The sequence below is a fragment of the Streptomyces sp. NPDC001157 genome, assembly GCF_053598255.1.
In genome coordinates, this window is record NZ_JBSFJW010000048.1 from 1 (window position 1) to 55,933 (window position 55,933).

Here is a 55,933-nt window from a genome sequence, read left to right on the forward strand (position 1 = left end):
GCGCCCACAACCCGACACCAGCGTGGCCCCCACCCATAACCAGACCAACGAGCGAACTGGCCAACAGTCACGACAAGCACCGTTGCAGTACTAGGACCCGCCCAGGTCAGGAAGTCAAGCGGGCCATCACCGACTCGAAGAGCTCGGAGAAGGCCGATGCGCGGTGCAGCTCAGGGGTCAGCGCGTTCATGTCGCGCAGGATGTCGGCGAGCCGCGGGAGCTGGGCGCGTATCTCCGTGTAGAGGTCCATGTCCTCCCGGAAGCCGTGGAGGTTGGCCGCCGAGACGGATCTGAGTGCCTCGTCCAGCTCCCGTATCTGTTCCTCCCAGTACCGCACGTACTGGATGCGGTCCACGGGCCGGAGGATCCGGGCATCGGGGAGCACGACCGGGAACACCCGGTCGGTGAATTCCCCGTGCCCGGCCACCTGCAGCAGCTCGAAGAGACAGCTCGGCGATTTCAGGTAGGCGTCGCTGATCACCAGGATCACGCACCTGCCCCGGCCCAGGCGCTCCATGAACCGGCTGATGGACGCCTTGTAAGCGACGTCCCGCCGATCGCGCACCATCGTGACGCCCCGCTCCTGGAAGGCGGCGTCCAGCTCGTCGGCGAGTGCGTTGCTCTCCTCGCTCCAGGAATACGACAGGTAGACGTCCGCGCGGTGCTCGGCCAGGGCTTCCTCACTACGGATGACACGCAGGGTCTGCCGTTGCAGCTCCGCCCGGTAAGGGTGGAACGCCGGATGCGTGAGCGGGATGGCGTACAGGGTCAGCACCAGGTCGAACAGCTCGACGACGTATCGGGTGTCGTCCTGGAACCGGCCCGGCACCAGGCCCAGGAACTCGGCCGGGCAGGCCGCCGCGACCGCCGCGTCGCGCAACAGCGGCACGAGGCGGGGCCGCTGCCCTATGGGGTGCTGCCGCCGTGCGCGGATCAGGGCGGTGTCGTCCGCAGGCAGCCGGTCGAGGGCCGGCCCGCAGGCGAGGGTCACGACCACCAGCACGACGTCCTCGTCCCGTACGTCGCGCACGTCGTCCGCGACCAGCACACCGGCCTCGCGCAGGTCACGGGCCAGCTGGGTGGCCCACGCCGCGTCCTCGGGCAGATGGCTGACGTAGGCCCGTGGCACCGCACGGTCGGCACGGAAGCTCTTCACACGGACGAGGTGTGCCTCGTACACGCTGCGCAGCCGTGCGACGGCCTGGTCCCGGCCGACGAGCCGGTTGTCCTCCGCGCCGAGCGCGACGGGCCCCTCGAGCTCCGGCAGGGCGATGCGGTCCCCGCACCGGAAGCAGAACATCGTCCGCATCCCGTCGCGCAGGGAGCCCATCACCGCCGTACGGTCCTGCTTGTGTCCGTTGCTGCACGCCACGGGCGGGAAGGAGGTCACCGTCACCTCGCGCTGGTAGAGCAGGCTCTCGAACAGCCCCTGGAACATGATCCGGCCGTAGGAGGGCACCGCCCGGCTGTAGTGGAGCACGAGCTCGATCTCGCCCTCCCGCTCCTGGAGGAGCCTGAGGCCGCAGATCTGGCCGCTGCCCATCTCGAACTGCGCCTGGTTCTGCCAGTAGTTGACCCGCGTGAACGTCGGAGTGTGCCCCAGCAGCACCACGAGGGCGGGATAGACGTTCGCCACCTGGCCGTTGACGACGTAGGTGACGTCGTCGACCGTCTCGACGGTGTCGAACAGCGGGCGCTTCTGCTTGATCAGCCCCGGAAAGATCAGCAGGAGCTCGGCGCCGAGCGTGTCCCGGAAGCAGAGACTGTGCTCCAGGAAGCGCACCACCGTGGCGTCGAGAAGCACCTGCTGCTCAGCCTGCGGCAACGCCTGGAGCTCCGGGAACCCGTGCTCCCCGCCCAGCAGCGAGGCCTCACTGATGGCGCCCAGCTCCTGCGGGTGTTTGTCGGCCTGGAGGAAGACGGACGAGGCCAGCTCGACCAGCAGCTCGGGCGCCAGCAGAATCGCCTGCGAACCGGAGGAGGTCCGCAGCACCGCCACATAGCCGTGGTTCTCCAGATGCCCTACGGCGGTCATCATCTCGGCGTCGGTGAACCGCCAGTCGGAGTCGGTCGCCTGCAGCTGCCGTCGCAGGTCCGCGGGTACCAGCAGGACCCCGCCGCGGTCCGGCTGTTCCTTGAGCGCGAGGACGAACTCCTTGATGCGCTTGAACGTGACGGTGGTGACCGTGGTGGTCATCCGCTCCCACTGGATCTGGCCGCGCAGCATCTCCATCAGCGTGTCGAGGCCCTCGCCGCTCACCGCGCTGGTACTGACGTACCCGCCACTGATCTCGTGCTGCTGGCAGAACTGTTCGAGCTCCTGATGCGAGACCGCCGGCGCACCCCGGTCGACGCGCGCCCCGACCAGCACGGCAGCCGGAAGCTGCCCTTTCCCGGACAACTGCCGCAGCCAGAACCGCACGCCTTTCAGCGGCTCCTGCCGGTTGGTCGGGTCGAAGAGCACCAGCGCCAGGTCGACGTTGTCGAGGAAGATCGCGTGCACGGACCGGTAGAGATGCTGGCCGGCGAGGTCCCACAGCACGACCTCGCAGTCCGTGCCGTCCGCCCGCTGCGTCCGTACGTCGTCCACGACCCAGAACTGCTGGCCGTGCGTCGAGGAGTGCTCCCGGAACTCGTCGTGCGCCAGCCGCCAGCCGAGCCCGGTCTTCCCCACCCCGGAGTCACCCACGAGGACGACCTTCGCCGTCATGTAACGCACGGACTCGGCGGCCGGCTGGTGCGCGACGAGCGCGTCGTAGTCGTAGTCCCAGATGGAGAGGCCGGAATGGTTGGTGCGGACGGCGAAGCGGGGGAGGGTGGGGTGGAAGGCCAAGGCGGGGGCGGTGCGCCAGTACGTCTCGGAACCGCCTGCGTACTCGAAGCCGGGGCCGACGCCGCGGTCATCGTCATCGCCCCGCGGGAGGTCCACCACCGCGACCGTCGACCAGTCGTCCGTGCGCCAGAGGCGGATCGTACGGTCCGCCGAGGCGGTGCCCAGAAGTCGCCCGTCGGCTGAAAACCCCAGTTCCCGGACGACGTCCGTGTGCCCCTCGAGGAACGTGACGCGCTCGGTCGCCCCGCCGGTCCGGTAGGCCTGCGCATCGCGGCCGAGATCCAGACACTCGACTCTGCCGTCTCCGCCCATGCTGGCCACCAGCATCCTGCCGTCCCCGGACCAGGCGACGAACTGCACGATCTGATCCGGATAGTCCCGGCGGCGGTGCAGCCTCGGGCCGGAGGTCAGGTCCCACACCCTGACGGTTTCGTCGGACGAGCACGTGACGAGCATCTCGTCGTCCGGCGACCACGCGAGGCCGTTCACGTAGTGCCCGAGGTGATCCTCGATGGTGTACAGCGGCTGCTTGCCACGGGCGTCCCAGATCCTGGCCGTACCGTCCTGCGCACCGGACGCGAGCAGGTCCGCGGAATGCGACCATGCGACCTGGCCGACCCAGCCGTTGTGCGCCGTCAGATGCAGGCTTCGGTCGGGTGTGTCGAGATCCCATACGCGAACGCCGTCGTACCCACAGGCACCCACGAGCCGCGAGCCGTCCGGCGACCAGGACACCTGGTTCACGCGGCTCCGGGCCCCTTCCGCCTGCAGGACCGCGACCTCCGTACCGCTCTCGGCGTCCACGATGTCGACTTGCCCCAGGTCGGCCGGCACGGCGAGCAGACGTCCGTCCGGCGACCAGGCGACATACCGACCCAGATCCTTGAACGACGGCTGCCCCAGCCCCCTGCTGAGCCACACACCGGAACTGGACGAATCCCCGTACGTTCCCACGGTCCCCCCGCGCACCCCGCTCACCCATGGTGCCGAGCGGCCCGGCCGCTCGGTGAGAACCAGGTTAGTGCCAACTGCCCTAATCCGACGGGGGAAGAGACCGTCCGGGTCAGGCGTCGAGAACCTGCCCGGAACGCTTGATCACGGGCGGAAGCACGCTCCACGGGAAGTTGATCCAGTCATCGGTCCGCTTCCACACGTACTCGCACTTCACCAGCGACTGCGACTTCTCGTAGACGACAGCGGACCGGACCTCGGCGACGGTGTCGAGACAGAAGTCGCGCACGAGCTTCAGCGTCTTGCCCGTGTCGGCGACGTCGTCGGTGATGAGCACCTTCTTGTCGGAGAAGTCGATGGCGTTGGGGACGGGAGCGAGCATGACGGGCATCTCGAGGGTGGTCCCCACACCCGTATAGAACTCGACGTTCACCAGATGGATGTTCTTGCAGTCGAGGGCGTAGGCAAGCCCGCCCGCGACGAACACACCCCCGCGCGCGATGGTGAGCACGATGTCCGGCTCGTACCCGTCGTCGGCGATGGCCTGCGCGAGCTCGCGCACGGCGCGCCCGAAGGCCTCGTAGGTCAGGTTCTCCCGCACAGCGCTCACCGCACCCGCCTCGCTCGCTCCGCTCACACCTGGGTCCGATGGAAGTTGAGGTAGGACCGGGAGGCGGTGGGCCCGCGCTGCCCCTGGTACCGGGAGCCGTACCGCTCGCTCCCGTACGGGAACTCGGCCGGCGAGCTCAGCCGGAACATGCACAGCTGCCCGATCTTCATGCCCGGCCACAGCTTGATGGGCAGGGTGGCCAGGTTGGAGAGCTCCAGCGTCACATGGCCGGAGAAGCCGGGGTCGATGAACCCGGCGGTGGAGTGAGTGACAAGCCCGAGCCGCCCGAGCGAACTCTTCCCTTCGAGCCGCGAGGCAAGATCGTCGGGAAGCGTGATGACCTCGTACGTACTGGCGAGGACGAATTCGCCCGGATGCAGAATGAACGGCTCGTCGCCCTCCGGCTCCACGAGCCGCGTCAGATCGGCCTGCTCGACGGAGGGATCGATGTGCGGGTAGCGGTGGTTCTCGAACACCCGGAAGAACCGGTCCAGCCGCACGTCGACACTCGAGGGCTGCACCATGGATTTGTCGTAGGGATCGATCACCACCCGCCCGGCGTCGATCTCGGCCCGGATGTCCTTGTCTGAGAGAAGCACGTCCTGAGGATACGCAAGGCGCGCGGACCGGCCACAATCCAGCCACCCCACGCGCCCGCTACTGCCCTGTCCCTGCTCTGCCCCTAATGCTTCTCAAGGCTGACCGGCACCACACTGCGGAGCCGGGCACACCGTGGACACCGGACGAGCCGGCCGGGTCCGAGCCGCTCGGCCTGCTGCATCGGGAACGAAGCGGTGCTGAACACGTGCCCATCGGCACAACGGACGACGGTGCGCTCCATCAAGTCCAAGAGTCCCTTCCCCAAGAGCCGCGTCTGGCTACTGCTCACCTGACGACAAATGCCACATTACGGGATCAAAGGAACGACTCTCCAAGGGGCTCTCCGAGCCTCCCCCGGACCCTCACCCACCCCTCCACCGTACGCCCCAACTCCGGCCCCCCGCAGCCTGATCGCCTCCTGAAACGCACGCGGGCCCCATGGCTTCAGCGCCGGGGGCCGGGGATGAGGTAAGGTGACGATGCGTTCGGGCACCGACTCGGGTCGGCGTCTTACGCGGGTGTAGTTTAATGGTAGAACATCAGCTTCCCAAGCTGAGAGCGCGAGTTCGATTCTCGTCACCCGCTCCATGATTAAGGCCCAGGTCAGAGACCCGGGCCTTTTTGCTGTCCGCTGTGATCAGTGGTCGCGTGCCAGATTCGTGCCAGATGGTTGATCGTCGGGGTCGGGGATCTACGGTTCTGGCACGGCAGCAGCTTCCTGGCGTGCCTTACGTACGGTCGCGTCGAGACCGGCTGCAACTTCCTGCTGTCGGTCGTCATCGGAGTGCTGATAGATCAGCGCCGCTTTCTCGGAGGACTGGCCGGCGCGGACCATCGTGTCCTTGAGGGTGGCGCCCGAGCGCGTCGAGAGCGTGTGCCCGGTGTGGCGAAGGTCGTAGAACCGGAAGCCCTCGGGCATGCCGACGACGGTTCGGGCCTTGCGCCACTTCCGGCCGAAGGTGCTGCGGCGGAAGGGGGCGCCCTTCTCGCCGAGGAAGACGAGACCATCAGGCCCCTTGCCCGCGTACAGCTCCATATGGACACGGAGCTCCGAGCGGAGGAATTCGGGCAGGTACACGGTGCGGGTGCCCGCCTCGGACTTGGTGTCGCCGGGGGCGCGGCGACCGTTCGTCCGCTCCGGCTCGGCGCACCTCACCGTGATCTTCAGCGCTTGGACGTCGATGTCCCGGCGACGCAGGCCCGCCAGCTCTTCGGGGCGGAGAGGGCCGTAGGCACCCAGATAGATCATGAGGCGCCAGCGGGGGCCGATGTTGTCGGCAAGACCGTCGACCTGGACCACGGTGGCGATGCGCCGCTCGGCTGCCTTCTCCTTTCCGGCGCCCTTGATCCGGCACGGGTTGCGCTTGATCAGGTCGTCGTCGACGGCGGTTTCCATGATGCTTTTCAGCAGGCGGTACGCCTTGGCGGTGGCGGTCTTGGCGCCTGTGGTGCGGAGCCGCTCGGCGCGCCACTCGCGGACTGCGGGCGCGGTGATCTCGTCCAGGTCTGATTCGCCGAAGGTCGGGAGGATGTGCTTGTCGAGGAGGTAGTGATACAGGTCCTCGCTCAGAACCTCCAGGTCTCGTTCCTCGACCCATTTCTCCGCGTAGACACGGAAGTTGACCGAGCCTGCGTCGGGGTCGCGCCACTCACCGCGCCTGATCTCGGTCTGCTTCTCGGCGAGCCAGTCGTCGGCGTCCGCTGTTGTGGCGAAGGTTTCCGGTGCAGGGCGCATCACGCCATCCGGGCCCGGATAGCGCGCCTGATAGCGGCCGGACGGGAGTCGTCTGATCGCGCCGAAGCGGCGACGCCTGCCCTTGCTGTTGGCCATCAGGCGGCCCGCCTGTAGCTCGGGCGAGGCCGCCTCAGCGGCTCGACAGTGCGGGAGCTGATGAAGTCCTCGACCGCGCTCTCGGGGATACGGACATGCCGGCCGACCTTCACGTACCGGATGCGCCGTTCCTCGATCAGCCGCCGGGGGAATCGGGTGGTCGTACCGAGCAGCTCGGCGACCTGGTCGACGGACAGGTACCGGTCCTTCATGCGGTGGGCTCTCCTTCCGTTCCGGGGGCGGGTTCGAGGGATGCGGCAAGCCAGGCTTCGGCGGAGGACAGACCCGTTCCGGCGAAGACCCAGTGCGCGAGGACGTACGTCGTGTCGCTGCCGCGCTCGGGATGTGCGGCGGCTGCTTGCGCTCGGCGCCATTCGGCGCGGGCATCGCGGAGAGCGCCGAGGGTGGTGGAGTAGCGGCGGGACTTGGTGGAGAAGTGGCCGCGGAAGCCGAGCATGTGGGCCCAGGCGCGCAGGCGGAGGTGTTCGAGGCTCTTGCGTGCTCCGAGGTCCCAGGCCGTTCGGATCAGGCGACGGGCGTGGTCGCTGATGTCGAGTTGGGCGAGCTCGGCGGCGAACTTCAGGGGGCGGTCGAGAGCTCCCGTGGCCGTTTCGGCGCCCTTGGTGGCGTACTTGGCGATGTACGCGGCGACCGCGCGCTCGGTCAGCTCCTGGCCGTCGTTGAAGTCGGCGGATCGGATAGTGCGGATGTCGAGTTGGCGGCCGAAGACGAAGGAGTGCGTACGGTCGTCGATGACCGGGCCGTCCACGCGGACCTTGCGTGCAGCGGCTCGTATGGCCTCGGTCAGCAGTGCGGCGGTCGCCCAGGGCGGAGGCGGGGTGTCACCGCCGGTGGGGCCGTCGATGCGGATGACCGCGTGGAAGTGGACGGCGCCGCGCTTCTGGTACTCGGCGACCTTGGCGAACGACACGCGTGCGTGGTCACGGAAACGGCGCTGCGAGAGCCCTGCGCGCTTGGCGACCTCTCGGCGCAGGTAGGTCGAGAAGCGTCGCCAGAGGGCGCCCGCATGGGCGTTCCAGAGCACGGCCGCTTCGTAGTCGTAGGTGTCCGGGTCGAGCGGGGTGCCGAGTGCTTCGTCGTCCTGGTCGTGGTGGATACCGCAACGGCACGTGCGCCCGCTGGAAGGACGGTTGTGGACCGGTCCGAAGCTCGGGGCGGTGAACGTGGCGAAAACACGGGGGTGGGCGGCGACGTGTTCCGGGAGGCCCTTGCCGCCGCGCAAGCCCGAGGTGATCAGGTGGAAGGTGTCGCGACGGTAGACCTCTGCACAGGCCGGGCAGCGGGTGGTGCGGCGGTTGTTGCAGCGGACGAGGAGTTGGCCGGCCGGGAGCTCGGTCGAGTCGAGATGGTGGAGGACGACGCCGACCTCACCGGTCGTGGTGTCGACGTCGTACTCGGTGCGGTGGCCGTCGAGGCGGATCGGGTGGGTGCAGCCGCCGAGGGTGGAGAGCTGGCGGAGGATACCCGGGAGCGTGCCCTGTGCGGCCAGGTTCGCGACTTCCGGAAGTGGGGCCGGAGTGGTGCGGGTGAAGATGGCGGTTCTCCTTCTGGCTGGCTCGGTCGGGAGGGATAGGCGCCGGGGCGGCGAAATGCTTGGTCGTGTGCCGCCGCCCCGGCGGCCGGGCGGGTTCAGCGCCGGTTGTGGTCGCGCAGCATCGAGCGCAGGACGATGGCCGCGACGGCGACGGAGATGGCCGTGACGGCGACGGCGGCTAGGAGCGCGGTGAGGACGACTCCACCGACGAGCACGACCGCGACGGTGTTCTTGTCGATCGAGACCGACGGGAGCGGGCGCGCTATGGGCGCCGGGTCGGTCGGGGTGTGGGTGTGCGCGGGCGGCGGGGTCGGGTTGTCGGGGTACTTGGGCAGGAACACGGCGCCCCTTCTCATCTACTCGTCTAGTCATGTGTGCCGTTTATGACGTCCACGCCGGATCGCGTGCCGGACTCGATGGCGGGCGCCATGAAGGTGTGGGAGAGCCAGAAGCCGAAGAGGGCAATCAGGACGACGACCCAGGTACGGACGCCGAGGAACTTGACCGCACCCCAGGCGAAGAAGCCGAGGACGAACACGAGCGGGAGGCTGACGGTCACGGTCTTCCGGGTCCTTTCAGCGGACGGGGCAGCGGTGGGTGCGTGCGGCCAGTTCGGCGGCGGCGCGGCTGTCGTAGTCGGCGGAGAAGCCGCAGCGCGGGGCGGTGCAGGCGGCGGTGTGCTTCTCGCGGCCCCGGCCGTCGTAGGCGGTGGCGACCTGGACGGGGCCGATGCGGGTGACGTTGCGGAAGCGACGGTTGGCGGTCATGTAGGGCTCTCCCTTCAGAGCTGGGCGGCGATGGCTTCGGCCATGGGCGCGGGAACGCCGAGGCGGGCGCGGAGGGTGGGGGTGTCGATCGGGGTGCCGGTGCGGGTGTGGTGATCGGCGGCGACCTTGCGGGCGTGGTCGACCAGGGCGGCTGGAACTGACACGGCGGGTCGCTCGGGCGTTGCCTTGATGGCCGGTTGGGCAGGTGGCTCGGGGATGAGTGCGGGCGTCTCCTCCTGGTCCTCGATGACCTCGACGTCGTTGTCCGGTGTGGTGGGGGTGGTGTGGGCGAGGAGGGTTCCACCGAGGAAGGCGACGGCGGGCCAGCCCGCGACGAGGATGCACAGCCAGGCCGGCACGTGAGTCATGTCGAGGAGTCCGGCGGTGGCGACATTGGCGCCGAGGGACGCGGTCAGGGCGATGACGAACCAGCACCAGCCGGACCCTTTCGCGTCCCCGGAGCGCAGTCGGCGCCAGGCCGCGACGAGGAGCAGGTCGACGCTGATCGGGTAGGCCCACGCTTTCCATCCGTCCTGTCCGGCCGCCGCCGCGATGTCGTGCAGGTGGGCGAAGGACAGCGCGGCGGCGATGACCGCTTGGATGAGTACCGCGTCGACGCGGGCCAGTTGGGCACGCATGAGCGGCTCCTTCCGAGTTCAGGCATGGGAGGGGTAGGGACATGGCGTGAGGCGATCACGCCGACCGGGACGGGAATGGATCAGTCGGTTACCGGGCGCGGCTTGACGACCGGGGCCGAGGCCTCGACCGGTCGTACAGGTACGTCGGGCCGGAAGGACTGGAGCGCGGCCAGGTCGGGAACCAGGTGCGCCGACTCTCGGCAGATCTCGGCGGCGTCGCCGAGGGAGAGGTACGGCGTGCGGATGCGGGACCAGCCGCCGGAGGTGTCCCCGGCCACGGCCAGTCCGGGCCGTTCGGGAGCGATGCCGCAGGCGGCCATGACGGCTTCGGGGGCGATGTCGCCGAGCGCCATCTTGGCGGAGGCTTCGTCGTTGACACGGTGGCAGACACGGCCCGTGAGCTGGGCCCGGAGCATGGTGGCGCCCTTGCCGAGTTCCGCGCCGAAGCGCTGGCCGCAGACTTCCAGGTAGATACCGGCGGCGCGGCCGAGCTGGGCGAGCCGGATGAGCTGGGTGACCATCTCGTCCCGCCGTTCCTCGTCCTTGCGGGTGGCGACGAGGAAGAGTTCGGCCACCTCGTCGACGAACAGCACGATCGGCGTGGGTCGTTGGTGCTCGGGCAGTCCCCAGATGTCGGAGGTGATCTCCTCGTCCGGGGTGTCCGGGGCGATGCCCTGCCGGGCCTTGATCAGGTCGTAGCGGTCCTCCATTTCCTTGACGAGCACGGGCAGCAACTCGGCCGCCTGCTCCGGGTCGGTGGCGAGGGCGGAGAGCCGGGCCGCGAACGGGGCCAGCTCCACGCCCCGCTTGCAGTCGATCCCGACCAGGGCGACCGGCTGCCGGGCGAGTCCGGTGATCAGGTGGCGCAGGTACATGGACTTGCCGGACAGCGTTGCGCCGAGGGTGAGTTGGTGCGGGATGGTGCGGTAGTCGCGCACGAAGGGCGTGGCGTCCTCCCGCAGCGCGACCGGGACTTTGAGGAAGCCGTCCGCGACCTTGCGCGGCATCCGGACCTTCCGCAGGACGTCGTATCCGACGAGCCGCAGTTCGACGACACCGGGCTTGACGCTGGTGACGTACACGGCGTGAACGCCCCAGGCGTGCCGGAGCCGTTCGGCCGAGGCGGCGATGTCGGCCGGTTCCTGCCCCGGGGCGAGCCGGAGCCGAATACGCAGCCCGGTTGAGGTGGGTCGGATGACGCCCCGACGCGGAGGGACGGGCCGGACCTCTCGGTTGGTGGTGGCCTTGACCGCGAGAACCCGCAGCCGCGACGGCGCCACGGTCAGCCCGCACGCCTCCATGACCGAGCCGTACGAGCCGAGCAGCCGGGCAGTGGATATCGGCAGGCCGATGGTGGACCAGTACACGCCCGGGCGCTTGGCCCGGGCGTAGGCGGCCCCGCCGCCGAGCGCGGCGAGGGGACCACCCACCTCCAGAAGCGTCGTCAGGTCGGACATCAGGCGGCGGCCTCGGTGTCAGCCTGAGCGGCGACCGGGAAGACGGCCGGGGTGACGGCGGCGGCGCGGAAGGCGATGCCGTGCCGCTTCTGCCCGTTGAACACGGACTCCCACGGCCGGGCGACCAGCCCCGGCAGCGAGACCGGCGCACCCAGCGCCAGCCCCTCGGACACACCGCTCTCGGGAACGGTGACCTTGATCAGCGACGACTCGCCCTCCTCGATGTGGACGACGCCGATCGTCATCAGCGCCTCACCGCTGACGGCGTCCTTCGCGATCTCGCCCGTCTGACGGTCACGGACCTTCGGCTCGGGAGCCTCAGTCAGCAGGATCGTCGCGGCCGAGGTCTCAACACGGATGGTACGCAAGGGACTTCCCCTATCTACTCGTCTATACATGTAGCAGCCTGCGAACCCGATGCCGGGAACGTGTGGACCACCTTGCCACACAACTTGCCCACTCGTCTATACGAGTATGCCTGTTGGGGCGTACGAGTTCGGGATGCCTCTCGCGCACCCGAGTGTCAGACCCTTCCGCCATGCTCTGCCCATGCTGATTGCGACCAACGGCCGGGGCCACACGGTGAAGGACCCTTCGACGCAGGCGATAGGAGCAATGCTCACCGACCTGGATCAGGGCGATCACCTGATCCTTGAGCGGCAGGACGAGGACCGAGAAGGCAACTGGTACGTCCAGGTCTGGTTCCGCGACGAGAACACGTACCAGCTGGAGTACCGCGACGGCGTTCCCGCGGAGCACTACCAGACACAGACGGAATCGCAGGAGAAGGTCCTGCAAGCACTCCTCGGCTGGGTGGCCGACAAGCCCGCCTGGCGAGAGGCCTTCACCTGGACCAACATCGGCCACTGGTTCGCGCCAGGCCCCGACAAGGACGATCCGACCGCCTAGTACCGCGACGCCGCTCATGCGATCAGGTCGCCGGGAGCTGGTACGACAGCACGTACGCGTCAGCCGCCATGACCGTGTCGCACACCTCGACGGCCCGCCCTTCGGTGTCGAAGGCGGTCCGGACCAGGTGAATGACCGGCACCCCGGAGGCCAGCCGGAGCGTCTTCACCTCGGCAGGCGAGGGCATCCGGGCCCGGATCTCCTCCTCGAAGTGGTCGAGGCGGTGACCCAGCTCTTCGAGCCGGGCGTAGATGCCACCGGGCCCGGGGTTCGGCTCGGCGATCTGCGTACCACGCGCAATGTCGAGCGGCAGGAAGGACGTGGCGAACTCGACCGGCCGCCCGTCCAGCAGATACCGCCGCCGACGGGCCAGCACCCGACGCACGGACCCCAGCCGCGCGGAGACGTCCGGACTGGCCTTCTCCTCCTTGACCTCCAGCGAGTCGACCTGCGGGTGACTGCCGGCGGCATCGGCCTCGACGATGAAGGCGGACTTGCCCTGCTCGCGGTGCCGCCGCGCGAACCGGTCCGAAGCGAGACGCCGCACGGGCGGCCGGGGCCGGACGAAGACACCCTTGCCGTGCTCGGCATGCACGAGCCCTTCCCCCTGAAGGATGGAGAAGGAGTTTCGAACCGTCATACGGGATACCCCGTAATGCTCGACAAGGTCGGCTTCAGAGGGCAGCTTGTCGCCCTCGTGGAATCGCCCGCGGTCGATGGCCTCGCGCAGCTGGTCGGCGATCTGCCTAAAGACCGCACGATCACTCGTGGGGTCCAGGTCGCCGAGGAGGCCAGAAGGAAGAGAAGGGCTCACGCGCGTACTCCTTTAGGTATCTAGACGTGTGGGCGAGTCTTGTTGCTACGGTGGAGAGCCTAGCCAGCCGAGAGGGCCGAGGAACGTGAGCACCGACCGTCCGCACTCCGTGAGCGTCGCCGGAGTCATCGTCGACGCCCAAGGCCGCGCCCTCCTGATCCAGCGCCGCGACAACGCCAAGTGGGAACCCCCGGGCGGCGTCCTCGAACGCGAGGAAACCATCCCCGAGGCCCTGCAGCGCGAAGTCCTCGAAGAAACCGGCATCAAGATCGCCCTCCCGGCAACCCTGACCGGCGTCTACAAGAACATGACTGGCCTGATCGTCTCGCTGGTCTTCCGCTGCCAGGCCGCCGACGGCACACCCACCACCGGCGACGAAACCCGCGCCCTGCGCTGGGCCACCCGTGAAGAAGTCTCCGAACTCGCCGACGAGGCGTACGCGATCCGCGTCCTGGACGCACTCGACGCGACGTCCCCGCCGGCCATCCGCGCCCACGATGGCGTGAAACTCGTCTAGCCCGAACCCGCTGCACATGGCGGCCTACCAGCACGAAGGAACTTGTATGCACGAGTATACGAGTAAGCCCCGGGTTTGGGGGCTCACTTGCCCAGGATCCCCGGAAGAGGTCAGCCGGGCCCGCCGCTGGACCCGCGACATCCTGCGCGGCTCGCCCTTAGCTGAGGACGCGGAACTGATCGTGAGCGAGCTGAGCGCGAACGCGATCCTCCACACCGCCAGCGGCCAGGACTCCGGCAGCTTCCACCTGGCCCTCGCGGTGTCCCCGCAGATCATCGCCCTGTCCGTCACCGACGACGGAGGCACCGGCACGGTCCCGAAGATCGAGCACCAGGACCAGGAGGCCGAGCACGGCCGGGGCCTGGGCATGGTCAGCACGATCGCCCACCGGGTCGTGGTCCACGACAGCGACGGCGGCCACACCATCACCGCGGAACTCTTCACCGACACGCTCAGGGGAGGCCACCCGTGCTGATAGACAAGCCCCTGCCCGGCTTCTGGTGCGAATGCTGGACCGAAGACCTCACCGACGCCGCAGGACAGCCGACACTCCGGGCATCCTTCGACGCCTACTCAGCACCGCAAGCCGACAGATGGGTTGCGGTCACCCTCCGCACCATCACACCGGCCCTGGACCCGGACGCCTCCGACGAGGCATGGCACTGGCTGTACTTCGGCCGCATCAGGACAAGGCGAGCGCTCCTGCGCTTCGAACCCTGCTCCGTGTCGGTGACCCAAGCCAGCACCCGCATCACCTGGACGATCCGGCCCGTACTGTTCCTGCCCCTAGCACACCGCCAGGACGCGGAACTCCCGGCCTGCTCGCATGACTTCAAGCCCCGTGCGGAGCCTTCAGCAGGAGGTGTCCAGTAGTAGAAGGAACTTCGACGGACCCGCAAGCCTGGACGGAGCCGCACTTCGTCCAGGCACTCGTACGTGTCGGCAGGCTTCTGAGTTGTTGCCTGGATTGGCACCTTAGTCTGCTTGCCACTGCCGTAAGGGCACCCGGGTGAATCCCTTAACTTTCACTACATACTCATTGGTTACCAGGCCTCTCTGGATACCCACGACATCGAGGAACCGTTCGACTTCGGAGACCCGGCACTCAGAACCCGTTTCGCAGCATCTCTTACGGATCTAGCCTGGTTCGGTGGCCGAGGTCAACAAGGCTGTGGCGGTTGGCAACATAAGGGAGGCCCGAATGAGTGCAGCACTAACGGGAGTCGTGGTCGGCGCAGGGATTACCGCTGTTACGGGCCTGTGCTCAGCACTTTTAGGCTACCGAGGCACCCGCGCGGTGAGCGAACGACATGCAGTAGCTGTTCGCGAGCAATGGACACGGCAACAACGCCGAGATGCGTATGTCGAATTTTTCAAGGCTGGAAGGAATCTATATCTAATTCTTCGTCATACCGCCACCACTGCAGCGGGAGCCCAGATTTGGCAACGCTCCGACCTTGAAGCGACCCAGGCAGCAATCGCGCTGGGGAATGCTTCATCAGTTCTCGCCATCGAGGCGTCACAGAAAATCCTCGACGAAGCAGACGCGCTTCGAGCGCGCCTAGATCATCTAAATCAAGAGATGGCAGATTTTGCTACCCACGGCGCGTCTGAACCGGACTTGGAAACTGCGGGCCGTACTTGGTCTCAGGAGCTCGACGCGCTCCAAGCTGACGCAGAGGTGTGGCTAAAGCATTGCCGCGAAGAACTCCACCGTCCGGAACGAAGCGAACAGTAGGCCAGCCCGGCCTGGCCAAGGCGGCATACCGGGACTAAGCGAGCGACGACCGTCGTCACGTGCGTACCACCAGCACCGCCTGGCTTCTATGCGCAACAACCAACACACCAGCGCCAATCCCGGCCTCCCCACACGCACCGCTACGACGCGCACAGAGAAGCCGATCACGGCCACCGTCAACGATCAGCTGGGATCGGCCTGTCAAGCATCAACCGAGACAAGACAAGCCCCACCCGACCGACTGCGTTACAACTTTCTCTACGGGTTCAAGGCTCGCTGCGCTCGCTCGACCGGTGACCGACGGCGCTTGTCGATCTTCGGGCCGGACGCTCCGCCCAAGCGCATCAACGGCCGCCCACGGCCCGCACACCACCGCCACCACGATCCGGCCTCAGAGATGGAAAAGAGCAACAGCAGCTAGACCCAACGCCCGCGTTTCAGGGGCCACCACGCACCCCTTTCCACCCGGTTGCCTACAGAAGTAGGTCGGATCAAACCGAGGGCCGCGCCAAGCGCGGCGGCGCCGGTCGGTCGCCGCCGCGCCGCCTCCATGTCTTCGCCACCGGCCGCACGTCGCCGCCCGCCCGGCGCCGCACGCAGCGGCCAAATACCAACACGGGCACGGGGGCGAACGATGATCCCAACGGTGCAGGTCAAAAGACGCTTTGTGTTACCGAAAGAGGCCGGATCATGGTGGCGGCGGCATACGGTCCGACGCTGCCAGATACGCGGACGTTCGAACGGCCCGCCGATCCCGCACCAGGCCACCGGCCGGACGGCGGACGCGGCCATGGAATGGGGAGAACCCCGCTGCGGCTGGGGCGGTCGGCTCCGCGACTTTAGCCAGCCACTTTGGCGCGAGCCTCGAAGATCATGGCCCCAACGTCGTGCTTTACCGGGCAGGTCAACAGACTGCCCGACGCGCCGGAAGCTTACGGGGCCATGATCACTCGCGCCAAAGCAGCTCCCGGCCAAAGTCGCTACACCGGCCTAGTGATCACGCTGGATCTAGTCGGTCCTACCTGAATCTCAACCCATTAAGACTGTACAGACCTCGCGCGCGGCCCCTCCAGGATCATTGCCGCCACGAGCCCTTCAGATTGGGACGGCTCAACCTGATGGAGTAGCTGCGGTATCCGAGGGTGAACGGCGCTCATAGCCTGATGATGAGTGACCAGGCCGCTGGTCGCTGCACTTCCGAGGAGTGGCACATGGCTAGCGACATTGAGATCGGCGCACCTGACAATCATGGTACGAAACCGACAGTCCTGCGTGGCGTGAACGGTTTCTCAGGAAATGTGATCTTTGAGGTGGTCCCGGGCACGGACAGCTCATCGCCCAGCGGAGACATCGATGGGATTGGTGCTGCGGCGGCCAACAACGCAGTCGGAGTGAGCGGAATGGGTGTTACTGGCGTCGTCGGTTGGGTGGCGACAAGGACCCGTGACAAGAGTGCCGAGAAGGCAGCCATGGCTGGCGTTTTGGGGATGGGGGATGTAAATGACGCGAACTCACCCGGAGTCGTCGGACAGGGGAGAACGGCCATCCTGGGCACCGGTGGGGAAACTGGCGTATCCGGCCAAGGTGAAAGCGTTGGCGTCCACGGTAAAAGTATTTTCACTGGTGTCAAAGGCGAAATTACGGACACTGACCCAAAGAATACGGGCGCGTTCGGTGTCCAGGGGATCAGCCTCGGAGGGGCTGGTGTATTCGGCCAGTCTAGTTTCGGCCCCGGTGGACTGTTTTCCTCCGGGCGGGCACAGGTCAGCCTTGATCCCCACTTCGACGCCCGTACGCCACCAGTAGAGACGGTCTCCGTAAGCCCACGGGAAGTCGACGCCACTACCGGGGTTCCCCTGGGCCTTCCGAAGAAGGGAAACAAAGGAGACGTGCACGCTCTAGTGCTCAGTTTCCCGGAACGGAATAGAGAAGAGGTTTTTTTCCGCCCATTGTGCACTCTTTGGCTGTGCGTAGAACAAAACAGTTCGGTCGGGGCAGCGAAGTGGGTTCAGATCCTTACTGGCAGCCTCGTCGAAGGTGACCGCGAAGACAGCGGTCCTTGATGGCGCCGCTGAGGTCGGCCACCAATCGGCAAGAGCCAGTTGCTGCCTTTCCTTGGTCGCGGTGCCGTTGCATGCTCCCTACCGTAGGCTCGGGGCCACAGTGAGCAGGCAAGACGCCTCATTAGCTGGGCCGTCCCTGGGCCGTCCAGGGGGGACCGGCGACGACAAATGACGACCACCAGTGACGGGTGTCCCAACCGGCTGCCCCAGGTCACCCGATTCGATCTGCGACACTGGTACAGCCATGCCTAAGCCCGGGGCACTGTGCTGTACAGCAGAGAAGTACAGCAACCGCAACGTCCGCCGGCGACCGATGGAAACCGTCAGCATCCCCATGGCCAGCATGGATAACCTCAGCGACCGCCGCGCCCGTAGTTCGCATCGAGGCGCAGAGCCCCGCAGGGTATACGGTGCTCCCGAAAAGCTGGCCCCCGTGAGGCGCTGATCCCGGTCGCCGGCCTCTGATCACACCGATTGAGGCTCTGCCGACCTGTTGTTAACCAGATCCTCAACCTGCTACTCCAGAAAACTCAAGGAGTGCATGGTCAAATAGATCTCACCATCGACATACTCCGGATCAAAATCAGATTCTTCGTCGCTACCCTCGAAATCCTGCATCTCTTCCGGGTTCCAATCCTCCATCATAGTTGCCGCGTTCGGCCACCTATGCTCCCAGAGGTCGCCATGTCGCAGAATGTACTGAATCCCGTGGTCGATCAAATCTGGGTCCGCGTCGTCAGGGTCGCGAGAGTATCGACTTAGCAGGTCATCAAACATTTCATCAGCCTGCCGGCATAGGTCTACCCGAATCTGATCTTCGACGAATTCAGCTAGGTCCATGGCGTGACTAGCCGCCACAAAGAGACCGGAGTCACCGCGATCCCTATTAAACAACGAAGTGAGGCCTTCCAGCCGCACCGACTCGTGAAGCTTCTTAATTCTCCGATTGGCAGATCCATGCGTGGCTCGGATCAGCGCAATTATGTCACCGGTTGTAGCCCCATAGACGAACCCCGGCAGGTTCAGTCTCTGCACTGCCCAATCCTCAACTTGCGGAACGTGCATTGAACCGGCGAGAGCCAGGCAAACCGCAACCCTCCCAGCCTTGGAGGGAGTAGCCGTCCCATCACGTTCCAACGTGACCAACGCCGCCTTTTCGATTTCTGCCTGAAACGGCGAAAGGTTCAAGCGAGCCGGGACGCCCGAATCGACTGGCGCATCGTGGTAAGACCAAAGAAGTGCCAACTGATCAAAAGAGTATGGATTTTTCAACACTCTAAGGATCAGGTCGCGCTCCTCAGAAAACTTCATCAACATGAAGTCATTTACGGAAGGGTTACTAAATTCAACGTAACTCTTGGAGTAATCGTCAAACAGGCGAACGAGCGTCCCGTCAAGAACTCTCAAACTGGACTTAAATTGCGACAAGCCTCGATTCGAGAGCGCTAGATACGCGTCCCCCAGAGCTGAATAGGTTGCCTTTCCACCCAGGGTGAAGAGGGCGTAGAGGACGTCTCGGTCACTCTCTTTCAGCTGGTGGTCAAAAATATGCCTCCACAATCCCATGGGGTCATTTAGGGCTGCTTCAACTTGAGCCCCAGGTTCGCCCAGATCGGCATCGAAGGGCATGGACAGGAGGTCAGAGATAGCCCTGGGATTAAAGCTTCTGTGCCTAATGATCGGGCGATACACGTCCGGCCGCGAAAAATCCCTCTTTGCAAAGGTCGGCCACTCCGACCAGTAGACATGATTGTAGAGTATCTGCGCTTTTTCTTCCCGTCCAAGAACCTCTAGATCGAGGGTGAACGTGAGCGGATCAAGGTCCCCTCGATCCATGCGCTCATACCTTTGCCGCGCCTGCTGAAGAACGTATTCCCGAGTCGTGCAGATAAATCTCTTCGTAGAATCCTTGCGGATTCGACGAATCAAGGACAGGAGTCTACTGTCTTCATTCTTATGCAACTTGTCATCTAGCGAGGTCTGACCAAGGAAGTCGTCGTAGATGAACACCTGCGGCTCTCCGTCATGCCAGACCCGGTATACATCTTCTACGTTTTCAGATACCTCAACAATATCAAATCCACGATCCGCATAATGCGCACAGATCACCTGCGCCAGTGTCGTCTTACCGACACCTGGCGGCCCCGATACTAAGACCACATGATTCTTTTCCACGAGGTTCATTGCTTTACGCAAATTGGCACTCGGTACATACGTGCGCAGCGTTTCCTTGATATCATCAGCGAGATGAAGTGACCTCTGAATCACATTCTTTGAGATCATTGCCTCAAGGATCGTGGCGTCGTTAAGCCATAGCCTCATATTCTTGCGAACGACTTCGGGATTGTTTTGCAAGAACGACGTGATCTCGGAGATTCCATAGATATCTCCGGTGCTTTGAATGTACGGCCGAAACCCGTCGAGAACCTTCTCTTTGGCGTACGGTGTCATCTCGACCGAGGTGGCCAAAATGTAGCGCATCGGCGTTGGCCGAATTCGATCCAACTTAGGGAGTTCGCTTTCCAGCAAGTGCCCAATAAGTTTGGCGCGCCCACTTTTCATCCAATGCTTACATTGGATGACTATCTTCTGGTTGGGCCCAACGTACCGTAGATCTATTCCACCATCCGGCCCGCTTGAAAAAATCTCAAGCCTTACACCAAGTATGCGTTCAAACATGTCTTTGCATAGACTCTCGAAGTCTAGGTCAGACAGCTTTCGCAGATCGAGCGAGTCCAAGCCTCACCACCCCCCAAGTCGTCTCCCACGCCGCGCAGGAAGATCGTAGTCCTCCGCGACTGTTCCGAGCCGAGGAACAAACACATCCGACCCGCCAGGGTCAAGACGGTTGTCTGCGGCGCTCAAGACTGTCAGTGGCGTTGCCCCGATGGGCGACGAGGCATAACGTCGCGCACCCCAGGGCTCCAACGCACGCGCCTCAGCCTGCAAGGTTCGTGAGAACTGGCACTGCTCCGCCCCGCCAGCACGCCGTGGACCATCTGTGGACATGCCCGGCTCGGCCCGGCGCAGACGTCCCTCTGACCAGCAACGTTTCGCAGGACCGAAAGGCCCTCCGGAGCCGTGTGCGCAGGTTCGAATCCTGCCGGGAGCACTTCGCATGAAGTGCCTAAAGACCCCGCCATCAGCGCGCTAGCTGAGTGCGGGTCTTCGCGTATGTGCAGGCGGAGGCCGCTGAAAGCAGCCGTTTGTCAGTGATCAAGTAATGACGGCGTAATGATCTTGACGGTCCTTCTGCCAGGTCAACGGCCGTTTGCCGTCTCCTTGTCCCGTCTCTGGGCAGGCGGCCAAGGCTCTCCGTCTGACCGCGTTCAAGTGAAGGTACCGGGCATGTGGCCACGCGGCCCGTTTTTAGCCTTCACGCTGGCCACACTCTCATTGACGCAACCACCGCTGTCAGCAGGCATCTCAGGCTCGGCTACGCAGGGCTTCGCCAGGGTGCTGCTGTCCCATGCGGCCAGCACGTCGGATCAAGGAGGAAAGATGCTGGCGAACCTACTGCCCGGCCTTCGTGACGTCCGGGCGCCGCTGTCGGCGGGGTGTATTTGGCTCTTAACGCTCTGGCTGATCGTCGAGCATCGGGTTCCGACACGAGAGCAAGCACATGGTGTGTGGGCGTCGCTGTATCGTCTCGGCGGATTGATGGGATCTGCCGCATTGCTGGCGTCCGCCGCTTTCGCCGCGTACCTCATCGGCGCGATGTTGATGGTCCGAGTCGCCACTGTGAATGTGCAGGAAGCACGAAAGTCGGCGAGGCTCAGGAACATTCAGATGGCCCTCACGCCCCGGGTGTCGAGGCTCGCGTTCGATGACCTGGTCCGTTTCCTGCGGGAGCAAGGGCGAGTGCCGGCCCCAAAGCCAGGAGAGGTCAGAGATCCTCGGCGTGAGCAGGGCGAACGTGGTCTGGTCAACCTTGTAGCACGGGACGTTCTTGGCGAGACCAGGCAGCTTCGCATCAAACTCCTGATCGCCAACTACGACTTGTTCAACGAGTACGACCGAGCGGTGGGAGAGGCAGAATTCCGCAAGAACGTCGCCTACTCCCTCGTAGGTCTCGCAGCCACGCTCAGCTGGCTCTACTCCCCTTGGTGGGCTCTCATGCTGGTCGTGCCTGTCCGGCTCTACATCGCCGGGGTGGGAAGCGAGCGGATAGCCAACGACGTCATCATCCAGGCTGTAGTGGCGGGACTCCTAGAGCCCGCTACCTTGACCGGAGCCGCGGGTCTGCCGGCAGTTCCTGCGGAGCGGGGCCCGTAGCGTCCCGGGAGTCCGACGCACCTCCGACACGACGAAGCCCCGGATCTCTCCGGGGCTCGCGTCAAGCACCCGGCTGCGCCGACGCCCACCCATTGTGGATGGGCCCAGAGGTCATGAGTCGAGCATCCCGGCTTCTGCGGCCCGCCGTCACAGATGATGCCTCCGGCGGGGGACCGGCCGGCACCGGATGGGAAGGGGCAGCGTTGCCGCCCGCGGGCACATCGTGGCGAGCGTAGGGAGCTCCTATCCCGTCCGCCGTCGACCCAGGCAGAGCCGAGCAGACGCGGCCCATGACGTCCAGGTCGTTCGTACAGTGGCGCGCTCCACCTGGACGCCATGAACCACGCCCGCTCCACGGTGTGTGGGTCGACAGCGGACGAGATAGGAGCAGGCGGTATGCGATGACGCGACTTAGGCAGTCTTCGCTCTGCTAGACGGGAGGGATTTTAGGATCGCTGGGACAGATGAGTACCCTTTTGCGCTTTGTTCTTTAGTATCTTCTGCATCCCCGGCTTGTCCGCAACACGCCACATTCTCTCCCATGCGCGCACGTCCGTCAGGTAACCTGGGATCTTGATTTCTTTTTCGCATGCGCATTCAATGAACGCTTCAACGATTGCGACAACCCGAACTCTACTTGGGTGAGTAACTCCCTTGAGATAGGAAGAGAGCTTCGCGACCTCATAACCGGTCTTCATCGATACGATATCGAGATCGGGCGCTCCAGCACGGCGATGCAGTGCGCGCAACTGAGAAGCAAAGGCGAAGCGGAAGTCTCTCGGCGTCGCCTCTTCTACCGTCTTACCCATAGCTGAAACCAGCAGATCGATGGCACCCGCCAGCTCATAGTCCGCTTGTCGCACAGATGTGACTCGCGCAGGTTTCTCCGTTATCATCCCGCCACCGGTCTGACGCCGGGCCGGAACGCCGAGATCATCTCTGCAGGATTCATTCAGCTTATTCCTCAGAGGGACAAGTACTTTATGACCCCGCCCTGCGACAATGACTGTCTCGTCGTTAACGTGCTGCCAGTAAATTTCCTCAGATTCCGGCTCGAACAGCATGAGTGTGACTGGAAGTGAGTGATTCATCCAATACTCGACATGGTTCGCGTCGCAATAGAACCACCACCCGAGATCTGTCGCCTTTGTGAATTGACTGGCGCCAGACTTGATCTGTACAGCCAACAGTCGGCCAGTTCCTCGTCCAGGGGCGCCGCTAGGGAGGCCAGCCCCGTCGACCACCTCAATGTGGGCATCAATTCCGATATCACTGGTCTCTTGCTCACGGAAGATCCAGCCCAATTGGGTGGTGACCAAGTATGCGGCCCGAGACACTCCAGCCCGGTCCACCAGGTGGGTGGGAGGGACGACTGTCAAAGTTGCATCTCCTCATGCCTGCTCCGGCCAACCAATGAGTCCCCAGCCTAGAGGGAGGGACTGACAGCTGGTCTCGTAACTCAACCTCGCAGAAACGGAGTTGGTCTCGTTGCCGATGGCCAGGCAGATGAACGCCCCATGCGCGTCACGACCTCACCATCACGGTCCACGGACGCACAGCGATGGAGAACGCGCTACGTCCTTGAGCGGGGCCGCGCTGCCAGCCGACCCGCGGTCGAAGGCCCAACTGAACACCGAGGGGTCGCCGTTGAGTAGGGGCGCACAGCGCTGTTCGACTTCACCCTCAACCAGTTCAGGGCCAGCCACCGACCCAGTAAGCACGTGCCACATGCGTGCCAGAACGGGCGGGGAACAGCGGGGAATCACGGGCAAGGAGCAGCGCACCGAAGGGTGGCGATCAAGCCGTTTCGGCAGGCCAGAGGTCTGAATGACCTCCAGATGACCTCAGCTTCCCAAGCTGAGAGCGCGAGTTCGATTCTCGTCACCCGCTCTGTGATGAAACCCCAGGTCAGCGGCCTGGGGTTTGTTTCATTGGGGAGCCGTTGCCGCGTGGAGGCGAGCCCTCAGCTCACCGCCCCTGGGCGATGGCGGGCACCCGTCCTGCACGTGCTTCGTCGTGGGCGGCGCACAAGTCCCTGGCAGGAGCAGGCACTTGACTCCCCAGGAGCCTGTGTCAGAGCGGGAGGTCGTCGGGCAGCACCCGGAACGCCTTGTGGCGGCCCAACGGGCGTACGGCCCGGAAGTCCCGTCGGTCGAGGGTGAGAATCGCGTCCGTGTCGTAGTCGGCGGCAAGCACCACGTTCACCGCGTCGGCGAGGTCGAGGTCCAGCGCACGGTAACGGACACGGACGGACTGGGCGGCGCCCAGGTGGTCCTCCGTGATCTCCGGCAGGACGACACGACCCCGGCCCATCCAGCGCCGTAGGTCGTCGACCGCGCTGAGGGCGGCCTCCCTGCCGAGCTCACGCGTCGCCACGTGATCCAGTTCGGCCAGCAGGAGCGGGGACATGACCAACAGGCCCGCCGCCATGATCGCCTCGTTCGCCGCCCGGTGTTCCGGATGAGCCGAGTCCAGCGCCGCCAGAAGGCCGGACGTATCGGCGATGACAATGATCACGCGGCGGATCCGGAATCCGAGCCAGTCTCACGCCGGACGGCATCGGCGACCGTGTCACGGACCTCCGACTTGGGCAGCGTGCGCCCCGGCCCCTCGAAGGTGCGTGAGAACAGCGGCTCGTCCCAGACCCTGTTCGCCATGGCTGCAAGGTGGATGCCCTGGCGGATGATCTCGGCCTCGCTTATACCTCGGCGCTTGGCGGCCTCCTTGATGATCGCCAGGTCCTCGGGGTCCGCGTAGACGTTCGTGCGCTTCATGGACATGTACCAAGAGTAGTCCATGTACCGGATTGATGTATCCCGCCCACTTTCCCGTGTCCCGTTGCCGAGGACCCGCCGAGCCGACCTTGTGCCCGGGATGAGTGTGCGGGTCTCCATTCGTGGAGTGCGCACCTCGATCGGGCCACGTGCGGCGAGGCTCAGCGTGGGCAGTGGCGGCGCCAGGATGTCGACCGGGCTCGGCCCCTTCTACGCGTCGAGTTCTCTCGGCGGCAATCGACGGCGCACCAGCACGCGGCGTACGACACGATCTCGTACGGTCGCCCCCTCAGCCGCGCAACTGAACCGGGCGCGCCGTCAGGCGGAGCGGGCTCAGCAGGAGGCGGAGCGCGATGCCGCCATCTCTCAGTTGCGGGAGCTGAAGCGGCAGATGACGAGCGTTCACCTGGATTCCTTCCCCGCGGCGCATCCGCCCGCCATCCCTGACGCCCTCCAGCTGAGCCTGTCCTGGGCGCTCGCCGAAGCCCGGACGTTCCGTCTTCAGGGTGTGGGGCGGCTGGCCCGCGCGGAGAGGCTGCGGCCAAGCAACGGGCGGAACTGGGCGAACGTACTGTCGATGACCGGCATCGCCACCGCCGTCGTCCTGCTGGTGACCGTGCTCAGCCTGCTGCGGCTGATGCGGCCGGACGGGCTGCGCACCGAGTAAGACCACCGAAGGGCCCTTCCACCCGGGAAGGGCCCTTCGGGCCTCCCGGTGCAGCACCCGCGCCCGCACCCGCAGCGACAGGAGGGTGTATTGAGGGGCGCCCGAGTGAAGCGCATGATGTGCCTCGCGGCCGTCACCCGGCCGACCTCGTGGAAGGCAATCATGCGCCCAGCCTGTCGGCGAAGCGCGGTCGACAGCGGTGCAGCCGTGTCCTGCGGCTGGGGGCTCGGTCGTTCGAGTGCAGGCAGGCGTGATCCTCAACCAACGCTGGTCGGCGATGAGTTGTACGCGCGGCGGGCCGCTCGTCGGTTGTCAGTCCGGCCGTTGGGTGCGGTTCTCGTGGGCGAGGCCGTCCGGGTGGGCAGCACTGCGCTGCCCGAGGGGAAGGACCAGGGCCCGCAGCAGCACAGGGGCCGGCGACCGGAGGACCGTGGGATCCGACGGTCGACGGACCGCTCCGATGTCCTGCCATCCCCACGACAGGAAGGTGTCGCAGGCCAGGGCGTCGGCTTGGTCGACCAGGGTCGCCCCGAGCGAGGCGTGGTGGTCGGAGAGCAGACGTTGCTGGAGTCGGCGGGCGAGGCCCTGGTCGTCCGTATGGGGATGCACCACGATCTCGGTGATCGCGAAGACGTGTCCGGACACGGTGAGCTGTTCCACGCTCTGCGGCAGGGGCCCGTCGAACCCCCTCCACCATGTTCCCTCGCGCGGTACGGGGAATCCGTACGCGCACCCGGCGAAGGCCGTGTCCTCGGCGATCAGCAGGGCGAATCCGGCCCGCCGGATGTCGCCGGTGAGCCGCCGCAGAAACGCTTCCCGCCCCCGGTACTCCTGGCCTGCCTGCGCCCGGGAGGACTCCACGTACAGATCGGCGAGGTCCTCCCGCAGGGTCTCGGCCTGCCAGCGGTTCAGTCGGCGCAGACGTACCGCGTGGGCGGGAGTCGATCCCTCGCTCCATGGCGGCTCGCGGCGGAGCGGGGCCGTCACGGCGCACCGCCCGCGGCAGCGGGAACCCGACCGGGTGATGGTCGAACGGCGAACGGCTCGTGGAGCAGGAAACCGGAGCCGGTGATCTCGATGATGCGGGCCATGACCGGCGGCGGACAGTGCAGTCGGAGGGCTGTTCCGGCATCGGTGGCCGTCCGGTGTGCCGCGAGGAAGGCGTTGAGTCCGCCGGCGTCGCAGAAGGTGGCCGCCGTGAGATCGACGTCGACGTAGCGGACGCCGTCAAGCACGCATGCGGCCACTGCGGTGCGTAGGAGCGGGGCGGTGGCCGTGTCGATCTCTCCTGCGAGGGTGATCGGGGTGCGGTGGCTGCGGTCGTGCCGGTGGACTTTCAGCTGGGGTAGGGGCATGGCTCCTCGGTTCGGGGTGCCCGTCGCGGCGTACCGCCGATGCGGGGATGTACGTGGTGAGGAGTGAACGGCCGGTCCGGCGGCCCGAGTCGGGGAGGGCGGTGGTGGATCGGCCGTTCGGAGATGTGCCTGGCGATCGGACGGAAGGTCCGCACCCGGCGGGCATCGTGTCCTGAAGGGTTACCGTCCGGGGCGCGGATGGCGCTGTCGGAAGCCTGGTCGGCTCGGAGGGAAGCAGGACACGGAAAGACCCCGGCCTGTCAGGAGCGGTGCGGCCGCCGGGGTCCCGGGCTGCGGGCTGTGCGCATCAGTTGGTTCGGTTCGCCCGTTCGGTGACGGGCGGGGAGTGCCTGCCGGAGACGGGCTCACCCGGCTCCGTCACGGGTGCGGCGCCGGGGCCGGAGCCGCCCGCGTCCGCCGTCGCGATGGTCGCGGCGGCGGCCGGCGCTACCCGTCCCCACCCCGCCGCGGGCCTTCCGCGGAGCCGACGCGGCCGGTCCCGCGACAGGCGTTCCGGAGCGGCCGTAGTGGAAGGCGGCGATGCGGTCGCCGTGCTGTGCGTCGAGCAGATGGATGAGGAACACCCCGAGAGCGATCATCGCGAGGATCACGAGCACCGTCACGAACGTCTCCACGGCCCTCACCTCCCCATCGGCCGATACGGCAGCGCAGCGGTCACGGCCGGGATCCGTGGACGTGCGACCGGATCGCGGGCCGCATGTCCTCCTTCGGAGACCCAGACCGCCTCGACGGCCCGGTCGGTCTCGGACACCGTCCGCAGGCGCGCCGCCTCCTCCATCAGCCGGCTCGCGGTCGACGTGCCCAGTGGGTCGCTCGCGGCGGCCATCAACCAGGCGGCCGAGACGGGAGTCGTCTGCGGCGGGACCACGAGGAGGTTCCAGCGGCCCGTGCGGTAGGAGAGCAACAGCAGTTCATGCGGGTCCTGCTCGGCCAGGAACCAGCCCACCTTCACCACATGCCCGGCGACCGGCACCTTGCGCGGGACGACCGGCCAGTGGGTGGGATTCACCGTGACCCGGGTGATCCGCCCCCACAGCGGATCCAGCACGTCGGTCAGGGAGGGGAGTTCCGCCACCAGATCGCGGGAGCGGGGCCACCAGGCGCCGTCCAGCAGAGCCGGTGCGGGACCGACGGGAGCCAGGGACAGACGGACGGAGGACGAGGAGGAACGGTCTTCCGCTTCGGCTGTCGGCGGGAGGGAAATGGTCGCAGTCATGACGCGAACCCTGCCCCGGGCCGGTCGCAACCGGCCCGGCATATTCGATCGCCGAAAACGTCACAAGCATGGAAGCCGGTGCGCGAAATATCCTCGGTGATTTCAGCGTACTCCTCGGACAGGCTCAATGGACCGTTCGGTCGGCGGAGGAACGACCCGGTGCGCAGCTGGGCCTCGGACGCCGTAGTGCCCGCAGAAGCATCATCCGATGACGGCAGGGTTGTTTCGGTCATACGATGACATGTGGGTCAGCCGAGGCCGTCGTACCACCGGCGGAGCGCGCAGACAGGGAGCAGGGCATGATCCGTGCAGCCGACATCCGTGAGTGGCGCGACCATGCCGTGGTCGACCCGAAACAGCGCAGGATCGGCGTACTCGAAGCGGTCTATGTGGACACGGCCACCGACGAACCGGCCATGGCCACCGTCCGGACCGGACTGCCCACCCGTCACCGCCTGGTCTTCGTCCCCGTCCACGATGCCGTCCTCGGCCCCGGCTATGTCAAGGTCTCCTACGACCGGGGGCAGGTACGGAAGGCCCCGTCGATCGGAACGGACGACGTGCTGCCGGCCGAGCAGGAGGAAGAGATCTTCCGGCACTACGACATGACGTACCGGCCGGGAGCAGGGGGCGAACGTCAGCTCGCGCGCCGCTGACCCCGCAGGCGCGGCCCGGAGGAGGTGATCGGATCGATGGCGCTGTTCCTTCTGCTCGTCCTCGTGGCCGTCGTGCTGGGAATCATCGGTGCGGCAGCGAACGGCCTGGGCTATCTCCTGGCCATCGCCATCGTGCTCTTCGTCGCCGACATGGCCTTCTTCGCGGTCCGGCTGTCCCGGCGCGCCAGACGGCGTCCTGTCCGCTGACGGCCGCCATGACAGGAGGGCGGCACGGTGGAGGGTGCGGGAGGTGAAAGGGCGATCGAGCAGGGTTTCTGGCGGCAGGTCGTCGAGCAGCTGGGCAACGCCCTGATGGTGGTGGATCCGGCCGGACGGATCCTCGTCGCCAACCCGGCCGCCGAACGGCTGCTGGGCCGGACCGCCCGCGCGATGCGCGGGATGGACGCGCACGAGCTGCTGCACCGGGATGCGGACGGCAGCACCCTCCTGAGGGAGCTGTGCCCGCTGCTCCAGGCGCTGGCCGAGAGGGTCGCCGCGCGCGGGGAGGGCGACAGCTGTCTGCGCGGTGACGGTCGCCTGGTCACGATCTCCTGGTCCGCTTCTCCCCTGGCGGACGACGGCTCCTTCACGGGCATGGCCGTGCTCTTCACCGACGTCACGGTCGACCACGGCGCGCGTCGGGAACGTGCGGCCTATACGAGTGCCCTGGAGGATCTCAACGAGCGGCTGACGCTGGTCGCGGAGATCACCGACATACTGGGCCAGACCCTGGAGACCGACGAGGCCCTCGCCCGGCTGGGCCGTCTGCTGGTTCCGCGCCTCGCCGACTGGGCGGCGGTGGACCTACGGGCCGGTTCCGGGCAGGTCCACCGGGTGACGGTGACCGGTCCCGCGGGCCGGGACGCCGGACTGGAGGGCGGGCGTGAGCACCTTCCCGAGGCCGCGGAGGGTGACCACTCGCCTCTTGTCCAGGTGCTGAACGGCAGTTCTCCCGCTCTGCAGCAGCAGGAGGAGGAGGCGGCGGAGGCGGAGGCTGCGGCCCCCTCCGGCTCCCCCCTGGCAGCCCTCCACAGCGATTTCCTGCGCACGGTGCACGCGACGTCGGTCATCACCGTGCCGCTGGGCTCCAGACGGCAGATCACCGGCGCGCTGACGCTGGTGCGCACCGATCCGGCGCACCCCTTCGACACCGACGACCTGGACGTGGTGAGCGACATCGGCCGCCGGGTGGGCCTGGTCGTCGACAACGCCCGCCGGTACGGCCGTCAGCGCGCCGTCGCCGAGGCCATGCAGCGCAACCTGCTCGCCCCGCTGCCCCAGCCGGGCCGCCTGCGGCTGGCCGCCCGCTACCAGCCCGCTCCGGTCGGCTCCCAGGTCGGCGGCGACTGGTACGACGCTTTCGAGCTGAAGGACGGCGCGCTCGCGCTGGTCATCGGGGACGTCGTGGGCCACGATCTGACCGCGGCAGCCGGGATGGCCCAACTGCACGGCATCCTGCGGTCCCTGGCCTGGGACCACACCGAACCGCCGGGCGCGATCGTCGACCGCCTCGACGACGCCATGCCCGCCATCACCACCGTCTCCATGGCCACCCTCGTCCTCGCCCGGGTCGAAGGCCACCCGGACACCGGCCCCTGGACACTGCGGTGGACCAGTGCAGGGCATCCGCCGCCTCTTCTCCTGGCCCCCGGCGGACAGGCGCATTACCTCGAAGCCGGACAGGGACTCGTCCTCGGCGCTCCCCCGGCCACGGGCACGGGCAGGCCCGACGCCACCCTGCCCCTGCCGCCGGCCGCCACCCTCCTCCTCTACACCGACGGGCTGATCGAGATCCCCGGCAGTGACCTGGACACCGGCCTGGGCCGGCTGCGCCGCCACGCCCTCGCGCTCGCCACCGCACCGCTGGACACGCTGTGCGACGAACTACTGGCCCGGATGCCGCCCGGCAGCACCGACGACGTGGCCCTCCTCGCCCTGCGTCTGCCGACGCCGTGACAGGGGGCGGGCCGCCGTTCGCGATGACCAGCTCGTGGCGGACGTGGTCAGGGCACCAGCACCAGGAAGGGAACGGTCGGCACCGCCCTGATTCCTGATCGCAGAAAGACACGAGTGAACCGCTCCGCGGAGGTGTGCGCTCGGCCGGGCAGGGGACTCGGTGTACAAGGCGGGTTTCAGCAGCGTTCCCCTGGGGACTGGGCCCGCCCAGACTTTTCCGGTTCAGCCAACGTGCCGGCGGAGCCGCACGGGCGGGGTGACGAGAGGGTGCGGAAAACCGGGCCCGGCCGCCGCCCCGCCGTGCGTGTGCGCGGCAGTACGCTGGGTGCACGGCCGCCCGTGACCCCGGCCCTCTCCGTGCAGCACCGTTCCGCGCAACAGAGGCCCTGCGCAAGGCGAAAGCCACTCCACCGACAGAGGAGATGGGCGCGAATGAGCCCGTATCCCGATCTGTTCGACGAGTGCCATGTGGTCCGGGCCGGCGGTGAGCTGGACGTGACGACCGCGCCGGCCTTCGCGCACGACCTGGAGGCCGCCCGGTGCGACGGCGGGCCACCCTTCCTCATAGTCGACCTGCGCGGCGTGACCTTCATGGACGGCAGCGTCCTGGATCCGCTGTGCGCGGCGTGGCACGACTGCCGCCGACGGGGCGGATGGGTGCGCGTCGTCCACATCCGACCGGGCACGACCCTCCTGTTCCGGGCCTGTGGCCTGCTGGCCCGTTTCCCCCGGTACGCCAGCCCCCGGGACGCCTGGCGGGGCATACCCGCCGGCCGCACGGCACCGGACCGGCCCACATGAGGTGCGGCGGCGGACGCGTGGTACCGCGCGACACGGAGCCCGGCCCGTGCCGGAATCCGGCACCGTGATCAGCGACGGCATGGCCGACGTGCTGCGTCGACTGCACCTCGACGCGCCCGGTGATCCGGCGGCGGCCTGGGCGCGGGTCCTCGGCGCCGAGGGCGTCGCGCTGACACTGCTCGTCGGCGCCGAGCGGACGCCGGAGCCACTGTGGTGTCACCCCGAGCTGAGCGCGCGGTTCGAGGAGCTCCAGTTCACGCTCGGCGAGGGCCCGGCACCGGACGCGATCCGCACCGGCTCACCCGTCCTGGAGCCGGACCTGGACCGCGTCCGCCCCGAGCGCTGGCCCGCGCTGCTGTCCGCCGCGGCGGAGCTGGGGGTCCACGGTGTCTGCTGTTTCCCGCTCGGCATCGGCGCCATCCGGGTCGGCGTACTGACCGTGCTGTGTGACGAGGACCGGCGGATGGGCGAGCAGCAGTACGCGGACGCCGGCGCCCTGGCGGCCGCGCTGACCGGCGCGTTCCTGGGCGGGGACCTGCGCCGGGGCGGGGACGGTTCGCCGCTCGGGGTTCCGGAGCCACCGTCGGTGCTGCACCGCCCGGCCGTGCACCAGGCCACGGGAATGATCAGCGTCCAGCTCGGTGTGTCCATGCAGGAAGCGCTCCTGCGCCTGCGGGCCCACGCCTACGGCAGCGAACGCCCCCTCGGGGAGGTGGCCGAGGACGTGGTCGCCCGCAGGCTCCGTTTCCGCAACGACCCCACCGACGACTTCACCGACGACTTCACCGACGATTTCGACGACGATGGAAGCGGGCCGAATTCGCCCGACGGAGGAAAGGGATGATCGGCATGGCCCGCGAACGACGTCTGGCCGAGATCTTCGTGGAGGTCGCCGACTCCCTCGTCGACGACTTCGACGTCATCGACCTGCTGCAACGGCTGTCCACACGCTGCGTCGAGCTGCTCGACGTGTCGGCCGCCGGCATCCTCCTAGCCGACGCGCACGGCGAACTGCAGATCATCGCCGCCTCGGACGAACACACCCGGCTGCTGGAGCTGTTCGCGCTCCAGCAGGACCAGGGCCCGTGCGTGGAGTGCTACCGCACCGGCAACGCCCGCACCAACATCGACCTGACGCGCCCGGAGACGACCGTGCCCTGGCCGCGCTTCGCGGCCCGCGCCCGCGAGACCGGGTACGTGGCCACCCACGCCATCCCGCTGCGCCTGCGCAGCAGGATCGTCGGCGCGCTCAACCTCTTCCAGACCACACCGCAACGCCTCGGCGACGACGACATCGTGCTCGCCCGCGCCCTCGCCGACGTGGCCACCATCGCGATCCTGCAGCAGCGCACGCTGGAGCAGTCACACGTCGAGAACAGCCAGCTGGAGACCGCGCTGAGCAGCCGCATCCTGATCGAACAGGTCAAGGGCGTGCTGGCGGAACGCTGGAACACCTCCGTCGACGACGCCTTCGCCGCGTTCCGGTCGTACGCCCGCGCCCGTCACCTGCGTCTGTCGGAGTTCGCCACGCAGATCATCTCGGGCGGCTTCGACACCGCGGACATCCCGCCACCGGCACCGGACCGTTCCGTGGACCGCGGCGGCTGACCTCTCTCACGTCCCGGTGTCGATGAGGATCTGTGCGGCCTGGGTGACGTTGTCGGCGCGTACCACTTCGGCCATCGCGGCGCGTGCCGCCTCGGGCGTCGCGTGCGGCGGGACCACGAGGAGGGAGAAGTGGTCCGCCTCGCCCCGGGTGACCAGAACGGTGTCGTCGCCGACCGGGAAGGAGTCGATGCGGACCACACGGTCACCGACGACCAGCCGCGTCGGCAGCGGGTCCCACGCGGTGGCGTCCAGGCCGACCCGTGTGACGGGACCCAGCAGCTCGGTCAACGCCGTGACCAGGGCGGGGAGTTCGGCCGCGATGTCACGGGAGCGCGGCCACCACGCCCCGTCGAGAACGCCCCGCCGGTCATCCGTCGTCTCCAGCCGGACGACGGCCGTACCGGGCTTCACGGCCCGGTGGACGGCGTCCGGCGGGAGCGGGGTCACCCGCGGGGAACCGGGTCCGGTACCCATGACGAACCTCCCTCGATGTCGGCCACAGCGGCCGCCATGAGCGGTTCCGCGGCCTCTGCGGTCGTGTCCGGGGGCACGACCAGCAGGTCCCAGCGCCCCCGGCCGGGGGCGAGCAGGACGACGGTGGGCGGGGCGGACGCGGCCAGGGTCCTGTGCAGTCGTACGACCTGGTTGGACACGAACATCCGGCCGGCCGTCACGGGCCAGGCCGCCCCGTTGACGGTGACGCTGGTGACATGGCCCCACTCCCGTGGCAACCCGGCGAGCAGGCGCGGGAGTTCGAGGAGGAGGTCGTAGGAGCGCGGCCACCACGCCCCGTCGATGGCCCGGGGCAGGTCGCCGTGGGGTGCCAGGCGCAGGCGCAGGACAGGGTGGGAGGGAAGCGGGGGTTGCAGTGCGGTGGTCATGGGCTGAGCTCCTGTCGACTGGCCGTGCGCGAGTGGGTGGTTGACGTCAGGCGCGACGGGCCGCGATCCGCTCCGGCGTCGGCCAGCGCACGTCGTGCACCCAGCCGAGGCGTTCGAGGAGGCGGATGACGGCGGCGGACGGGTCGAGCTGACCGCGGTCGACGCCGTGCCGGGCGCTGGTGGGGTCGGCGTGGTGGAGGTTGTGCCAGCTCTCGCCGAAGGAGAGCAGGGCGAGCGGCCACAGGTTGGTGGCCCGGTCGTGGCGCCGGGTGCGGAAGGGACGCTCACCGATCAGGTGGCAGAGGGAGTTGACGCTCCAGGTGACGTGGTGGAGCAGGGCGATACGGACAAGTCCCGCCCACAGCAGGGCGGTCACGCCGTACAGCCAGCTGCCGCCGATCGCCCAGCCCAGCCCGAACGGCAGCGCGAGCGTGAGGACACACAGCAGCGGGAAGGCGCGGGCGACGGCCCGGATGTCGCGGTCGGCCAGCAGGTCGGGGGCGTAACGCTCCGGCGGCGTACGGTCGTTGCGGAACAGCCACCCGACATGAGCGTGCAGCAGCCCGCGCAACTGGCCGCGCAGATGCGTGCCGTAGCGGTACGGCGAGTGCGGGTCGCCGGGCCGGTCGGTGAAGGCGTGGTGGCGGCGGTGGGTGGCGACCCAGCCGATGACGTCGCCCTGGAAGCTCATCGAACCGGCCACCGCGAGCGCGATCCGCACGGGACGGACGGCACGGTAGCCGCCGTGGGTGAGTCCGCGGTGGAAGCCGACCGTGACGCCGAGGCCCGTGATCGTGTAGAGGACGGCGGCGAGCACGATGTCGGCGGGGTGGATCAGGCTGCCCCACAGCAGCCAGCCGGCCAGGCCGAGGGCCACGAACGGAAGGACGACGATCACCGCGGTCACGGCCACGTACAGCCGCTCCCCGCCGTCGCGCGCGGGCAACGGGCCGTCCGGCGGGAAGGGGGAGGTGCCGTCGTAGGTCTGCGGCGGCAGGACGGTGTCCGGCGGAGGTGCCGGGACAGACGTGACAGACGTGGTGGGACTGAGTGACATGGGACGGGGCTCCTGCCCTCGATGAGGCCGCTCTGACGGAGGTGCGGCCGGGGTCACGGGCTGCCCATGGGGCGGGTGGTGTGCTGGAGACGACCTGTCGGATCGGCACGACACACCCTCGTTCTGCCCACCGTACTCCTCGTGCGGGGGAACGCCCGGACACCGCTGGTCAGCGCCCTCCGGCAGGTACCTCCGGGCCGGCGGCGCGTTGACACCCACCGTCGCCGGACGTTGACCGGCAGCACGGCGCAGGGCCAGGAAGGACAGGGCCGACCGGGTCTCCGGAAGCCTGCGGCAGCCCGTCCAGGAGGCGAACGGCGCCTTCGCACGGTGACACCCATCCCCATGGAAGCGGTACACACGACGATGTACGACCAGACACGCGCCCAGCAGCCCGCGGACCGGCCCTCGAGCCCCGTCGGACGCCGTGCCACGGGCCCGGAGCCGCTGCTCCTCTCGGACGGACGGGAGGAGATCGTGCGCCGCCTCGGACATGCCGCCAACACCTTTGCGGACAGCCCGCGCGAGGCACTGGAGGAGGCCGAGGGCGCGTTCGACGAAGCCGCCGCCCAGTTGATGAACGCCCTCGCGGAGCGGCGGCGGGCCCTGCGCGCGGGCTGGGCGGACCTGGACCCCGAGACACAGTCCACGCAACCACGGTTCGCGCTGCGGGAGTACCGGGAGATCACCGGACGGCTGCTGCGCGCCTGGCCAAGGGGCCACGGGACCGGCGGTGGGTGCGATGTACCGCCGCGCGCCGGGGCGTGCCCGGCACCGCGGCTTCCGGCGGCCGCCGCCGGTCACCCGGCTCCGCAGGGGCTGCGAATCGGTCCTTGCCCGGGGTCATGGGGCCCGGGCAGCGTCAGGCCGCCAAACGGTATGCGTTCCCGCGGGATCCCACGGGCGGCCGAACACGGTAGCCCTATGTGCACTCGCCCCGGGTGAGACCCCTCCCGTACACCCCGCTGTCCGGCGAGGCTCATCCTGTGCCCACCTGCCTTTCCGCCCGGCCCGGTGAGCGGCGCCTGGTGGCCCACGGAAACACCCCCGGACGGACGCGCCGAGGTACGCATCGTCGCCGCCTCCCCCGAGGTCGCCCGTCGCGTTGCGGAGGTTCTCCGCCATTGCTTCGCGGCCACCGAACAGGGCAGCTTCCCTGCGGGCACTGGAGGAGGAACGCGGCGTGAGCTCGCCGTGGACACGACGCGGGCGGCGGAACCGGCGCGGTCCTGGTTGGAGACCAGCCGCTCCCCCGGGGAGGACCGCCGACGTAAGTGAGGCGACGTCCGTCCGGCCTCTTCGGGGGGAGCGTGAAGTCATCGGGAGCATTCCGCGCACACGCCTTCCGACGGCCGCCGTCGGGCGTCCGATCCCCGACGACGGCCGCCCGAGGCTCCCCGCGCGGCCGATTCCCCCCGGTCTCGGTGCGCTTTCGGGAGCCGTGTGCCCCACATCGGACCGTGCCACGGCGAGCGGAAGATCACCGCACCGGTCACGCGACGAGGGGAAGCAGGGCGAGGCGAGCACAGGAGCCGACCGGGCGGACAACGAGAGCCGACTGCTCTGCAGGGGCTGGGAATCGGTCCTTGCCCGGGGTCATGGGGCACGGGCAGCCGACGGGCTGCCGAACGTCGTGCGTTCCGTACGAAATCCTGTGCGCGGCGGAATCGTGCAAGCCTATGCGGACTCTCCCCGGGTGGGAACCCATGACGACCCTTGAGAATCCGTCGGTCGGCCCGCCTGTCGACGCACCGGGGCGGAGTAGCGTGGAGCGAACCGGGAGTTTCCCGTGCGCCGGCCCCCGTCGGCGTCGTTCTCGGCGCACCACGACACCGGCCCGTCGCCCGGCGGCCCGGAGACAGGGACCGCGACATGAACGCGCCGACCGGTCGACGCGCCTCGCCCGACCGCAAGCGCTCCTCCCGGAAGCGCCCCTCCTCACTTCGTCCCACCCGGCTCACCCTGCGCCCGCCGACCTTTCCGCCCGGCCCCGTGAGCGGCGCCTGGTGGCCCCGTTCCGACGACCTTCCCGCCGAACTGCCCGCTCTCATCGAGGCGTTCGACACATCGTGGGGGCGTGTGACGCGCATGGCCGCGCACCGCAGTGCCTGGCCGCAGGCGCCGTGCGAGCTGCCCGTCGCCGGTCACACGGTGCGGGCCACGTGGTACACGTCCGGGTTCGACCCGCACGCCATCCGGCTCTTCTCCTACGGCGTCGGACGCCGGGACCTGCTGATCGTCCCGCCCGGGACCGGGGCGGCCACGGCCGGGCGGCTGATGACGGCCGCGGCCGATCCCGCGCTTCACCTCACGGCGAGCGCGCTCCTGGAGGATGCGGGAGGAAGTCCTCCGGCAGAAGACACGTGACCATCGCGCTGCAGCGCCGCCGCGCCGCGACCGGTGAGTCGCTCGCCCGCTTCCGGTTGGCGATCAGCCCCGCGGGGCATCAGGAGGGGACAGGCCCGGCCGGGCAGGACATGCCGCGGCCCGGCGAGTGGCCACGGCCATGGCGGTCGGTGGCCCAGGAGGGGAAGTGATCCGCCATGCGTGCGCATCGGCGTACCCATCGGCGTTCCGTACGAGTCGAGTACCTCCTGCCCGGGAGGCCGAATCGGCGGGCAGGGCACGGAAGTTGACCTCGCAGTTCCTCGCCCGGCCCGACCGCCGGGCGGCAGGGCTCGACGCCGAGCACATCGGCGACGCGACCCTCATCGTCTCCGAACTGGTCACCAACGCCACGCGACACGGCGGCACCTGCCGCCTGCGCCTGCACGCGTCCGACACGCAGGTGACCGTCGAGGTCTACGACGACAGCCCCGGCCGGCCCCGTGTGCGACCGCTGACGACCTGGGGCGAGAGCGGGCGTGGACTCGCCATGGTGCGGTGCGTGGCACAGCGCCTCGACATCGATCCGGTCAGCGGGGGCGGCAACAGAGTGCGCGCGGTCCTGGCCCTGTGACGGCCCTGGCGTCGCTCCCAGGCCAGGCGTAGCCTGAACGTACCCCGAGTTTCCGGCGCTGCTTCGTCTTCAGGGCCCTGCGTGAGCGGAAACGCGCCTACCTGTGGCGGCTTTGTGTGAGACCGCCCTCACCGGATACCCGGGCGGCGTGAGGTTCGGCAGTGTGCCTCACGAGTGGGCCGTCTGCCCCGGATGTCTTCATGAGTGCCCGGCAGGCGGTGCGCTCGTTCCGTGGACCCGTCCGCTGCTGCGGGTCGAGGTGGCCGGCGGCGTACGGTGGAGATACCGAGGGCATCACGCACTCCGGCCGTCCTGCCGGGTCGTCCTCGGCGAGAGACCAACCCCGGGTCGTCCGAGCGGCGGTGCGGAGACAGGTCGGCGTCATGGCCGCCGCGATCACAGCAACTCCGCACACATCCCTGGTCGTTGCGCTTCCCTGCCGAAGGGCGGGTGATGGACGTGCAGCGCCTGGACATCCACCGGCGTGACCGGGGGGAGCGGGCCCTCGTCACCCTTGTCGGCGACATCTGGCCGGCCACGGCGCCCCTGCTGCGGGCCGCGCTGGAGCAGTGCCTGCGCGACGGCATGACCGCCATCGACGTGGATCTGACCACGGTCGGCTCGTGTGACGCCAAGGGGCTGGACGTCTTCCTGACGGCGTCACGGCATGCCGGCCGCGTACACGCCGATCTGCACCTGCACCATCCGTGCGCGCAGATCACCAGGCTCCTCGCCGCCACCGGTTCCGCGCCCCTGCTCCTACCGTCCCCGGCACATCCTGTGCCGCCGGCCCTGCTCCGCGGTCTGCCGGACACGATCGCGGCGGTTCCGTCGGCGCCCGGGAGACTGCCCACTGGTGACTGCGCCCGTGCGTCGGTCGTCGCGGACGCGATCCGACTGCGCAGACTTACCCGTCGGCAGGCGGAGGACATACGAGAGGACATCGCCGACCTGGCCGTGGCGTCTGTGGCGGGCTCCTCCGGAAAGGTGTACCGGGCACGGAGCGACTTCCTGCGGCGGCTTGCCGTCAGCGCCCGACGGCCTGGCTTCGCGCTGCTCCTCGCCGAGACGACGGTGCTGGTGGGATGCGTCTTCGGATTCCCGGTGAGCCCCGTCAGCCGGTCCGAGCAAGGGTTGCAGGAGAGCGTCCAACGGCTCACCGGCTGTGCCCGGTTCCTGCTCCTCACCCAGGTCGTGGCGCACCGGCACCCGCAGCACCGCGACATCGGCCGCCGTCTGCAACAGCGTCTGCTGGCCGATGAGCGCACCGAGCTCGGAGTGGCCCTGCTGAGTCCGGCCGACCGGGCCGGGCAAGCCGCCTACGACTCGTGGGGCTGGCGGAACCTCGGGGAGATGGTCGGGCTGCCCGGTCGGGGTGCTCCTTGCGTGTTGACCCTGTTCCGGGGAAGCGGACCGTCGCTTCCGGCGCCTCGGGCCGCCTGTCCGGGCCGGGCGTAGCCTTGGTGGCACCGAGAGCATGTCGGGCGCACGATCACGACAGCGCCGTTCCCGGCGAGTGACGGAACGAGGGTGGCTGCCAGCCGCCCGGACGGGATCGCACGATGGACTCCCTCACACCGCCGGCCGGAGGCGCGCCACCGCATGACGCCCACACGTACACGATGCCGCTTGCGCGGCTGAGGCTCACGCCGGAGGCCAGCCACGGCCCGCTGGACGGAGCGTGGTGGCCGCGCTGCGACGCCCTGGAACTGGAGCTGCCCGCGCTCGTGGGCTCACTCGACCCCGGCCGTGGCACGGTCACCCGCGTCACGGTGGGCGCTGCGGCCTGGCCCGACGCGCCGCTGACCGTGTCGGCGCCCGACCACGTGATCGAGGTCGCCCTGAGCGACGCCACCGCCGAGGAGCATGCCATCACCCTGGACTGCGGCACCGTGGGGCGCTGGGAGCTGCTGGTCGTCCCGCCCGACGAGCCGGCCAAAACCGCCGAGCGCCTGCTGACCGCCGCCGCCGATCCGCGGAACCCGCTGTCGGCTCAGCGCACCCTGGCACGTGTCGAGGACGGCTTCGGCCGGGAGGGCGCCGGGGAACGGCACGCCCCATGATGAAGCCATGAGACGTGCAGCTCTTTCACCGGCCTGCCCCGCCGCCCGCGTCCATGTGGATCACGGCGGGTGAGCGGATGACGGCCGCACCGGGCACGGACCGCTCCGAGAGCTTCGGGGAAGCCCTTCTGGGGGCGGTTCTCGACGGGGCGCACGAGCTCCCGCCCCACCTCATCGGCCCGCTGGTCGCCGACGTGGTGGAGCGGCTGGGGGGCCGCCGTCCGCAGGTGCTGCTCCAGGACTACGGCCAGTTGCTGCTCGTACCTCTGCGCGGTGAGGGCCTCGCGGGCGGGGATGCACAGGACATCGATGCCTCCGCCGCGGGCCGGTGCTTTCTCGATGGCCGGCCCGTCGAGGTGCCCGAGGACGACGGTGTACGGATCCACCTGCCGCTGTTGGACGGCGGAGACCAGGTGGGCGTCATGTCCGTGACGCTGGACCGGGTCGATGACGACGACCGAAGGCTGCTGGCCAGGCTCTCCGGCCTGGTCGCCGACCTGCTGGTGACCAAGCACGGCTACTCCGACCTGTTCTTCTCCACTCGCCGTGGAGAACCGATGAGCGTCGCGGCCGAGATCCAGTGGTCCCTGCTGCCGCCTCTGGCCATGATCATGCCGCGGGTCGCCGTGGCCGGAATCCTGGAGCCCGCCTACGACGTGGCGGGAGACAGTTTCGACTACGCCCTCAACGGCGACGTCCTCCACGTGGCCATGATCGACGCGATGGGGCACGGCCTGGGTGCGGCCACCATGGCCACCGTGGCCATCGGCGCCTACCGTCACGCCCGCCGCCTCGGCACCGGCCTGTCGGAGATCTACGCCGCCATGGACGCAGCCGTGGCACACCAGTTCGGCCCGGACCACTTCGTCACCGCCCAGATGCTGCGGCTGGACACGACCACGGGGCGGGTGCACTTGGTCAATGCGGGCCACCCGCCACCGATCCTCGTGCGCGATCACCGCGTCGTGCGTCGGCTGCTCGCCCCCACGACCCTTCCGGTCGGCCTGGGCGGGCCGGCGCCGGAGGTGACCGAGCTGGGATTGGAGCGCGGAGACCGCGTCCTCTGCTTCACCGACGGGCTGATCGAGGAACACACGGCTGGTGAGGAACAGTTCGGGGAGGACCAGCTGATCGACTGGGTGAACCGGCTGGAGAGAACGGGCCGCGGGGTGCGGGCGGTGGCACGCTCCCTGTCGCACACCCTCAAGCGGGCGCGGGGCGGACACACGACGGACGACGCGACGCTGCTCCTGGTGGAGTGGCGCGGCTGACCGCACCAGCGGCCACGACGAAGGTCAGCCGGACGGCCTCTCACCGCTTCCCGTGTCGATGAGGATCTGCCCCGCCTCGCTGACGTTGCCGGCCAGGGCAGCCTGTGCCATCGCCGCGCGGGCGGCCTCGGGAGGCGTGTCCGGTGGGACCACCAGCAGCGAGAAGAGGTCACCCTCGCCCCGGGTGATCAGGACCGTGTCGTCACTCACCGGGAAGGAGTCCACGTGTACCACGTGGTCGCCGACGACGATCCGTGTCGGGAGCCCCTCCCAGGCCGTGGCATCCAGCCCGACGCGGGTCACAGGCCCCAGGTGCTCGGTGAGGGCGCTCAGCAGCGCGGGCAGCTCGGCACCGATGTCACGCGACCGTGGCCACCACGCCCCGTCGAGGATGCCTTCGCGCGATGCCGACGTCTCCAGCCGGAGCAGTGCACTCCCTGGCCGCACGGCATGGTGCACACCACTCGGCAGCTCCCCGGAACCAGGGGGTGCGTCGGAGTCGGCCATCGTGGACCACCCGTTCGGGATCCGATGCGAGCAGAATTCACCTCGCCCTGACCACGCTACTCCAGGTACGGCGTGAGACCCGCGGCGTGTGCGCTCAGGCGGTCGACCGGCCGATTTGCCGGACGGCCCCGGGGGACCGGCTTTGCCGAAGCCCCCAACGGGTCGCCGCAAGCGCCCTGTCTCCGCGGGGGCTCTCAGGTGTCGCTCGACGGTTGGACGTAGCGGGAGTACGCCGAAGAACGGCGCTCGGAACCATTGCCTGGACTTGGCTGGGCCGGGCAGTCGGCTATCGGCGACGTAGGCCATCGACTTCGCCGATATGAATGCGGCGAAGGCTTTGATGCGCACGCGGTAATACGCTGGGCTGCGTACCGTGAGTTGCCCGGGCCGCGTGGATCCGGTCGTGAGGGGCGGCTCGGACGGTGGACAGGAAACGAGGCGAGAGTCGGAGCGTTCCGTCAGCGGGCATGACACGGCTGCCATCAGCCGAACCCCTTCAAACGGTGGCCTCTTCGGGTGTGTCTGTACCCCGGCATCTGCTCGCCGTGCGTCCCGGGAGGCGACGGAACGGATCCTTGTGATGTCTGCCGTGCCCCACGATGTTCTGCTGGCCCGGGCCGTGCTCGATCTTGGCTCGCGCACGGACGGTTTCGATGTCCTGGAAATGCTGCACGATCTGACGGCGTATGCGGTGAGGTTCGCGGGCGTGTACGCGGCCGGTGTCACCGTCCTCGACGGGACCGGCCGGGTCGACTACCTGACCGCTTCCGACGAGGCGTGCGGGCGTCTGGAGGAGGCTCAGCTCGACCTGGGTGAAGGCCCCTGCGTGGACAGCGCGCGCACCGGAAGCATGCTCGAACCGGTCTCGCTGCACCCGGGCGGCCCCGGATCGCAGCGCTGGCCCGGCTTCACCCCGCGGGCGGCGGCCGCGGGTTTCACCAGTGTCGCCGCCGTACCGCTGCGCGTCGCCCAGCACACACCGGGTGCCTTGAACCTGCTGCATGGCGGGCCCCACCCGATCACACCTGACGGTCTGCAGCGGGCGCAGGTGCTGGCCGATGCCGCCGGGGCCTGTCTGCACCACCGCCACAGCCTGATCTCCAGGAACGAGATCATCGCCCAGCTGGAGACCGCCCTGCAGTCGCGCATCGTGATCGAGCAGGCGAAGGGCGTACTGGCCGCCCGACTCGGGATCGACGTGCACGACGCCTTCGGGCGGCTGCGCGGGCACGCCCGCTGCCGACGCCAGAAACTCACCGACCTGGCCCGCCAGGTCGTGCAGGGGGACATCCCCGCCGAACTCACTATCATCCGGTGACGTGCCTCGCGACACGGAGGACACCGGATCCCGGAATGTCCCGCGACCCGACGACGCCCTGACCGATCTACTGGCCCGTGCCCACGCCGCGGTCCGCGCCGGAGAGGGACCGTCGCGAGCACTGCCGTCTGGCAGCGCTCGCCTGTTCGGGCTGCACGCCTTCACCCTGAACGCCGTCACCCGGGACGGCCGACCCGAACTGCTGTGGGCAGACCCGCCGCAGGGCCTGGGTATCGATCTCGACACCCTGCAGTACACCCTCGGCGACGGCCCCACCCTCCAGGCCGCCCGAGAGGGCCGGACGGTGACCGAACCGGATCTGCACGCTGCGCACCCGGCCCGCTGGCCGCTGTTCCTGCCGGCCGCCGCCCGCACCCCGGCCCGCACGATCGTGGCGCTGCCCCTGCAGATCGGGGCCACCACCGCAGGGGTCCTCACCGGCTACCGCACCACCCCCGGCCCGCTCACCCCGGCCTGCCTCGACGCCCTGCACGGTCTGGCACAGATCCTGCTGCTTGTACTGGTCACCCAATTCGGCGATCCGACCGGCGACACCGCACCGGGCGCCGACCTGCGGCTCTACCGTGCCGAAGTCCACCAGGCCACGGGCTACCTCGCCGCCGCACTCGACATCCCGATCGACCAGGCCCTGCTGCGGCTGCGCGCACACGCCGCCGCCCACGGCCAGTTGCTGCCCGACCTGGCCCGCTCCTTCCTCACCCACCGTCTGTCCCCCGACGCTCTGCACCGGTGAGGAGCTGCCGAGGTCGTGTCCATCCTCCTCGGCCGGGTCCCCCTTCCCAACGGCAGCCCGGCTCGGTGACCAAAACCGGCGACCGCGAGCCGCACGTCCCGGAACCAACGAGGCGGAGCTCCACACTCTGGACCGCACCCAGGTAGAGGACGACGGCCGTGGTGGCGACGCCCAGGTCGTGGCTGCCCAGGCCAATCGCCGCCGAGCAGGGCCGCCGCTCGTGGCCCATCCGGTGAGAGTCCCAGATCAGCACCGCGTCGTGGAACTGCTCGTCGGTGATCTGGCGCTGCTCGTGCTCCGGCACCGGTACTCCCTGGCTCATCCCTGCTGGTCTTTCCGAATGCCCTCGATGCTGTGCGGCTGGGGGTTCAGCACGTGCCGGAGGGCGACCCCGTTTCCTTCCCGCCATGCTGCTCAGTCCAGGTCAGCGAGCAACCGCCTGCCGATCAAGCGGAGTCCTCGGTCTTTCAGGCGATGGCCCAACTCGCCATGCCGCAGCGGCATCGGCCGGAGCCTCACCCCTGATAGCGAGCCACCGTGTAGGCGCCTGGACCCAGGACAGGCAGTTCGCCGGTTTCGTTGACCATCTCAAAGACCTCGAAACCGGCGAGGAGCGCGTGCAGCTCCAGTTCTCGAGGGCCAAGAACACGCCGCCGGATGGCATCGTGGCACTCCTCCCCCGAGTCGAACACCCAGTGCCGGCGCATGGTGTTGATCTGTGTCCGCAGGTCCCACTGGTAGCTGATGGTCACCGTGGCGGCTCCGAGGGGGGTCTCTACGCGGGCCTGTTGAGGGCTTGGAGACTCGATCGGGGCTACCGGGGAGCACAGGACGAGCAGGGTGTCCGGGTGCGCGTGTGCGGCGAAGGTCTGGAACGCTGCCCGGATATCAGCGTTGTCGTGCACGTAGGCGAGCGAGTTGCCCAGGCACACCAGGACGTCGGTGGTGTGCCCGAGTCGGACGGTGCGCATGTCCCCGACCCGGAAGTCGAGTTCGGGGCGGGTGCGGCGTGCGTAGTCGACCAGGCCGGGCTGAAGATCAACGCCGATGCAGTCGAAGTGCTGGGCCAGCAGTTCCAGGTCCCTGCCGGTGCCGCAGCCGAAGTCCAACAGTGTACGGGCTTCGGGGTAGTGCCGGTCGATGAGTTCCCGGCAGAGGCTCGCGCTGTCGCTGTCAGCCTGCGCGTGATCGTACAGCGTGGGGTCCCGGTAGAAGAGGTTCGACGCTTCGAGGCGTTCTGCCTCCACGCTGTCCAGGCTGCTCATGCAAGGCTCCGGAGTCCGACTTCCAGGGCGAGTGTGTCGCACAGCAGGTCGGGCACCACGGGGGCTCGCTCGGCGTGCTCCCGGGCTCGGGCCAGGGCGACGGGATCAACGTAGCCGAGGTCGACCAGCAGTGACTCGCGGAGCATGTCGTCCAGGAGGGGAAGGCCGTAGCTTCGCAGGCCCGACTCCATGACCGCGAGGAAGTTCTCCGGTTCGTTCGGGGCCGCGACGGATTCGGGCAGTCCGGCCTGCCGCAGGCGGTCGCGGAACATCGCCTTGCCCTCCTTGTGCTCGTGGGGCAGTTGTTCCATGAAACGAACCATTCGGGGGTGGACGAGCGGAGCCACCGGCCAGATTCCGAGTCTCAGGTAGGCCGGGTTGTGCAGGCCGAAGGCCATGAGCGTAGGTACTGGGAGCACGGGGATGGGGGCGAGGTTCTCGTCCACCTGGGCCAGGGCCTCGATGGCCTTGTCCCCGAGCCAAGGGATGGGCTCTGCAGCGGGGAGTGCAGCGCCCGTACGGGAGTGGCAGGCATTGACCTCATCCCCGCCACCGCCCGTGAAGACCACCTCGCAACCGTGGGCGGCCACGTGCCCACGCAAGACGTCGAACGCCTCCTGGTAGAAGGCTCCTGCCGGGTCGTGCGGCAATCCGCGGCCCCGTACCCCACCGGGCACGAACGGCGGGTGCTGCATGGCCGGGACGGCGGTGTCCCGCAGTCCCAGGTGATCCACCAGCATGCGACGTCGGTCTTGCTGAAGCCGACCGATCCGGCCGGCCATGAGCAGGCCGAATGTGTGGACGGAGCCGAAGCCGGCTGCGGCAGTGGAGAGAGTCACGTTGCCCGAGTCGGCCCCGCCGGACACCTCGACGCCGACGCAGCTCGCCGTAGAACGCCACCCGGCCGCAACCTCGGTCAGCAGCACATCGAACGCGTCCACCGGGTCAACACCCGGGCGCAGCCTTCGGGGTTCCAGTACGTGCTGGGCGGGCTCGGGGTAGAGGATCGTGAGTCCCGCGGTCGTGAAGACGGCCGTGGCGCGTTCCGTGAGCCGGTACACACCGTCGAAGAGGGTGTCGGCGCTGTAGCGGTGCCGGCGGGTCAAGGTGCGCGCCATGGCCCGGGGATTAAGTCGATCAGGTCCTTCGCCGGGATCGCCGCGGCGCTCATGTGCTAGCGGCGCCTCTCGCAGCAGGCGTGAGGCAGCGGCACCCCCGCTACGGGACGTTCCAGGCGGCGATGAACGGCTGCCCGTCCTCGGTGGCCAGGAAACTGAGCGTGCCCGGATGCGGATGGCCGAGCAGCCGGCTGGCGGAGGCGTCGAGGCCGAGCCAGCGCACCGTGAGCACACGGGCCAGATGACCATGCGCGACGACGGCGACATCGCCGTCCTCCAGCAGCGGCCGGATCCGGTCCAGCACCGCATCCGTGCGCGCTGCCACCTGCTGGAGCAGCTCGCCAGGATGGTCGTCGTCGCCGGGAATGACGCCGTCCCGCCACAGGTCCCAACCCGGCTTCATCTCCTGGATCTGTGCCGCGGTCAGGCCCTCGTAGCCGCCGTAGTCCCACTCCAGCAGATCGGGATCGGGCCGGACGCCGGTCAGGCCCGCCAGCTCGGCCGTCCGCATAGCGCGGCTCAGCGGGCTGCTGAAAACCGCCACCAGAGGGCGTCGTGCCAGCCTCGAAGCGAGCTCCTTCGCCGCGGCCTCGCCCGCGTCAGTCAGCGGAACGTCGGTACGGCCCGCGTGCCGGCCCGACAGGCTCCATTCAGTCTGGCCATGCCTGATCACTATCAGTTCACCCATGGCCGCGCACGATATCTGCTCATGCGACACGGCCGACCACTCCCGCCTTCGCCGCCACCGCCCGCACTCTCATCTGCGACGGCTGACTCGCCAACGGAGATGACCTCTTTGGCACGTGCGGTCAGCTCAGCCGTGCATCGGCGTACACGGTCATCGCATCGCGCTGGTAGACGGCGAGACCTTCGGCGACCTTGTCGAAGTTGGCCCGCATCTGCGGGTCGTCGACATAGGTCTGGCCCACTCCCTTGTACGCGGCCGCAGTCGGGGTCCAGAACCGGCAGATCTGCTGGTAGTTGGCGTCCACCTCGGCCTGTACCGCAGGGTCGGAGACCGGCGTGCCGGCCACCATGAACTCCGCCATACGGATCATCTGCGCCGTCACCTCACGCTGCCAGCGCTCCGTGTCCTCGGAGGTCATCGCCTCGACTGCCTGCCGGGACTGCTCCCACGCCTGCGGCCACCGCTCCCGTACCTCGGCCTCGGCCTCGGAGGGGCCCTGGAACCCCTCGAACAGGTTCTCCGGCTTGTTGATCTTCGTCATCTTCCCGTTGTCCCTACCTTCTTCCAGTTCGACGATGGTGCGCCCGACCGTACGGGCCAGCGTCTCCAGCCGGTCCCGTTCCGCGAGTAGCCGTTGGTGGTGCTCGCGGAGCACGGCCACCTGGTCGAGCCGGCTGTCCAGGACCGCCTGGATCTCGCGCAGCCCCAGGTCCAACTCCCGCATCAGCAGGATCTGCTGCAACCGCAGCAGATCGGCCTCCTCGTAGTAGCGGTGCCCGTTGCTCCCGATCCATGCGGGCGGCAGCAGGCCGATCTCGTCGTAGTGCCGCAGCGTCCGCGATGTCACCTTGGACATCCGCGCCACCTCCGCGATCGACCAGGCCATCCGGTGCCTCCCTCGCCGGGCCGGTCTCTCCGGCCACACACATGACCGTAGAAGTTGCCGCAACGGAAAGCGCAAGGCCGAAACCCCGTTGGACCGACACCAGGGCCCGACCCGTCGGACAGGCCCTACTAGGACGCGTATCGACTTGTGATCAAGGGGATCCCCGAAGCCATCGGCCCGGTCGGCTTCATCCTGCCCCCCACGGCAGGATCACAGCTCTGGGCGGACACCATCCGCGCCACCGACCACCACACCTTGGGAAAGCAGGCCCGCCATCGCGCGCTCAACAGGTCCTGCACGACCGCGGGTGACCGCCATCAGCGTCATCACGAGGGCCCGGTTCGACCAGGGCGACGGGCCGTCCCGGACCTACTACTGCAACGTCCGTCTCGGCAACGGCACCACGCTCACCGTCGAGAACGAAGGGCAGACGGGCAGGAGCGTGCAAGTCACTTACGACCCCCGGGGGAAGACGGACCCGCAGTTCGGCAATCGACCCCGGCACCGGACCCACGCCCGCTGGAGGCATCCCGGGGCCTGCTGGTCCTCGGCTTCGTCCTGATTGCGGGCGTCGTCATCGGCCCGCTCGAGGACACCCCGGCCGACACGGTGCCGCCCCGGGACGCGGTACCCGCCTCCTGAGGCCGCGCGTCTCTGCCCGCGAAGGCGCTCAGGGCACCCGGAGCTGCGGTGTCGCCGTTGGCGAGGTAGGCGATGTGGGACACGCCGTTGCCGCAAGGTCGGGCCTCAGTGCTCGTGCGGTCCGGGCCGGTGGACGGGGCCGGGCACGGCCACAGGAAGCTGGCCCAGGGCATGGTCGCGGTCCAGCAGTCGGAGATGCAGCTGATGACCGACCTGCTGCGACAGCGCGCCTCGCCGTTCTCGACGGCGACGACGGAACGCGTCGCCCTCGGCGGCGACGGCCATCGGGCCCAGCGCGCCGGTCAGGAGGACGTCGCCGGCCCGCAGCGGGTCGCCCAGGCCGGCGAGGGTGGCGGCGAGCCAGAGGGCGGCGGTGAGCGGGCTGCCGAGACAGTCGGCGCCGGTGCCCCGCGAGACGGTCTCGCCGTTCTTCGTCAGGGTCATCGTCACGGCGCGTAGGTCGACCCGGTCCAGGGGGACGGAGGTGCCGCAGGACGATGCGGCCCTTCTCCGCCGCCCACTCGTTCTCGGCCGGCGGGAGCAGCCGGCGCATCAGGATCCGCAGTCGCGTAGGCGCGTCCGCGCCCTCTTCCAGGGTGGCGAGTTCGGTGTCATAGCTGTCGATCATCTCCCCCGACAGCGCGCATCAGCTCCGGCCGCGTCGGAAAGTAATGCGTGACGAGAGTGATGGAGCCGCCCAGTTCCTTCGGCCCGCAGCCCGAACAGGACCAGGCGATTGATCACTGGCACGATTCATGTCGCCAATCAATCCTCGGCCGCCTGACAATTGAGTCGAGCGATTTCAAGGGAGGGCTCGGTTCTTCGATCCAAGGCCGACGGGTCGCTTGATGGCTCTGTGACTGGTTACAAGGCGACAAACGTCCTTCGGGTCGAGTTTGTGAGATATGCCACGCAAGACTGCCACCGCCTTTGTCGGTGCAGGTCAGGGTGCGGGTGGGCTCCGCATTCGGCTTGTGGCGGGACCATGCTTGTTCACGCAGTAGAAACCCGCCTCGTAAATCCTGAGCCGTCCAAGTCCTTCATACGGCCGACCGCGAGCCGACTATGGGTCGACCGTAAGAGAGTGGCAAGAATTCCAGGAAATTTTCGATCATGGTACGGGGGGACGGGGAAAGCGTGACCAAGGTGATCGCAGAGTGTGGGAGTCTGCCCGCCGCCATCACGAGTTTTGTGGGCCGGCGGGAGGAGACCGCTGAGATCCGCCGCCTTCTGTGCGTACGGCGGTTGGTGACGCTCACGGGCATCGGCGGTGTGGGCAAGACACGGCTGGCGCTGGAGGTGGCCGCCTCGTCCCGGGAGGCGTTCGCGGACGGAGTGTGGCTGGTTGACCTCGCCCCGGTGACCGACCCGGCAGCGGTGGCGGCCACGGCGGCGGGCGCGCTACGGGTGCCCGACCTCGGGGCGCTGCCCTTCCTGGACCAGCTCACGGGCTATCTGGCCGGGCGGCGCGCACTGCTGGTGCTGGACAACTGCGAGCACCTGGTCGACGCGTGCGCCGAACTGGCCGGAACCCTCCTGTCAGCAGCTCCCGAGCTGCGCATCCTCGCCACGAGCCGCCACACCCTGGGTGTCACGGGCGAGCATGTCTTCGCCCTCGCGCCGCTCGCGCAGGACGATGCGGTGGAACTGCTGCGGGACCGGGCCGTCGCGGTGCGGGAGCGGTCCCATGAAGACGAGGCAGGCGACGCCGCCCTCGCGCGCCTGTGTGCCGATCTGGACGGGCTCCCGCTGGCGATCGAGCTGGCCGCCTCCCGGCTGCGCACGCTGACCGTCGGCCAGCTGACGGACCGGCTGGAGAACCGCTTCGCCCTGCTCACCGGCGGCTGCCGGACGGCACCGGCTCATCAGCGCACCCTGCGCGGGATGATCGACTGGAGCTACGAGCTGTGCGCCCCGGCCGAGCAGCTGCTGTGGAACCGCCTGACCGTCTTCGCCGGCGGGTTCAGCCTGGAGGCCGCCGAGGCCGTCTGCTCCGGGGACGGCATCGCCGAAGCCGAGGTGCTGGACCTCCTGGACCGGCTCGTCGCCCAGTCGGTCGTCCTGACCTGCGAGGCGAGTGGTCAGCGGCGTTACCGGCTGCTGGCGAGCATCCGGGAGTACGGCCGGGAGCGGCTCGCGGACTCCGACGAGCAGGACGCACTGCGCCGACGCCACCGCGACTTCTATCTGGCCCTCGCCCACCGCATCGACCGGAACTGGTACGGCCCCGGCCAGGAAGAGAACCTGGCCCGGCTGCGCGCGGAGCACCCCAATCTGCTGGCCGCCCTCGACTACGAGGGTGACCCGCGGTCCCGGCTGGCGCTGGTCGCCGCCCTGCGCTGGCACTGGTGCGTCGGCGGTTTCCTCAGCGAGGGGCGCCGCCAGTTCGAGCGGGTGCTCGCCGCCGCACCCGAGCCCGGCCCGGAGCGCGCCCGCGCGCTGCTGGTCGCCGTCTGGGTGGCGCAGACGCAGGGCGACCTCGCGACAGCCGACCGCTGGCTGGACGAGGCCGACGCGCTCGGCGAGTGGCTGGGGGACCCGTGGGTGCGGATCCAGGCGTCGGGCCTGCGCGGGGTGTCCGCGCAGAACCAGGGGCGGCCCAGGGAAAGCATCTGCCGGTACGAGGAGGCCCTGGCCGCCATGACAGCGCTGGGTGACGAGTGCGAGGCGGCATCCTGGCGGCTCGCGCTGGCCTTCAGCCAGGCGTATTTCGGTGACCCTCGGGCCGTACAGACCGGTGCGCGGTTCACCGCCGCCGCCCGGGCGAGCGGGGATCGCTGGGGCCGGGCCCTGGTGCTGATGGCCTTGGGCCACGACGCCTGGGCCCGCGGTGACCGCGAGACGACCGAGACCCTGGTCAGGTCCGCGCTGGACAGCATGCGTGGCTTCAACGACTACGCGATGGTCGGGAGGATGCTGGAACTGCTTGCCTGGGCCACCGCCGCCGGTGGCGCTCATGAGCGGGCCGCCCGGCTGCTCGGCCTGGCGGATGCCCTGTGGCATGACGCCGGCAGCTCGATCAGCGGGTTCGGGCCGCAGCCGGCAGAACAGCACGCGCGGTGCGAGCAAGCTGTCCTCGCTGCGCTGGGGGAGGCGTCGTACCGGAAGGCCTTCGCCGAAGGCGGTCGGCACCACACCCCCGGTGGAGCCGTCGACTTCGCGCTGGCCGCCGACACCGACACGGATCCCGACACCGACACCCCACGCGACGGTGGCACCGATGCCGGCGATATCAGGGAGCCCGAAGCGGGCGCGGTACGGCAACGGCACAAGCCTGCCGCAGCGCCCTCCGAGCCGGTGTCGCCCGACGAAGAACGCTGCTACGACGTGCTGCTTGTCGACGACGACCCGACGGCCAGGGAGAACACCCGGCTCGTCCTTGAGGAGCGCGGCTACCGGGTGCGTACCGCCGCTGACGGTCTGATGGGGCTCACCCTGTTCCGTCAGCAGACCCCGGACGTCGCCGTGCTCGCCGAGCGGCTGCCCGGCCTGGACGGGATGAGCCTGGCCGGGCGGATCCACGAGGAGTCCGCGGTGCCCGTTCTGCTCCTCGCGGACCGCGACGACCCGGCGGACGTGGTCAGGGGCCTGGAGGCGGGCGCCGACGACTGCCTGGCCAAACCCTTCGACGGAACGGTCCTGCTCGCCCGCGTGCGCGCCCTGCTGCGACGCACGGCCCCCGCGGGCCGACGGCGCGACACTCGTGCGAGCCGGTTCGGGGACCTGGTGTACTGCCCGGTGTCACTGGAGGTGTACAAGGACGGGCAACCCATCCACCTGACCACCACCGAGCTGAAGCTGCTGCGGGAGTTCGCGGCTTCGCCCGGCACCGTCCTCACCCGGGACCTGCTCCTGGAGCGGGTCTGGGGTTGCGCCTGGTCCGGCGACACGCACGTCGTGGACGTCCAGGTGATGCGGCTGCGCGCCAAGATCGGCCGCGACCGCATCGAAACGGTCCGCGGTTTCGGCTACAAGCTGCGCGCCTGAGCCGAGGGGGCGGCCGTCAGCAGCCTCCCGCCGCCATGCGCCGCTCCAGGTGGGACAGCCGGTCAGGCGTGTCGTCCAGGACGAGCAGCAGGCGTGGTTCGCCGCCGCCGTCCTCGGCGATGTCGCCGAGGATGGACACGAGGGGGGCCAGGGCGTTGTCCGGCTCGTCGGCGAGGAGGTCGCCGGTCTCCCGGACGATGACTGTCAGCGGCGCGGTCGGCCTCCCGATCGTGGCGGCTGCGCTGGGCGCCGCTCGCGACACGGGTGTCCCGGAGGCAGTCGTAGAAGGCGTCCCAGCTGTGCCCGAAGTGCTCCGGAAGCTGGGCACGGCGGGCTCGTTCGATGAACAGGCCCTGCCTGGGACGGCAACGGAGCCGCGCACCTCCTGCCGCACGGGAACGTCGGCGGCCACCTCGGCCAATAGCCTCGATCGACAACCTCGCCAAGCGCATCACGGACGAGACCACACCTGCATGGCGAGGTACCTATTGGGGCATACGGGGCGATCTGTCTAAAACGAATGCCCTCTCAGAAGCGGTGGGTAGCCTGCTTCCGTCATACGTTCGGTCACCCGAGACAAACGGTCCGGAGTTCCGTCCAGGAGCAGTGACAACGTGGGCCTTGAGCTGTCTTCACCGGCGGTTTGGCCCAGGATGTTCAGAAAGACCCACAGTGCGCTCGCGGGCTCGTCCGCGAGGAGCTCGTCCGCCTCCTGGACGATCACCGCCAGTGGCGCGCTTTCCCCCTCCGAGGAGGCACTCTCGGCGGACGCTCTCGCCACCGCTTCACCGAGACAGTCGCTGAAGGCGTCCCAGTTCCGGCCGAAATAGTCCGGGAAGCCGAGTTCGGTCGCCCATTCGGCGAAAAGGTCCCGGCTGGTACGGCAACGGGAGCCGCGCACGGTACCCAGTGCCGTGATGTCGGCTGCCGCCTGCGTCAACGGGCGGAGCCAGGCAGTCTTGGAGGTCAATCCGATCGTCCCCTTCATTTCCTTCATGACCACCGGGGTGGTGTCACGGACGGATTCACCTGTCTGTGACACCACCCCGACCCGGTCGGCTTCCACGTGCCTAGTAGTGGCCCAGGTAGTAGAACGTCTGGTAGTGGTCGAACGTGGCGTAGACGTTGCCGGTCCTCGTGTTGCGCACGAGCCGCCTCGCGTTACGCGGCGCACCCGCATAGCCGTAGTAGTCGATGTCGTACTCCACGTAGGGAGAGTTCCCATTGACCGCCGAGCTCTGCCAAGCGTCGTTGCTCGAGACGCCATGGTTGCGTTCGGCCTGGGTGACCAGTCCGCCGTTGTCGTGGAACGTGCCGCCGTAGTAGATGAACTGGTCACGCCCTACGCCGGGCTCGTAGAACGCGTACCAGTTACGGCCCCAGAACGCGTCGGGCCATCCACCTCCCGGCTGCGCATCGATGCGGTGGTACCACGACCAGCCGGACCTGACACTCGCCGCGTTGAAGTCGACGTGGTTGTTGGCCCACCACGTCGCCGCTTCGTTCGCGTCGTCCCAGTCCACCTGCTGCACGCCGGCGGGCGCGCCGGCGTAGCAGGCTGCCGGGCATTGGGCCGACGGCGGCTGCGCGAACGCGGCGCCGGACTCGGCAACCGTGCCGCCCAGGAGGGCGAGCGCGATGCCCGCGACGGTCAGGATCCGGCGGCGGCCCCGGAGCCGGGGGCGCTTCGTACGGCGTTCCGCGTCGGACGCGGACACCGTGTCAAGAGAGGGGGACAAGACGTCTCCTTCGCTAGTTCCGGTGTTTCACCCGGGGGCCGTTCGCCCCGGTGCCATCAAGAAACCGGTCGTGCGTAGCAGTGGCCTCTCAGCCGGCTCACAGCTGTCCGACAGACGGAAATGACACCCGGCTGTGACAAAGTCCTCCCGCGTGGCCACCGGTGAACGCACGGTCCGGACCGCTCGCGGTCGGTGAACACGGCGTACTGAGGTCAGCGCACGCAGTCGGCAGTATTCGGTGAGGCAGCCGACGAGTGGCGCATGGCGGGCCAGGCCATCCCGGTGACGGGCGCCGGCCGAACGAGGACACCGGATCGAACGCGACCCGCAGGCCGCGGAAAACGAACATGGTCACCGCCGTCCACGCCCACTACGCGGGCCTCAAAGCGGTGCAGGCACTCGGGACGCTGGTCTCCATCGGCCTGTTCTTCCTCAAGAGGCGCCCTGGTCTTGGCTCCGGCCTGGCCGTCGTCCCCCTGCTGCCCGACGGCGTGGTCGCCCAGCACCACTGGCTGGCCCAGGCACGGTTCCTGGACGCCGTGGCGATGGGGCTGATCACCCCCGGCCGGTCGTCATCACCGCCGCCTCATCGGCTACCTCGTCGGCGGCGCCACCGGCGCACTCATCGCCACCGTCGCCATCTTTGTCCCATCTACCTCGGCGTCGTCGTCCGCGGCCGCTGGTTACGCCATCGCGACAACCCCCAGCTCAAGGCTTTCGGCACAGGCGCCACCGCCGCCATAGCCCTCCTCGCCCTGCTGTGGCGATTCAAGCGCCCCGAGCCGTACATCGTCGGCGCCGCCGAAGCCCTGGGTCTGCTGTTGCACTGACTGGCCGCACGAGCCCAGCTCGTAATGCGCGTGGACGGCGGACCCTGGCAGCGGGCACAGCTCGCGAAGGTGCCATCGGTGGACACCTGGCGGCAGTGGAGCTGGCCGTGGCAGGCGAAGCCCGGCAAGCACCAGCTGCAGGTCCGCGCCATCGACGAGACCGGCAAGGTGCAGACACGAACGGAGCACGAGCCGCTTCCCGACGGAGCGACCGGCTGGCACACGATCGACGTCACCGTGGACCGAGCGGTGTCCTGAGAGGCTCCGAGGACAGATGGAGGCTGCACCCCAGGCGGCCACCGTCCCGCCCGCACCCTCGGCCGGCCCCCATGGCCCCGTGACGTCGGGCAGCGTGGCCCGAACCCGCCAGCCCCCGCGGGGTGCGGGGCCGACCGTCAGTTCCCCGCCCACGGCCTCGGCCCGCTCCTTCATCCCCGCGACGCCGCGTCCCGACCCCAGACCGGCCACGCTGCCGACGCCGTCCGGCGCCGACCCGCGCGGGGGAGCGTTGTCGACGCTGAGCTCCAGGACACCCTCCCCGCGCAGGACGCTGACGCGCACGGCGGAGCCCGGGGCGTGCCGCAGGGCGTTCGTCAAAGCCTCGCGGACAATCCCGTGGACCGCCTCGGCCGCCGGACCGGCCAGGTCGTCAGGGAGAACCGCGTCGATCGGGCGCCCCAACCGGCCGAATCCGGCGATGAGTTCCTCGATGCGCGCCGTCATCGGGCGCGGGTCCGGACGGTCGACGTCGTGCAGCAGACCGACGAGCCGTTGCAGCGCCGTCAGGGTCTCGGTGCCGGTGCGCTCGGCGAACGACAGCGCCTCGGCCGTCAACTCGGGCCTGCTGTCGCCGAGTCTGCGCGCGGCGTCGGCCGTGATGACGACGGACGTCAGGTGATGGGCGCTCACGTCGTGCAGTTCGCGGGCCAGCCGCCGCCGTTCGGTGTCGCCCGCACGCCGCCGGGTCTCCTGCGCGCCGGCCAGCCGACGGGTCGCGAGGAGCCGCCCCTTGAGCCACTGCCGCCGGGCCTCACCGAGTCCCGCGCAGACGATGTACAGGAGCGCGCCCAGCGTCCACTCCGCGGCGAGCTGGGGCCGGACCCCGAGGTGGATGAGAGACAGGAGCCACTCGACGCCCACGGCTGCGGCGAGCGCGCGCAGGGTGACAGGCACGGGGCAGCGGACCGCGACCGAATACAGCGCGACCGGCGCGCCCAACCCGAAGTAGCCGTCCTGCCAAGCCAGTTGGCCCAGCAGGTCCGCGCCCACGGACCACGCCAGGGCCCGGACGGGTGCCTGGCGTCGACGGCCCAGCGCGGCCGTCTCCGCCACCACCACGCCCAGGACGGCGACCAG

Annotated in this window: 57 protein-coding genes, 2 tRNA genes and 5 pseudogenes (1 of these 64 cut by a window edge); 28 read left to right on the plus strand and 36 right to left on the minus strand. The window is 68.6% G+C overall.

The genetic code is table 11. The annotated features are described in order from the left end of the window. Window positions 1–106: 106 nt before the first annotated feature. The 3 genes from ACWDAG_RS42985 to dcd all read right to left on the minus strand — a co-directional run bounded on the left by ACWDAG_RS42985 (window position 107) and on the right by dcd (window position 4,993). Window positions 107–3,754 (minus strand): WD40 domain-containing protein, encoded by a 3,648-nt coding sequence (locus ACWDAG_RS42985; RefSeq protein ID WP_450701019.1) that lies wholly within the window; start codon window positions 3,752–3,754, stop codon window positions 107–109. Window positions 3,755–3,896: 142 nt separating this feature from the next. Further along, entirely contained in the window at window positions 3,897–4,394 is a 498-nt protein-coding gene (locus ACWDAG_RS42990) for a phosphoribosyltransferase (RefSeq protein WP_450701063.1), read from the minus strand. A 23-nt stretch (window positions 4,395–4,417) separates the two neighbouring features. Continuing rightward, on the minus strand, window positions 4,418–4,993 hold the full coding sequence (gene dcd / locus ACWDAG_RS42995) for a dCTP deaminase (protein ID WP_123966424.1): 576 nt from the start codon (window positions 4,991–4,993) through the stop codon (window positions 4,418–4,420). A 515-nt stretch (window positions 4,994–5,508) separates the two neighbouring features. On the opposite strand from dcd, the gene ACWDAG_RS43000 reads away from it, so the two are divergent. Further along, a tRNA-Gly gene (locus ACWDAG_RS43000) sits at window positions 5,509–5,582 on the plus strand. 103 nt (window positions 5,583–5,685) lie between these two features. On the opposite strand, the gene ACWDAG_RS43005 is transcribed toward ACWDAG_RS43000, so the two are convergent. The 9 genes from ACWDAG_RS43005 to ACWDAG_RS43045 all read right to left on the minus strand — a co-directional run bounded on the left by ACWDAG_RS43005 (window position 5,686) and on the right by ACWDAG_RS43045 (window position 11,610). Then, window positions 5,686–6,825, minus strand: coding sequence for a tyrosine-type recombinase/integrase (locus tag ACWDAG_RS43005; RefSeq protein ID WP_450701020.1), 1,140 nt, complete (start codon window positions 6,823–6,825; stop codon window positions 5,686–5,688). After that, on the minus strand, window positions 6,825–7,037 hold the full coding sequence (locus ACWDAG_RS43010; protein ID WP_232655610.1) for an excisionase family DNA-binding protein: 213 nt from the start codon (window positions 7,035–7,037) through the stop codon (window positions 6,825–6,827). Before ACWDAG_RS43010 ends, ACWDAG_RS43005 begins: the two co-directional genes overlap by 1 nt. After that, complete coding sequence (locus tag ACWDAG_RS43015) at window positions 7,034–8,335, minus strand: replication initiator (protein ID WP_450701064.1); 1,302 nt, start codon at window positions 8,333–8,335, stop codon at window positions 7,034–7,036. Before ACWDAG_RS43015 ends, ACWDAG_RS43010 begins: the two co-directional genes overlap by 4 nt. Window positions 8,336–8,475: 140 nt before the next feature. Beyond that, window positions 8,476–8,721 (minus strand): SpdD protein, encoded by a 246-nt coding sequence (locus ACWDAG_RS43020; protein ID WP_450701065.1) that lies wholly within the window; start codon window positions 8,719–8,721, stop codon window positions 8,476–8,478. A 23-nt stretch (window positions 8,722–8,744) separates the two neighbouring features. After that, entirely contained in the window at window positions 8,745–8,939 is a 195-nt protein-coding gene (locus ACWDAG_RS43025) for a hypothetical protein (RefSeq protein ID WP_450701021.1), read from the minus strand. Between the two features lie 16 nt (window positions 8,940–8,955). Continuing rightward, the gene (locus ACWDAG_RS43030) at window positions 8,956–9,147 is read right to left on the minus strand and encodes a mobile element transfer protein (RefSeq protein WP_356026274.1); all 192 of its coding nucleotides are present in this window, start codon (window positions 9,145–9,147) and stop codon (window positions 8,956–8,958) included. Window positions 9,148–9,161: 14 nt separating this feature from the next. Further along, window positions 9,162–9,785, minus strand: a complete 624-nt coding sequence (locus ACWDAG_RS43035) for a DUF2637 domain-containing protein (protein WP_450701022.1) — start codon at window positions 9,783–9,785, stop codon at window positions 9,162–9,164. A gap of 80 nt (window positions 9,786–9,865) precedes the next feature. After that, entirely contained in the window at window positions 9,866–11,242 is a 1,377-nt protein-coding gene (locus tag ACWDAG_RS43040; RefSeq protein ID WP_450701023.1) for an FtsK/SpoIIIE domain-containing protein, read from the minus strand. Continuing rightward, a complete protein-coding gene (locus tag ACWDAG_RS43045) occupies window positions 11,242–11,610 on the minus strand; it encodes an SCO3933 family regulatory protein (RefSeq protein WP_115907212.1) in 369 nt (122 codons plus the stop codon). Before ACWDAG_RS43045 ends, ACWDAG_RS43040 begins: the two co-directional genes overlap by 1 nt. A 181-nt stretch (window positions 11,611–11,791) precedes the next feature. Between ACWDAG_RS43045 and ACWDAG_RS43050 the strand changes: the two genes are divergently transcribed. Then, the gene (locus ACWDAG_RS43050; RefSeq protein WP_450701024.1) at window positions 11,792–12,151 is read left to right on the plus strand and encodes a hypothetical protein; all 360 of its coding nucleotides are present in this window, start codon (window positions 11,792–11,794) and stop codon (window positions 12,149–12,151) included. 22 nt (window positions 12,152–12,173) lie between these two features. On the opposite strand, the gene ACWDAG_RS43055 is transcribed toward ACWDAG_RS43050, so the two are convergent. Then, on the minus strand, window positions 12,174–12,965 hold the full coding sequence (locus tag ACWDAG_RS43055) for a GntR family transcriptional regulator (RefSeq protein WP_450701025.1): 792 nt from the start codon (window positions 12,963–12,965) through the stop codon (window positions 12,174–12,176). 109 nt (window positions 12,966–13,074) lie between these two features. Between ACWDAG_RS43055 and ACWDAG_RS43060 the strand changes: the two genes are divergently transcribed. The 5 genes from ACWDAG_RS43060 (at window position 13,075) to ACWDAG_RS43080 (ending at window position 17,283) form a co-directional block, all read left to right on the plus strand. After that, window positions 13,075–13,482 (plus strand): NUDIX hydrolase, encoded by a 408-nt coding sequence (locus ACWDAG_RS43060; RefSeq protein ID WP_450701066.1) that lies wholly within the window; start codon window positions 13,075–13,077, stop codon window positions 13,480–13,482. A 46-nt stretch (window positions 13,483–13,528) separates the two neighbouring features. Next, window positions 13,529–13,957 carry an ATP-binding protein gene (locus ACWDAG_RS43065; RefSeq protein WP_450701026.1) on the plus strand — a complete coding sequence of 143 codons (429 nt, stop codon included), beginning with the start codon at window positions 13,529–13,531 and terminating at the stop codon, window positions 13,955–13,957. Then, entirely contained in the window at window positions 13,951–14,355 is a 405-nt protein-coding gene (locus ACWDAG_RS43070; RefSeq protein WP_450701027.1) for a hypothetical protein, read from the plus strand. Before ACWDAG_RS43065 ends, ACWDAG_RS43070 begins: the two co-directional genes overlap by 7 nt. A 277-nt stretch (window positions 14,356–14,632) precedes the next feature. Next, on the plus strand, window positions 14,633–15,220 hold the full coding sequence (locus ACWDAG_RS43075) for a hypothetical protein (RefSeq protein WP_450701028.1): 588 nt from the start codon (window positions 14,633–14,635) through the stop codon (window positions 15,218–15,220). 1,211 nt (window positions 15,221–16,431) lie between these two features. Next, window positions 16,432–17,283: a hypothetical protein gene (locus ACWDAG_RS43080; protein WP_450701029.1), complete on the plus strand. Its 852-nt coding sequence runs from the start codon at window positions 16,432–16,434 to the stop codon at window positions 17,281–17,283. Window positions 17,284–17,799: 516 nt separating this feature from the next. Here the strand turns inward: ACWDAG_RS43080 and ACWDAG_RS43085 are convergent. After that, the gene (locus tag ACWDAG_RS43085) at window positions 17,800–20,022 is read right to left on the minus strand and encodes an nSTAND3 domain-containing NTPase (RefSeq protein ID WP_450701030.1); all 2,223 of its coding nucleotides are present in this window, start codon (window positions 20,020–20,022) and stop codon (window positions 17,800–17,802) included. A 762-nt stretch (window positions 20,023–20,784) separates the two neighbouring features. Here ACWDAG_RS43085 and ACWDAG_RS43090 point away from each other — a divergent pair. Next, window positions 20,785–21,558, plus strand: a complete 774-nt coding sequence (locus ACWDAG_RS43090; RefSeq protein WP_450701031.1) for a hypothetical protein — start codon at window positions 20,785–20,787, stop codon at window positions 21,556–21,558. A gap of 446 nt (window positions 21,559–22,004) precedes the next feature. Here ACWDAG_RS43090 and ACWDAG_RS43095 read toward each other — a convergent pair whose 3' ends face one another. Beyond that, on the minus strand, window positions 22,005–22,910 hold the full coding sequence (locus ACWDAG_RS43095) for a DUF4365 domain-containing protein (protein ID WP_450701067.1): 906 nt from the start codon (window positions 22,908–22,910) through the stop codon (window positions 22,005–22,007). Window positions 22,911–23,344: 434 nt separating this feature from the next. On the opposite strand from ACWDAG_RS43095, the gene ACWDAG_RS43100 reads away from it, so the two are divergent. Next, window positions 23,345–23,445, plus strand: a tRNA-Gly gene (locus ACWDAG_RS43100). Between the two features lie 186 nt (window positions 23,446–23,631). Here the strand turns inward: ACWDAG_RS43100 and ACWDAG_RS43105 are convergent. Further along, window positions 23,632–24,075: a PIN domain-containing protein gene (locus ACWDAG_RS43105; protein WP_450701032.1), complete on the minus strand. Its 444-nt coding sequence runs from the start codon at window positions 24,073–24,075 to the stop codon at window positions 23,632–23,634. Beyond that, the gene (locus tag ACWDAG_RS43110; RefSeq protein ID WP_450701033.1) at window positions 24,072–24,338 is read right to left on the minus strand and encodes a ribbon-helix-helix domain-containing protein; all 267 of its coding nucleotides are present in this window, start codon (window positions 24,336–24,338) and stop codon (window positions 24,072–24,074) included. The genes ACWDAG_RS43105 and ACWDAG_RS43110 overlap by 4 nt, the downstream gene beginning before the upstream one ends. A gap of 181 nt (window positions 24,339–24,519) precedes the next feature. Between ACWDAG_RS43110 and ACWDAG_RS43115 the strand changes: the two genes are divergently transcribed. Beyond that, on the plus strand, window positions 24,520–24,999 hold the full coding sequence (locus ACWDAG_RS43115; RefSeq protein ID WP_450701034.1) for a hypothetical protein: 480 nt from the start codon (window positions 24,520–24,522) through the stop codon (window positions 24,997–24,999). Between the two features lie 312 nt (window positions 25,000–25,311). Here ACWDAG_RS43115 and ACWDAG_RS43120 read toward each other — a convergent pair whose 3' ends face one another. The 4 genes from ACWDAG_RS43120 to ACWDAG_RS43135 form a co-directional block, all read right to left on the minus strand. Continuing rightward, entirely contained in the window at window positions 25,312–25,986 is a 675-nt protein-coding gene (locus ACWDAG_RS43120) for a hypothetical protein (RefSeq protein WP_450701035.1), read from the minus strand. Next, entirely contained in the window at window positions 25,983–26,354 is a 372-nt protein-coding gene (locus ACWDAG_RS43125; RefSeq protein ID WP_450701036.1) for an STAS domain-containing protein, read from the minus strand. Before ACWDAG_RS43125 ends, ACWDAG_RS43120 begins: the two co-directional genes overlap by 4 nt. A gap of 365 nt (window positions 26,355–26,719) precedes the next feature. Continuing rightward, entirely contained in the window at window positions 26,720–26,989 is a 270-nt protein-coding gene (locus tag ACWDAG_RS43130; RefSeq protein ID WP_351472795.1) for a hypothetical protein, read from the minus strand. A gap of 5 nt (window positions 26,990–26,994) precedes the next feature. Beyond that, window positions 26,995–27,591, minus strand: coding sequence for a DUF5994 family protein (locus ACWDAG_RS43135; protein WP_450701037.1), 597 nt, complete (start codon window positions 27,589–27,591; stop codon window positions 26,995–26,997). 299 nt (window positions 27,592–27,890) lie between these two features. Here ACWDAG_RS43135 and ACWDAG_RS43140 point away from each other — a divergent pair, with 299 nt between their 5' ends. From ACWDAG_RS43140 to ACWDAG_RS43165, 6 genes are all read left to right on the plus strand, one after another. Continuing rightward, entirely contained in the window at window positions 27,891–28,247 is a 357-nt protein-coding gene (locus ACWDAG_RS43140; RefSeq protein WP_389072315.1) for a PRC-barrel domain-containing protein, read from the plus strand. A 36-nt stretch (window positions 28,248–28,283) separates the two neighbouring features. After that, window positions 28,284–28,454 (plus strand): hypothetical protein, encoded by a 171-nt coding sequence (locus ACWDAG_RS43145; protein WP_450701038.1) that lies wholly within the window; start codon window positions 28,284–28,286, stop codon window positions 28,452–28,454. A 27-nt stretch (window positions 28,455–28,481) separates the two neighbouring features. After that, window positions 28,482–30,203, plus strand: coding sequence for a SpoIIE family protein phosphatase (locus ACWDAG_RS43150; RefSeq protein WP_450701039.1), 1,722 nt, complete (start codon window positions 28,482–28,484; stop codon window positions 30,201–30,203). 432 nt (window positions 30,204–30,635) lie between these two features. Further along, a complete protein-coding gene (locus ACWDAG_RS43155; protein ID WP_450701040.1) occupies window positions 30,636–31,004 on the plus strand; it encodes an STAS domain-containing protein in 369 nt (122 codons plus the stop codon). Between the two features lie 46 nt (window positions 31,005–31,050). Further along, window positions 31,051–31,848, plus strand: coding sequence for a GAF and ANTAR domain-containing protein (locus ACWDAG_RS43160; RefSeq protein WP_450701041.1), 798 nt, complete (start codon window positions 31,051–31,053; stop codon window positions 31,846–31,848). Further along, complete coding sequence (locus ACWDAG_RS43165) at window positions 31,845–32,612, plus strand: GAF domain-containing protein (protein ID WP_450701042.1); 768 nt, start codon at window positions 31,845–31,847, stop codon at window positions 32,610–32,612. The genes ACWDAG_RS43160 and ACWDAG_RS43165 overlap by 4 nt, the downstream gene beginning before the upstream one ends. A 6-nt stretch (window positions 32,613–32,618) precedes the next feature. On the opposite strand, the gene ACWDAG_RS43170 is transcribed toward ACWDAG_RS43165, so the two are convergent. Genes ACWDAG_RS43170 through ACWDAG_RS43180 form a run of 3 tightly spaced genes read right to left on the minus strand, consistent with a single transcriptional unit; the run spans window position 32,619 to window position 34,550 of the window. Then, window positions 32,619–33,086: a DUF5994 family protein gene (locus tag ACWDAG_RS43170; RefSeq protein WP_450701043.1), complete on the minus strand. Its 468-nt coding sequence runs from the start codon at window positions 33,084–33,086 to the stop codon at window positions 32,619–32,621. Then, window positions 33,056–33,493 carry a DUF5994 family protein gene (locus ACWDAG_RS43175; RefSeq protein WP_450701044.1) on the minus strand — a complete coding sequence of 146 codons (438 nt, stop codon included), beginning with the start codon at window positions 33,491–33,493 and terminating at the stop codon, window positions 33,056–33,058. Before ACWDAG_RS43175 ends, ACWDAG_RS43170 begins: the two co-directional genes overlap by 31 nt. 46 nt (window positions 33,494–33,539) lie before the next feature. Beyond that, window positions 33,540–34,550 (minus strand): acyl-CoA desaturase, encoded by a 1,011-nt coding sequence (locus tag ACWDAG_RS43180; protein ID WP_450701045.1) that lies wholly within the window; start codon window positions 34,548–34,550, stop codon window positions 33,540–33,542. Between the two features lie 366 nt (window positions 34,551–34,916). Between ACWDAG_RS43180 and ACWDAG_RS43185 the strand changes: the two are divergent. The 8 genes and pseudogenes from ACWDAG_RS43185 to ACWDAG_RS43220 all read left to right on the plus strand — a co-directional run. Beyond that, window positions 34,917–35,255: pseudogene (locus tag ACWDAG_RS43185) on the plus strand (hypothetical protein); the annotation flags it as partial. A 309-nt stretch (window positions 35,256–35,564) separates the two neighbouring features. Then, the gene (locus tag ACWDAG_RS43190; protein ID WP_450701046.1) at window positions 35,565–35,828 is read left to right on the plus strand and encodes a hypothetical protein; all 264 of its coding nucleotides are present in this window, start codon (window positions 35,565–35,567) and stop codon (window positions 35,826–35,828) included. A gap of 594 nt (window positions 35,829–36,422) precedes the next feature. Then, a complete protein-coding gene (locus ACWDAG_RS43195; protein ID WP_450701047.1) occupies window positions 36,423–36,917 on the plus strand; it encodes a DUF5994 family protein in 495 nt (164 codons plus the stop codon). Beyond that, on the plus strand, window positions 36,914–37,087 hold the full coding sequence (locus ACWDAG_RS43200) for a hypothetical protein (protein WP_450701048.1): 174 nt from the start codon (window positions 36,914–36,916) through the stop codon (window positions 37,085–37,087). Before ACWDAG_RS43195 ends, ACWDAG_RS43200 begins: the two co-directional genes overlap by 4 nt. Before the next feature lie 95 nt (window positions 37,088–37,182). Continuing rightward, complete coding sequence (locus ACWDAG_RS43205; RefSeq protein WP_450701049.1) at window positions 37,183–37,509, plus strand: ATP-binding protein; 327 nt, start codon at window positions 37,183–37,185, stop codon at window positions 37,507–37,509. Window positions 37,510–37,962: 453 nt separating this feature from the next. Further along, entirely contained in the window at window positions 37,963–38,967 is a 1,005-nt protein-coding gene (locus ACWDAG_RS43210) for an STAS domain-containing protein (protein WP_450701050.1), read from the plus strand. Between the two features lie 104 nt (window positions 38,968–39,071). Next, window positions 39,072–39,572, plus strand: coding sequence for a DUF5994 family protein (locus ACWDAG_RS43215; protein ID WP_450701051.1), 501 nt, complete (start codon window positions 39,072–39,074; stop codon window positions 39,570–39,572). 53 nt (window positions 39,573–39,625) lie between these two features. Beyond that, the gene (locus ACWDAG_RS43220) at window positions 39,626–40,843 is read left to right on the plus strand and encodes a PP2C family protein-serine/threonine phosphatase (protein WP_450701068.1); all 1,218 of its coding nucleotides are present in this window, start codon (window positions 39,626–39,628) and stop codon (window positions 40,841–40,843) included. A gap of 24 nt (window positions 40,844–40,867) precedes the next feature. Here the strand turns inward: ACWDAG_RS43220 and ACWDAG_RS43225 are convergent, their stop codons facing one another. Then, a complete protein-coding gene (locus ACWDAG_RS43225; RefSeq protein WP_450701052.1) occupies window positions 40,868–41,350 on the minus strand; it encodes a DUF5994 family protein in 483 nt (160 codons plus the stop codon). Between the two features lie 580 nt (window positions 41,351–41,930). Here ACWDAG_RS43225 and ACWDAG_RS43230 point away from each other — a divergent pair. Both ACWDAG_RS43230 and ACWDAG_RS43235 read left to right on the plus strand, forming a co-directional pair. Next, window positions 41,931–42,668: a GAF and ANTAR domain-containing protein gene (locus ACWDAG_RS43230; protein WP_450701053.1), complete on the plus strand. Its 738-nt coding sequence runs from the start codon at window positions 41,931–41,933 to the stop codon at window positions 42,666–42,668. 1 nt (window position 42,669) lies between these two features. Beyond that, a complete protein-coding gene (locus ACWDAG_RS43235; protein ID WP_450701054.1) occupies window positions 42,670–43,422 on the plus strand; it encodes a GAF and ANTAR domain-containing protein in 753 nt (250 codons plus the stop codon). Between the two features lie 142 nt (window positions 43,423–43,564). Here ACWDAG_RS43235 and ACWDAG_RS43240 read toward each other — a convergent pair. The 6 genes and pseudogenes from ACWDAG_RS43240 to ACWDAG_RS43265 all read right to left on the minus strand — a co-directional run. Further along, a pseudogene (locus ACWDAG_RS43240) lies at window positions 43,565–43,744 on the minus strand (YdcF family protein); the annotation flags it as partial. A 193-nt stretch (window positions 43,745–43,937) separates the two neighbouring features. Next, window positions 43,938–44,687, minus strand: a complete 750-nt coding sequence (locus ACWDAG_RS43245) for a class I SAM-dependent methyltransferase (RefSeq protein ID WP_450701055.1) — start codon at window positions 44,685–44,687, stop codon at window positions 43,938–43,940. Further along, a complete protein-coding gene (locus ACWDAG_RS43250; protein ID WP_450701056.1) occupies window positions 44,684–45,805 on the minus strand; it encodes an asparagine synthase in 1,122 nt (373 codons plus the stop codon). The genes ACWDAG_RS43245 and ACWDAG_RS43250 overlap by 4 nt, the downstream gene beginning before the upstream one ends. A 100-nt stretch (window positions 45,806–45,905) precedes the next feature. Then, window positions 45,906–46,493: a histidine phosphatase family protein gene (locus ACWDAG_RS43255; RefSeq protein WP_390694771.1), complete on the minus strand. Its 588-nt coding sequence runs from the start codon at window positions 46,491–46,493 to the stop codon at window positions 45,906–45,908. A gap of 121 nt (window positions 46,494–46,614) precedes the next feature. After that, window positions 46,615–47,379, minus strand: a complete 765-nt coding sequence (locus ACWDAG_RS43260) for a MerR family transcriptional regulator (RefSeq protein ID WP_390694772.1) — start codon at window positions 47,377–47,379, stop codon at window positions 46,615–46,617. An 897-nt stretch (window positions 47,380–48,276) separates the two neighbouring features. Beyond that, window positions 48,277–48,510: pseudogene (locus ACWDAG_RS43265) on the minus strand (fumarylacetoacetate hydrolase family protein); the annotation flags it as partial. 648 nt (window positions 48,511–49,158) lie between these two features. On the opposite strand from ACWDAG_RS43265, the gene ACWDAG_RS43270 reads away from it, so the two are divergent. Further along, complete coding sequence (locus ACWDAG_RS43270; RefSeq protein ID WP_450701057.1) at window positions 49,159–52,008, plus strand: response regulator; 2,850 nt, start codon at window positions 49,159–49,161, stop codon at window positions 52,006–52,008. A gap of 16 nt (window positions 52,009–52,024) precedes the next feature. On the opposite strand, the gene ACWDAG_RS43275 is transcribed toward ACWDAG_RS43270, so the two are convergent. The 4 genes and pseudogenes from ACWDAG_RS43275 to ACWDAG_RS43290 form a co-directional block, all read right to left on the minus strand. Further along, a complete protein-coding gene (locus tag ACWDAG_RS43275; protein ID WP_450701069.1) occupies window positions 52,025–52,270 on the minus strand; it encodes a hypothetical protein in 246 nt (81 codons plus the stop codon). A gap of 13 nt (window positions 52,271–52,283) precedes the next feature. Then, window positions 52,284–52,460: pseudogene (locus ACWDAG_RS43280) on the minus strand (barstar family protein); the annotation flags it as partial. Window positions 52,461–52,519: 59 nt separating this feature from the next. Further along, on the minus strand, window positions 52,520–53,074 hold the full coding sequence (locus ACWDAG_RS43285) for a barstar family protein (protein ID WP_450701058.1): 555 nt from the start codon (window positions 53,072–53,074) through the stop codon (window positions 52,520–52,522). Window positions 53,075–53,078: 4 nt separating this feature from the next. Continuing rightward, the gene (locus ACWDAG_RS43290) at window positions 53,079–53,747 is read right to left on the minus strand and encodes a hypothetical protein (RefSeq protein ID WP_450701059.1); all 669 of its coding nucleotides are present in this window, start codon (window positions 53,745–53,747) and stop codon (window positions 53,079–53,081) included. A 347-nt stretch (window positions 53,748–54,094) separates the two neighbouring features. Here ACWDAG_RS43290 and ACWDAG_RS43295 point away from each other — a divergent pair, with 347 nt between their 5' ends. Continuing rightward, window positions 54,095–54,577, plus strand: a complete 483-nt coding sequence (locus ACWDAG_RS43295; RefSeq protein WP_450701060.1) for a chromate transporter — start codon at window positions 54,095–54,097, stop codon at window positions 54,575–54,577. 354 nt (window positions 54,578–54,931) lie between these two features. On the opposite strand, the pseudogene ACWDAG_RS43300 reads toward ACWDAG_RS43295, so the two are convergent. After that, window positions 54,932–55,933: pseudogene (locus ACWDAG_RS43300) on the minus strand (sensor histidine kinase) (its annotated part continues 204 nt past the right edge of the window); the annotation flags it as partial.

Coding starts and splice junctions, on each gene's coding strand:
- ACWDAG_RS43175 (WP_450701044.1), bottom strand. CDS start 33,493: ATGACCACCGCACTGCAACCCCCGCTTCCCTCCCACCCTGTCCTGCGC.
- ACWDAG_RS43050 (WP_450701024.1), top strand. CDS start 11,792: ATGCTGATTGCGACCAACGGCCGGGGCCACACGGTGAAGGACCCTTCG.
- ACWDAG_RS43215 (WP_450701051.1), top strand. CDS start 39,072: ATGGACTCCCTCACACCGCCGGCCGGAGGCGCGCCACCGCATGACGCC.
- ACWDAG_RS43115 (WP_450701034.1), top strand. CDS start 24,520: ATGTCGACCGGGCTCGGCCCCTTCTACGCGTCGAGTTCTCTCGGCGGC.
- ACWDAG_RS43165 (WP_450701042.1), top strand. CDS start 31,845: ATGATCGGCATGGCCCGCGAACGACGTCTGGCCGAGATCTTCGTGGAG.
- ACWDAG_RS43260 (WP_390694772.1), bottom strand. CDS start 47,379: ATGGCCTGGTCGATCGCGGAGGTGGCGCGGATGTCCAAGGTGACATCG.
- ACWDAG_RS43030 (WP_356026274.1), bottom strand. CDS start 9,147: ATGACCGCCAACCGTCGCTTCCGCAACGTCACCCGCATCGGCCCCGTC.
- ACWDAG_RS43250 (WP_450701056.1), bottom strand. CDS start 45,805: ATGGCGCGCACCTTGACCCGCCGGCACCGCTACAGCGCCGACACCCTC.
- ACWDAG_RS43295 (WP_450701060.1), top strand. CDS start 54,095: ATGGTCACCGCCGTCCACGCCCACTACGCGGGCCTCAAAGCGGTGCAG.
- ACWDAG_RS43090 (WP_450701031.1), top strand. CDS start 20,785: ATGCTGGCGAACCTACTGCCCGGCCTTCGTGACGTCCGGGCGCCGCTG.
- ACWDAG_RS43140 (WP_389072315.1), top strand. CDS start 27,891: ATGATCCGTGCAGCCGACATCCGTGAGTGGCGCGACCATGCCGTGGTC.
- ACWDAG_RS43080 (WP_450701029.1), top strand. CDS start 16,432: ATGGCTAGCGACATTGAGATCGGCGCACCTGACAATCATGGTACGAAA.
- ACWDAG_RS43225 (WP_450701052.1), bottom strand. CDS start 41,350: ATGGCCGACTCCGACGCACCCCCTGGTTCCGGGGAGCTGCCGAGTGGT.
- ACWDAG_RS43155 (WP_450701040.1), top strand. CDS start 30,636: ATGAGCCCGTATCCCGATCTGTTCGACGAGTGCCATGTGGTCCGGGCC.
- ACWDAG_RS43145 (WP_450701038.1), top strand. CDS start 28,284: ATGGCGCTGTTCCTTCTGCTCGTCCTCGTGGCCGTCGTGCTGGGAATC.
- ACWDAG_RS43170 (WP_450701043.1), bottom strand. CDS start 33,086: ATGGGTACCGGACCCGGTTCCCCGCGGGTGACCCCGCTCCCGCCGGAC.
- ACWDAG_RS43125 (WP_450701036.1), bottom strand. CDS start 26,354: ATGCCCCTACCCCAGCTGAAAGTCCACCGGCACGACCGCAGCCACCGC.
- ACWDAG_RS43230 (WP_450701053.1), top strand. CDS start 41,931: ATGTCTGCCGTGCCCCACGATGTTCTGCTGGCCCGGGCCGTGCTCGAT.
- ACWDAG_RS43180 (WP_450701045.1), bottom strand. CDS start 34,550: ATGTCACTCAGTCCCACCACGTCTGTCACGTCTGTCCCGGCACCTCCG.
- ACWDAG_RS43110 (WP_450701033.1), bottom strand. CDS start 24,338: ATGTCCATGAAGCGCACGAACGTCTACGCGGACCCCGAGGACCTGGCG.
- ACWDAG_RS43210 (WP_450701050.1), top strand. CDS start 37,963: ATGGACGTGCAGCGCCTGGACATCCACCGGCGTGACCGGGGGGAGCGG.
- ACWDAG_RS43220 (WP_450701068.1), top strand. CDS start 39,626: ATGTGGATCACGGCGGGTGAGCGGATGACGGCCGCACCGGGCACGGAC.
- ACWDAG_RS43065 (WP_450701026.1), top strand. CDS start 13,529: ATGCACGAGTATACGAGTAAGCCCCGGGTTTGGGGGCTCACTTGCCCA.
- ACWDAG_RS43010 (WP_232655610.1), bottom strand. CDS start 7,037: ATGAAGGACCGGTACCTGTCCGTCGACCAGGTCGCCGAGCTGCTCGGT.
- ACWDAG_RS43135 (WP_450701037.1), bottom strand. CDS start 27,591: ATGACTGCGACCATTTCCCTCCCGCCGACAGCCGAAGCGGAAGACCGT.
- ACWDAG_RS43255 (WP_390694771.1), bottom strand. CDS start 46,493: ATGGGTGAACTGATAGTGATCAGGCATGGCCAGACTGAATGGAGCCTG.
- ACWDAG_RS43195 (WP_450701047.1), top strand. CDS start 36,423: ATGAACGCGCCGACCGGTCGACGCGCCTCGCCCGACCGCAAGCGCTCC.
- ACWDAG_RS43245 (WP_450701055.1), bottom strand. CDS start 44,687: ATGAGCAGCCTGGACAGCGTGGAGGCAGAACGCCTCGAAGCGTCGAAC.
- ACWDAG_RS43005 (WP_450701020.1), bottom strand. CDS start 6,825: ATGGCCAACAGCAAGGGCAGGCGTCGCCGCTTCGGCGCGATCAGACGA.
- ACWDAG_RS43035 (WP_450701022.1), bottom strand. CDS start 9,785: ATGCGTGCCCAACTGGCCCGCGTCGACGCGGTACTCATCCAAGCGGTC.
- ACWDAG_RS43040 (WP_450701023.1), bottom strand. CDS start 11,242: ATGTCCGACCTGACGACGCTTCTGGAGGTGGGTGGTCCCCTCGCCGCG.